We start from the raw sequence: 57,671 nt of genomic DNA on the forward strand, positions 1-57,671 counted from the left end.
TCTCCCCTACCGCTGAAAGTGATCATGGAAGTAGCTCTTCTCACAGACGAAGAGATAAAAATAGCCTCTACCCTTATCCTGAGAGCCGGAGCCGATTATATCAAAACCGGAACGGGATGGGCAGGAGCTACTACGCTCCATCATATCGCCCTGATCAAAGAGATGGTCGGAGATGCCATCCGGCTGAAAGTAGCCGGTGGAGTCCGCACACTCGACACACTTCTGGAAATGCACCGGCTGGGTGTCAGCCGTTTCGGTATCGGTTACAGATCGGCTCTCCACATTATGGAAGAATGCATAAACAAAGAAGCCCATGAGTGAAAAAGTTATATCTTACGACCTGGGAACCGGAGGAATAAAAGCCTCCCTGTTCAACCGGGACGGCGAAACACTGCATTCCGTCTTTATCCCCTATCCTACCGCCTATCCGCAACCCGGCCGACAGGAACAGGCGCCCAACGATTGGTGGCAGGCCATTATCCATTCCACCCGGCTTTTGTCGGAAAAGACGAAATGCGATAAAAACGAGATCGTAGCCCTGGCTATTTCCGGACACAGCCTCGGAGTCGTCCCGATAGGAAAAGATGGTAACCTGTTGCTTACCTCCACGCCGATCTGGTCTGACCGCCGGGCAACGGAGGAAGCCGGAATATTCTTTTCCCGAACCGATTACAAAGAATGGTACGAAACGACCGGCAACGGATTTCCGCCGGAATGTTACTCGATCTTTAAGATCATGTGGTATAAAAAACATTTCCCGGAACGGTACGCAGCAACGAACAAGGTGATCGGTACCAAGGATTACTGTAATTACCGCTTTACCGGCAGACTCTGCACGGACTATTCGTACGCATCCGGAAGCGGAGTTTTCGACCTGGAAGCATGGGATTACAAACAGGAATATATACAGGCTTCAGGTATCCGTCCGGACCTCTTCCCGGAAATACTGGACTCCGACGCAGTGATCGGCACGATTACCCCGAAAGCCTCTCTCGAAACCGGTTTACCCACACATGTCAAGGTGATATGCGGCGGCGTGGATAACTCCTGCATGGCACTGGGCAGCAAAGGCATCAAACCTTCCCGGATTTACACCTCGCTCGGTTCGTCTGCCTGGATCGCCCTGATATCCGAAAAACCGGTGTTGGACTTCGACAAAAAGCCGTATGTCTTCGCCCATGTCATCAAGGGAATGTTTGCCTCTGCAACCTGCATATTCTCGGCAGGAAGTAGTCTGCAATGGGTACGCGACACCCTTTGTCCCGATTTGCTGGTGATCGAAGAACAAGGGGGCGAAAATGCTTACACCGCCATGAATAAACTGGCGGAAGCATCTGCTCCGGGATCGAACGGCCTGCTGTTCAACCCCAGTCTGGCAGGCGGATCGAGTATCGAACCTAGTCCGGATATGACAGGCGCCTTCACCGGACTAAGATTAGGAAACACCCGTGCCGACCTGATCCGGGCGACAATGGAGGGCATTGCCCTGAACCTGCGCATCGCCCTGGACCTGTTCCGGAAATACCATACCGAATTCACAGATATGCTATTCGTCGGGGGCGGTACAAAAAGTAATTTCTGGATGCAGCTCTTTGCCGACATTTACGAACTGGAAATCGAAAAGACGAATATCGGACAGGAGGCCGCTTCACTCGGAGCTGCCGCGCTAGCCCTGAAAGGAACCGGTCTTTGGAACAGTTACGACAGGATCGACAGCTTGCATCAGACACAACACCGGTTCCTGCCTGATCCGCGGCATCAGGCAATCTACCGGCAAGCACTCTCCAACTTCAAGGCGTTTGCCGATCATATAGCTTCCCTGAACAGTATTAACAAACAAATGAATGAACAATGAATGTAAAACGATTCACAGTATCCCTGCTGATCTCCGCCTTATTAACAGGCGGATTCACCGGATGCGACACAAACAAAAGCAAAGACAACATGGAACAGATCAAAGAAAAGGTATTTACCAAGAAGTACACCAACGCGGATTTTTATGTAGACGGAAAGTTCAATGGCGAGGTTGCCCTGAAAGCCTACCTCGAAATGTTTGAGTTTTACGGAGTTCCTTTTACCGATTTCATGAAAGAGAACATGTGGATATCCGATTTCGGCCTGGGAGATTTCGAACATGCAGGCATGGCGGGTGTGTTTTGGGTAAACGATCCTGTCAACCGTCATTTCGGACACGAAATATACCTGCTGCCCGGACAGATGATCCCCGAACACCGCCACGTAGCGACTGCCGAATATCCGGCTAAGTTCGAATCGTGGATGGTACGTAACGGATCGGCTTATAACTTCGGAATAGGCGACCCGACACCCGACCCACCGGCATTACCCGAAAGTCAGAAAGAAGCCATCACCGTCTCCAACTTCGTTTATATGAAAGTCGGCGATATCCTTCCGCTAAAAGAGCTTCTCTCCCCACATTTCCTGCGTGCAGGCGATAACGGTGCGATCATATCTGAATTCGGAACGTATCAGGATGGGAACGGACTGAAATTCACTAATCAGAAAGCCGTTTTCACAGATGTGCTTCGTCCTTAAACAAACAGGTGGCCGTATATAACTCTATACGGTCACCACAAAACGGTAGGTCTTTCTCACACGAGGTCGTGAGTCGTCCTCACAAATCTTACCGGTTATTCTTGATCAGGTTCATAAATTCCTCACGGGTCTTTGCCTGCTGGAAGAAACCGGTGAAGTCTGAAGTCGTTGTCAGGGAATTTTGTTTTTCCACCCCCCGCATCTGCATGCACATATGCTGCGCTTCGATCACAACCATTACACCCAGCGGATCGAGTGTCTGCTGGATACAATCTTTGATCTGCATCGTCAGGCGTTCCTGTATCTGCAAACGACGGGCAAAAATATCCACCACCCGGGGAATCTTGCTCAAACCGGTAATATATTTCTTAGGGATATAAGCGACATGGGCCTTTCCGAAGAAAGGTAGCATATGATGTTCGCAAAGAGAGAAGAAATCAATATCTTTTACAATGACCATCTGCTTGTAATCCTCTTCCTGAAACATGGCAGAAGCCAATACTTTGGCAGGGTCTTCGTTGTATCCTTTGGTTAAAAACTGCATAGCTTTGGCTACACGTTCCGGCGTTTTGAGCAGACCTTCACGTTCGGGATCTTCACCTAGCAAACCAAGTATTTGTTTATAATGGCTCGCCAGTTCTTCGCGTTCCGCCAAAGTCTTTGCATCTATTTCTTTTGTCATTTCTGTGTTATCTATAATGGAATGCGAAAGGGTTTCCGCACTTATTAATTCAGAGGGATTCTTACTTCTTCTTTTACAATATACATTTCTTTTCCGAATGAAGGGAAAGCAGTCATCAACAAGCGCTGCATATGATAAGCCTCTTCATGTGAACGGAAATCACCTACACGCAATTTCCAGAACGGAGCGGTATAGGTTACATAAGTCGGAACAGTCGGAAAAAGCTCCTTGATCATCTTTTCTTTCTCAAACGCTTCATCTTTCGACTTACGCTGGCTATTACCGGAAAACACCTGCGTACGGAATCCTTGTATCTTCAGGAAAGCAGTACTGTCCGTCTTCTCGACATTATCACCGTACATACGCACGCCGATCATCTTACGAAGCGCCTCCGGCTGGTTCACAATCACGTCGCCTTTACCCGGCTTCGATGTTTGCAGGTCGTCAAAGATCGTCTGTGCAGATCCGTCCGTACTTGTCTGTGCAGACGCTCCCGTCACACAGGCCAGCAACATGAATAATAAAGCGATACAAGGGAAATTCTTCATTGTGATCAATTTTTGTGTTAAAATCGAGAGGGAGGGAACAAATGTTCCTTCCCTACAGGATGATATCATTAAAATGCTTCAACGATCGGCATGAATTTATCAACAGCCAGAGAAGCACCACCGATCAGACCACCGTCTACGTTCGGTTTAGAGAACAATTCCTTAGCGTTACCGGCATTTGCGCTACCGCCATACAGGATAGTACAATCATCAGCAACCGTGTTGCCGTATTTTGCAGCCAGTGTTGCACGGATATGAGCGTGGATTTCTTCAGCCTGTTCAGCTGTAGCAGTTTTACCTGTTCCGATAGCCCAAACCGGTTCGTAAGCCAATACGATCTTACCGAAATCTTCAGCAGAAAGATCGAATAACGATTCTTTGATCTGTGCGTCTACAACTTCGAAATGTTTGCCAGCTTCTCTTTCTTCCAGAACTTCACCGATACAGAAGATCGGAGTCAGACCGTTAGCCAGAGCCAATTCAACTTTAGTTTTCAGGATAGCCGGAGTTTCGTGGTAATAAGCACGTCTTTCAGAGTGGCCCAGGATCACATATTTAGCACCTGTAGAAGCAACCATAGCAGCTGAAACTTCACCAGTGTAAGCACCTTTTTCCTTATCTGCACAGTTTTCAGCAGCTACACCGATCTTATCAGTATCAATAGCAGCAGCAATGCTTGCCAAATGAGTGAACGGAGTACCGATGATTACATCACAGTTGATAGCTTTGCCTTTCAGGGCTTCGTTTAATCCTTTTGCTAATTCCAGGCCTTCCTGAAGAGTAGTGTTCATCTTCCAGTTTCCTGCAACAATATTCTTTCTCATGACTTAATTAATTAAATATATAAATACAATAAAATCTTTTATTCTGCCATCACTTTCCGTCTCCGGCGGAAACGGAAAAAGTCATATACCCAAACGAGCAGCAAAGGTACGGTAAAAGTCGATAAGATGGTAACAAGCCAGCCATCTTCTTTTTCTTTTGTTTCACTCAGGTTCAGATGTTCTTCTATGACGGACTTTACATGTTCCTCATCGGGGATATCGTTGTAATGCCATTTAGCCAACACCGTACCGTCTTTCAACAGCACCAGGCCGGGATTGGAACGGATAATCGTTTTCAACAGCACTTCGTCTGCCATACGGAACGGATATTCGGCTCCGGTATTGTCGCTCCATTCGTCGATCATTTCAGGGGAAGAACCGGTCACGCAATAGAACGGCAATTCATGTTCGAGCGCATAATCATACACGCCGTTTATTTCATCTATCTTTTCGTCGTCTGCCTTTTCCAGTTTCGGGGCTATCAGCAAAAGGACCGGTTGCGGGTTATGCAGTATATCGCCGGTCACGTCGTCGCCTTCCCCGTCATAGATGTTAAAGGAAGCCACAGGAGGCTCATATCCTTTCTTTATCAGTTCGGTCTTCGATTCGACAAAAGTCCAGGTACTGTCATCTGAAGGATAATTATCCAATGAAAACTCCTTCTTCACTCCCTCTTTCTCATAGACAAAAGTGTACTTATACTCGTCTTCAGGCGCCCCTTCCGGAATAGACATCAATCCGGGTATATTCGCCCCGATCTTATACGGACGGAAATCCAGCACCGGCAGATGATTGTAATTCCAGTAAGCAAAACCTATACAGAAAAAGTAGGAGAACAATGCCACGAACCAGTAAACCTTATAGGTAAAACACTGGAACATCTTGCCGCAGTTCATAAAGACCATGATAGCAGCAGCCGACAACACCAGGTTCTTAAAGAAGGTTTCCCAGTTGGAAATAACGATCGCATCCCCGAAGCAACCACAGTCGGAAACCGGATTGAACAGGGCCAGATATAATGTCAGCGGCGTCATAAACGCCATGAAAAGTAAGACCAGAAAAGAGTTATAGCGGCGATATACTCCCAAAAGCATACAGACTCCCATTGCAAACTCGGCAGCCGAAAGGGCAAAAGAAGCGAGGACGGTAAAAGGCTGCAACATATCCAATCCGAAAGAAGTCAGATAATCGCCTATCTTAATGGCACCTCCCACCGGATCGACCGCCTTTACAAAACCGGAGAAAATAAATACGACTCCGATCAGCAGACGGCTACACTCTGTCAGTATCTTTATTGCAGTCTCTTTATAGTTCATATATTAGTCTTCGCCGTATTCCAGTTTGATCAAACCGAACAGGGCGTAATTGATCATATCCATATAATTGGCATCCACACCTTCCGAAACGATAGTTTTACCGCCGTGGCTCTCGATCTGCTTGGAACGGTAGATCTTCATCAGGATCAGGTCGGTATAGGAACTGATACGCATGCTGCGCCAGGCTTCGTCGTAATCATGGTTCTTGGCATACATCAGCTCTTTGGTCTCCGTAATGTATTTATCATACAATGCCAATGCTTCCTCGTTCGTCATATCCGTGGTATCCGAAAAACCTTTGGCCAGCTGGATCAACCCGATCACACCATAATTCACGATAGCGACAAATTCCGGACGTATCCCTTCATCCACCATGCTCACCCCTTTGATCTCGAGGCTGCGAATACGGTTTGCCTTAATAAATATCTGGTCGGTCAACGACTGGGGACGCATGATCCGCCACGAGGGACCGTAATCTTTCAACTTCTTTTCGAACAACTCCCGGCACTGGGAGATCACTTTCTCGAACTGTTCTTTCGTATCAGCCATATACTAAATATATTATGCCGCAAAGATAGTAAAAAAACAACAAAGGCACAGATGTAGTTTCCATCTGTGCCTTTCCTTTATCTTAAAAATAACTTATTTACAGCGGATGGAACGACCTAACTTTAATACTGTTGTTTTAGATATACCGTTCATTTCACACAACTTGCTGACAGTTGTTCCGTATTTCGAAGCCAAAGCCCCCAGCGTATCGCCACTCTTGATACGGTGATAAACAGCCTCTGTATCCTGATTGGCAGGAGCATTTCCAGTAAGTGAAGCAACCGGAGTTACAGCCTCCACAGTTGTTGTCTTAGTCACTTTTGCCACCGTTGTTGCTGCTTTTTCAGTAGCCGGTTTAGCCTCCGTTTTAGCAGCTACGCTGCCTGCACTGCAACGAATAGACTGGCCCAAACGAAGCGTGGAGGTACTCTTGATTCCATTCAAACGGCAAAGTTCGTTCACGGTTGTTCCGTACATACGGGCAATCTTACCCAGCGTATCGCCCGATTTTACCCGGTGATAAACCATCTGGTCACTGGAGGAAGTATAAATATTACTCTTGCGTCCGTTAATCTTTATATTATGGAATACATATGTATCCTGATGAGGTACAGAGTTTTCAAAATCAATAATGTCGGCCGGATTGATAGCCTGTCCCAGGAAGCGGGTTTCAAAGTGAAGATGAGAACCGGTAGAACGTCCGGTATTTCCTCCTAATGCGATCGGATCACCTGCGCGTACGATATCGTTTACATCGACAAGCGATTTGGACAAGTGTCCGTAAACTGTTTCCAGTCCGTTCGGGTGGCGGACCACCAGGTAATTACCGTATCCACGACGTTCAAAATTACGAATACGAACCTTTCCGTCAAATGCCGCACGGATCGTATCGCCTACCTGAACCTTCAGGTCAATACCTTTATGCATGCGACGGCGGCGGGGACCATACTTGGAAGTAACCCGTGTCATTGTATCGATAGGAAGAACGAATGTCGAACAATCTATAGCGCATGAATCAGGCATATCCACCTTAGAAGTACCGCGAAAAGGGTCTACCCAGCGGGTATCCCAGTTCGAGCCGTATAACTCGTCGGCCGGAAACAGGAGGGATTCTTTATCCGCCAGTGTTTCATCAACACGGGCATTGATCTCTGCCAGTTCTTTCAAACCCATATCTTTACGGATAGTGACCCGGTCAGCCATCAGTTCAGATACGCGTTTATCCATTTTTACAATATGTATAGTCTGCTTTGGAGTATCTTTCCCTTCAGGGTCCTTAGCCGATACGGCCGATACCATAAGGGTAGTACAACAAATAAAAAGTAGTGCTCTTATCTTCATTTTTATCATTTTTCGAAATGGAATCCAGGAGTAAAACAGGCCCTGAAACAGACCCTATTTTTTTCAAATCGACCAAAGTTCGTTATTTTGAGCAAGTTGACAAAATTCAATCCGGAAAAATTTCCGCAATGAAAGTGAAGAAATTCAAAACCACGATTGAATTTCACTGAAAAACAACCACTTAGAAGAAAACATGTTTCACAACATATCAACTAATCATTCCCCAGTTTATCTTTCTTGCAAAAAGCGTTTTTAACCTTTCGTTCAAAATCCGGTTAGGTTCGGACAGTAACTCAGGATCTTTGTCAAGAACTTCCAGCGCAATATCACGGGCATATTGAAGTATCTGCCCATCGGCTGCCAGGTTTGCAATTTTCAGGTCGAGCCCCTCTCCGCTCTGCTGTGTCCCTTCCAGGTCGCCATGTCCCCGGAGGCGGAGGTCAGCCTCGGCTATCTCAAATCCGTTATTACTGTTCACCATTATTTCCAGGCGTTTACGGGTATCATTACTTAGTTTATAAGAAGAGACCAGGATACAGTAGGATTGTTCCGCACCGCGTCCGACCCTGCCACGCAGCTGGTGTAGCTGCGACAATCCGAAACGTTCGGCACTCTCGATCACCATCACAGAGGCATTCGGGACATTCACTCCCACCTCGATAACAGTGGTAGCCATCAGGATCTGAGCTTCTCCGGTTATGAATTTTTGCATCTCCGTCTCCTTATCCGCCGCTTTCATTTTCCCATGTACCATACAGACCTTATATTCGGGGAAAACCTCTTTAAAGGTTTCGAACCCATCTTCCAGATTCTTATAATCCAGCTTCTCACTTCCTTCGATCAGCGGATACACCACATATACCTGGCGTCCCAACTGAATTTCCTTCCGAAGAAAATCGTACAGCTGGGCCTTTTTATTGTCGTAGCGATGCACGGTCTGGATCGGCTTACGTCCCGGAGGCAGTTCGTCGATAACGGAAACATCCAGGTCGCCGTATAATGTCATGGCGAGCGTCCGGGGAATCGGGGTTGCCGTCATCACCAATACGTGAGGCACAATAGCATTCTTCTTCCACAAACGGGCACGCTGTTCTACGCCGAAACGGTGTTGTTCATCGATAATAGCCAATCCCAGTGAAGAGAAAACAACCGTCTCTTCGATCAGGGCATGTGTACCGATTACGATCTGTATTTCGCCGCTAGCTATAGCCGGCAGTATTGCGTTACGTTCTTTCTTTTTTGTCGATCCGGTCAGTAACGCGACGCGGATATCCATATCTTTCAGAAACTCCATGACAGTGGCATAATGCTGGGTAGCCAGTATTTCTGTCGGAGCCATCATACATGCCTGGCAATGGTTATCGACAGCCAGCAGCATAGAAAGCAATGCGACCAATGTCTTTCCGCTTCCCACATCTCCCTGCAACAGGCGATTCATCTGCCGTCCGCTTCCCATATCGGCACGGATCTCCTTTACCACCCGTTTTTGTGCGCCGGTCAGTTCAAACGGGAGATAGTCTTTATAAAACGTATTGAAATAATCTCCGACAGTAGGAAAAACGATCCCTTTCAATTTCAACTTACGCAAGCTGGCGGTACGGAGAATATTCAATTGTATAAAAAAGAGTTCGTCGAATTTCAGGCGCAGCTGTGCCAGCCTCAGCTTCTCTGTCGATTCAGGGAAATGGACATTGCGGATCGCTTCATTCAACGGCATCATCCGAATACGCGACAAGACATCGGCCGGTAACGTTTCAGGCAGATTCCAGTTCAACGAACTTAACAAGGTATATTGCAGATTTTGGATCGCCCTCGAATTGAGGAACGATTTCTTCATCTTCTCCGAGGTATTATAAAAAGGTGTCAGGCCGGCTGCCACCTGGTCTGCCTGATCCACCGGGTCGATATCGGGGTGGGGAATATTGTAGATGTGCCCGAATTCGGTGGGTTTCCCGAAAACGATATATTCAGTCCCCGTCTTATATTTATCAGTCACATAATTAAGACCTTTAAACCAGACCAGGTCGATCGTTCCGGTACCATCGGTAAACTTTGCCACCAATCGCCGGGCCCGCCCTTCTCCCACCGTGTCATAATACAGGATACGTCCTTTCAACTGGATATAAGGCATGTTCCCTGTTATTTCGGAAACCTTATAAAACCGGCTGCGATCAATATATTTATATGGGAAATAAAACAACAAATCCTCATACGAAGATATCCCGGCCTCTTTCCGTAATATCTCCGCTTTCTTCGGGCCTACACCCGGCAGATACATAAGGGATCGTCTGTCTAAATCAAGCATATCTGTCTACATAATTCACAAAACATAATTGGCATCATCTTTATTCTCAAACTCATCAATCCATTCCTTCAACTTACTCTGTAACAGATTTTTATTCGGAAGATACAATGCATACTCCGTTGCATAAATATTGGCATTCTCGGGTAAAGTGAGTTTGACTAAAGCATCATTTTTCTCCTGACAAAGTAAAATACCAATTGTCGGTTTCTCAAAAGCCATCTTTACATAACGATCAAAGAAATTAACATACATCTGCATTTGCCCTAAATCCTGATGTGTTAATTTATCAACTTTCAGATCTATAAGAACATAGCACTGCAACAACCGATTATAAAAAACCAAATCGACAAAGAAATGTTGCTCATTAAAAGTAAAACGCTTCTGACGCGCCTCAAATAAAAAGCCTTTCCCTAACTCCAATAGAAAGTCTTGTAATTTCCCTATGATAGCATTTTCAAGCTTACTTTCACTATAAGCAGCATCTATTTTCAACCCTAGAAATTCCAAAGTCAATGGATTCTTTATTATATCAGATGATTTTTCTAATGTTTGCCCATCTATTGCCAAACGCATTACTTCGTTCTTGTTTCGGCTTAATGCTAACCGTTCATACAAACTTGACCCAATTTGTCTGCTCAATTGCCGCACACTCCAATTCTGCTTGCCACATTCTATTTCATAAAAACTTCGTTCATCAGGATTTTCTATCCGCATAAGAATAAGATAATGCGACCAACTAAGAGTAAACTGAGCAACTTGTCCTGATAAAATGTTCATTTCAATTGGCTCAACACTGTTGAGCTTATTTGAGTAAGTCACATAAAACTGCCTGATTCTCTTCAAATTCGGGTAAGAATATCCATTTCCAAATTGTTGTGAAAGTCTATTAGACAGTTCTTTCAATGTTGCTTTACCATATTCCGCCCGAAAAGCACCCTGCTGTTCTTCTTCCACAATATAACGTCCTATTTCATAGTTGGTATACACCATAGCTACATTTATAGTTGTAGCTAGTTGTCTACGGGTTGACTCTATTAACATTGAGATTTTATCGTATAAAACCTCTACTGCTTGCGGATTTGACATCTCTGAACCTTTCATATTCTTTACGGATTTCCTCTATAGTACAGCATGCTGCCTATTTAGACAGCGAATTTATTATTTTTATGGTCACCATGCAAATTTATCAGCTATCGTATTATTGATATTACGTTTTTGAACAAATCTTCAGGAATAAAAAAATTAAGCCTCACGCAAGTTCTCGAATTAATTTTCTACATTTACAACCTTACAAAAAAGAAATATAATAATTTATGCATGTGAATGACGTACAAAAGACATTCAGAAATATACACAGAATCATAAAGAATATACAATGAAAACAAAGAATCTATTCGGACTATTACTATTCATATGTACAATCAGTTTCGTTTGTTGCAATGACGAAGACAACACGGAACCGGCATATCGCTTAGAATTATCCGAAAACACGTGTGAAGTGATGCAAGGACGCAGCAGTTCAATCAATTTGATTTCCAATGAAAACACGACACTGGATATAGCCGATCCTGAACTGATCGATGCCGCTTACAAATGGGGCAGTCATGATAATTTCACTGCTGCCATCGAAATCACAGGCAAGCAGAAAGGCGAAACCAGCATTATCGTTACCGACCATGAAACAGGAGAATCAGCCACAATAAAGGTGAAAGTAACAGAATATCCGATGCCGCGGATCGCCGTAAAACAGTCCAAAGGAAACATTTTCGATCTTATGGATTTTTATATCTATAATGAAGGGACACAACCGATACTATTAAAAGAACTCGATGCCGTTTGCGATTCAATAGTCTGGACGGTAAAGGAACAGAACGGCAGTTATCAGGTATTCTATCACAAAGCAGATGAAGGTTACCATGAAGACCATCTGAGTATGGGATGGGGACACTGTTTCAAATTTCCCGGCGAGTATAAAGCCTACCTGACCGCATGGAAAGAGAACAAGGTGGTTTCCCGTGACTCACTTGATATAACGGTCACTGATGACAAGGATTTTTTGGGTTATAACTGGACAGATATTACAAAAACCTCACAGGCATGGACATTATATGCCGATGTACTTGGCAGCAGCCCCGACCTGATGGTTACATCCGGCCTGAACGGTACTGTTCCGTCCGTTGAAGTGAAAGTTTCCAACGAGGACAATATCCAAAGCTACAACGAGCTTTACGACTATTTCTGCAAACTCTATTCCCAGCCTACGTATGACGATCAAAAGGAAAAGCAGAAGATATTCAAACTGTATGACGAGCTGTTTTCGGAACAGAAAAAATACCCCAATGACTATCCTTGTGCCATTTGGGTGACCGAACGTGTCAATTTCGTTTTGTTGATGCTTGAAGATGGATCCCAATATGCAATTTATGCAGAACCTGCCCGGCCATGATGTAAATTTATCAGTTATCATTTATGGGTATTACATTCAATTCTTTCAGAAGTACAAGTTTTTCAACATTTTTCATAACTTTGCCCCTCATAAAGCAAAAGATTCTGATTATATGAAAAAGAGTATTTCTGGTATTATTACCTATCTATTATTTACACTGACTTTTTTTAACGGTTGCAGCAATGATTCTGATGAAACGAAAGTAACCTATACCTATTCTCTATTGGTTGATTATACAGGCAAAGAATCTACAGGTGATTCAGATCCGGCACTTATCGCCATCGACAAGAAGATGGAAAATGTCAGGATACAAATCAATAACACATTTGCAGATTATTCACAATGGGAAGTCACAGGAAAAGGAGAAACAAAAGAAGATGCGGAAAAAGATGCAGATTCGCAGGCTCTGACTGTCTTTAACCAATACAAGGATCAGATCGAAGACAAATTAAACCTGTTGGAGAATGATTTTGCTCAATGGCGCAAGGAATATTCCGAACAGCTAATGACATCCACCGAAAACGGATACCGCAAATACACGTTAACGTATATGCTTAAAAGAGAAGAAAAAACTTCAAGTCAACCGAGTTACGGGAAAATTGTAGAACTCGGCAAGCAACATAAGCTCGAAGTTTATTCACAACAAAGCTACGAATAACAATACATTAATATTATATAGAAAAAAGCTGAGTATCTCACATTTTCAGTAAGATACTCTGCTTTTTTATAACTTAAATTTGTATCCGACAGATATTCCAAACAGAAACTCCTGTTCATTTATACAATTCTGAAAGCAGTTGACACCCATAAAAACTTTTTTCATTTCGACTCCGACTTCTGCCGTGGCGCCTACCTGAACTTCCGAACCCGTACCGAAATAAGCACCTCCATTCAAACGAAGATTTGCCTTTTCCCTTAATGGAATATGGAATGATGCATAAACCGGGATATTAAAATCAATATCCCATGTATTCGAATTACCGATAGCCGATCTATTTGCCGTATGCAGCAGCACTCCAGTCTGAATTGAAAATAACGCTGATTGCGGAAAATTTATATAGGCTCCCGCATGAAGCCCCCATACATCTCCTCCCATTATTCCAGTACGTGCCTCTATATCAGCGGCCTGCACATGATTAAAAGCAGAGAACAATGCAATAACAATTAATACTAATGACTTTTTCATCATAATTCATTTATTTACAAAGTGTAAACGGGATAAATACAGATATATTACAATCGAAGATTTATCCCTATCAGTAAACTACCTCTCAATTGTGTATGACAACTCATTATCACCAGAAGAAAAAGAAATAATATAAGAATACACATATTCAACGAAAAGGAAGTTTATAGGCTACATATACACTCCATGTTCTGTTTTTTAAATCATCAGCACCTCTAATAGGAAAAAAATCTGATAATTTGGAAATTCCCAAATCATACAATACTCCTATTTGTAAATCATACATAACTAATTCTATATTAAAACTACAACCAATATCCCAGCGATTCATACCGGGGAAAACCTTTCTTCCATAAGAGGATGTCTCAAAGGAGATAGATTCAAAAGGCCTTATACCTGCCTTATAAGTATTATCCAGTCGCCCTATAGAACCTTTCCCTGAAAGTCCATAAGAAAAATAAGGCCCGCTTTTTAACCGGATAGATAAGTCTTTATACAAAGAATGACCTATCGACAACATCAAAGGTATTTTCATATATGTTGTTTTCAAATCCATAGATACCAAATCGGCATTTATCGGATATTCTGATATGTTTATAGTTCCTTTTATATTATTAGCCCCTTTTTGAGTAATATAAATTCCACTTTCTAATCCCCAAAAGGAAGAAAAATTATACAAAGCAGACACTCCTACATTATAAGAGATAAAAGACTGAGAAGACTCAATACCGGATAAAGAAGAAATATTAAACCCCACATTGGGTGATACAGATAGTTGTGAATGCAGTGATGTAAAATTCAATATACAAATAGAAATTATACAGAAAAATATCTTCATAACCTTTTATGTTAAACTATAATTTACAAACCAATCGATTCCAATTTTCACTTTATTACATATACTATTTACCGGGAAAATCAGTTATAATAACTTTGATATATTCTTCACCGTTCTTCAAGTCCAATGTCAATTCTCTACTCTCCTCATCAATAAAAACCTCTATAAGAGGTTGCGGAGACCTGAACTGATCTTTTAAAACAATTTCCTTTTTAGCAAAACCGGAAGCCATTATACACAACAACAATACGACTAATATCGATCTATTCATATTCACTATCAAGATTAAAATTTCAGGGGCAAAGGTACAGGTCTAATCTTAAACAGAAGGCCGAAATCTATCAAAGGATATGTATGGGAACAAATACTCAATATCTGAATAAAGTACTAATAATCAAAGATCAAAATATCTAATACATATAAAAACATATGTATGAAGTATCAAATTACCCTTTTCGAAGCATCAAATCACAAGCCGAAAATAAACTCTTCTAACGTTGTATTGGTATTTTCTAATTTGCCTTTCTTCATGATACGATAACGTTTATGGCTGACAGAAGTAGGCTGGATATTTAAAAGAATAGATAATTGCTGACTGTTTAATCCAATTTTCAGCAAACAGCAAAAACGTATCTCATCTTCAGTTAGATTTGAAAAGCTATTTTGTAAGTTATCGATAAAGAACAAATAAGTAGTTTTAAATATTTCTTTTAGCGCCAACCATTCCTGATCTGTTAACGAATACTTTTTAGCATCTTCCACCGATTGAGAGTTTTTAATTATTTTTTTATAGACAGCAGAACTCTTCAATATATTTTCCCTGATATTTAAAATATCGGCACTCAATCCTTCTACCGCAAATTCCTTTTCTTGCAAGGTCTGGTTTGCAGCCGTGATTTTTTTTTGTTGGTTAAGTATATATTTATTTTTTAAAGCAACTCTGTATTTATATAATACAAACAAAGACAGACTCACCAATAACAACAAAATGCAAATAATAAAAATATCCTGATTCCTAATTTGCAACTCATTATTATCATTCAATAAATTTGCATAGTCATATCTTCTTTCTACTTTTAGAACATCCATCCGAGCTTGTAAATCCGATATAGAATCTACATAATTAACGTACTGTTCATAATAACTCAATGATAAAGAATAATTTCCCAGTTCTTTTTCCAATATATATGATCGATACAACAGACCGCCTGTCAATTTACGCTTCGGAGTACGATATTTAGAAGCCATTTCTATATACTCCCGTGCCTTTCCGTATTCCTTTTTTCGTGTATATAAATCAGCCAAAGCCAAATAGGTAGGAGCACTACCTGCTTTATCATAAGCAATCGATTGAAATAAGTATTTTTCTGCCAATGAATAATTACCCAATTCATTATAGTTAACCCCTAAACGATTAGTCATAGAACTTAGCAATAATGAATCATTCATATTCAATGCCAACCGATAGGCTTTAAAAAAAGATTCCGAAGCCTCTCCATACTCTTCTTTTAATGTATGAATCCACCCGATATCACGAATCGAATAAATATAATTCAGGCTATCTCCTCCCTTTAGATAATACTCTCCGGATAATTGGTGAAAATGCTGTGCCTCATCGTAATTATCATCATAATCATGTAATCCGGCAATTTTATTATACAATTTCCCGACCAGCAAATATTTTTTCGCATTTTTCGCTATCTCTACCGCTTGTAAATAAGATTTCATAGCCCACTCAAAATCGGTCTCCTCCTCATAGGACATTCCCAAATACAACAGGCAATTCATCTTTTCTTCTTGCGAACCATGTTTTTCGTAATAAGTATTTGCCCTCTCCATTTGAGGGACAAACGGCATATCCTCACCTAACTGTTCGGATAAACCGGCATAGATCAAACAGAAATGAGCAAAGATTTTATCATTCAGCACATCCGGATTAGTAATGCTTTCTAAAAGAGAAAAAGCGCTATCCGGTTGTTCAATCCGGATCAACTCTTCCGCTTCCTTTATCTTTATACTGATCTCATTGTTACTTTTACATGAAAAGAACAAACAGAAAAGAATAAATAGTAGTATAGCGTTTTTCATATCAATACTTGTGTGCTGTTTTGAAATGCAATATCCGAATAAAAAGCCATACACACAAATTTGCAAAAGTATTTTCAACACAAAAAATCCAACTAAAATACATTCATTGAAATATCAACAAGACACACATTACTATAAAATAAAACCATAATGCTTCCTTTTATATGCTTCCGATATCAACCATCTTACACAAAACAGATGAACCAGAAGAAGAATAAACACATAAATTAACATTAGACATATCAATAGCAATTCTCTACCTTCGTTTAAAGCAAATTTCAATCTCGTTTAAAACGAAATATTTTCCCTTTTAAACGAAATGGGACTTTATTTAAGGCTAAATTTTTGTTAATTACAGATGAGTAACTCTGTTTTTAATCACTTTTTCACGTTAAAACACCTGCTTTAGAACAGATTTTTTTTCTAGAAAGAGTAACAACACCAACAAAAACAAAACAACAAATTCACACGAATATAAAACATCTTCATTCCCTCTTCCACATAATCATAAAAAAACGATTCATAAAGCAACAATCATCCAACAAATATCAAAATAACGATATTCATAAACATCGTGTAAGATGAATAAAAAGCTCCACTCTCCATAAAAGATACATACAAGCCACAGACAAAAGAGTTCATTTTACATTTTGATATTTCTATTCTCAAAATTGGACACAAATACTGACAAACCTTAGAACCTGGTTTATTAAGTATATATTCTTAGGTATACTATCAAAAAGTCAATTCAAGCCAACAAGAAAGAAATAAGTCATATACTCGATACCATAAAATCACGAACATCATACATTTTGTATCATACAAAATGTATGATACTCTTTGCCTATCGGCACAAACCTTGCCCCCTTATCGACAGTCGGTATAGTTTTGGATTTTGACAATTTTCTTGTCAAATCTGACACAAGTACAGGTTCGCTATTTGAGCATCGACAAAAATCATATACATTTGTCGCAATCCATCTAGAACTAAACTTTGTCGATATGAAACTTAAATCCGGTATTTCAATTCTTTTGTCATTTCTTTTTGTTTTGACAGCAAATGCAACTCTTACCCCTGTCAGGCTCACCTGCGAATACCTGGTCGATCCCTCCGTTATAGATGCCCGGCATCCCCGGTTGTCGTGGATCAATACAGCCGCTCCCGGTGAACGAGGACAACAGCAGACCGCCTATCAGATACGGGTTGCTTCATCGGCCGATAAACTGAAAAAGGAACAGGCCGACCTTTGGGACAGTGGTAAGAAAAAAAGTAGCCAGTCCTTTCTGCTTCGTTACGAAGGAAAGCCGTTACAATCGAGACAGGAATGCTGGTGGCAAGTCCGCGTTTGGGATGCCAATGGAAAAATATCGGACTGGAGTGAACCTGCCTGCTGGAATATGGGATTGCTGAATGCCGATGAATGGAAAGCGCAATGGATCGGTGCTCCCTGGCAAGGCGAAGAAGCCACGGCAAAATCGGCAGACAAAACACTTCCTCCTGCCCCACTCTTCCGAAAAGATTTTACCGTTTCCAAAGAAATAGCTTCAGCAAAAATCTATATCAGCGGATTGGGTTATTTTGAATTATATCTGAACGGAGAAAAAGTCGGCAACGACGTTCTGGTTCCCAACCAGACCAATTATGGGAAACGGGACGACCTAGATGTGACCCGTGTGACCCTCGACGATAATTTCAAAGGCTATAATGTACTCTATCTCTGCTACGACCTGAAAGAAGCATTAAAACAAGGTAAAAATGCACTCGGCTGCCTGTTAGGCAACGGCTTCTATAATGCGGCGCTAAGCTGGACGATGCCCTACGGATCGCCACGCCTGATCGCACAGTTACATATCGGCTACACCGACGGCAGCGAGGAGGTCATCACATCGGACACATCCTGGAAAGTATCCCGTAGCGCCATTATCTTAGATGGAATTTACCAGGGAGAACATTATGACGCCCGGCTGGAACAGCCGGATTGGTGCTCACCGGACAAACCGGCTAACGGATGGGAGTCTGCCGTCGTACGGAAAGCGCCGGAAGGTGAACTACAGGCACAGATGTCTCATTCCGACAAGGTTATGGAAGTCTTGAAACCGAAAAAGATCACACGACTGGAAAACGGGAATTACAAAGTCGATTTCGGGGAAGAAATATCCGGCTGGGTACATCTGCATAATATGCAGGGAGAAGCCGGCCGGAAAGTGGAAATCCGTTATATCTGTGAATCGCCGAACGGTTCCAACTCTTATACGATGAAAGGAGACGGACCGGAATCGTATGCCGCCCGCTTTACCTGGTTTGTCTTCCGGGAAGCAGAGATTATCAACTGGCCGGGTGAACTCCGGGAAAATAACCTGACAGCGGAAGCTGTATATACGGAGCTTGAGACGACCGGACATTTCGACTGCTCAAACCCGCTTTTCAACCAGATCAATAAGATATGGAGACGAAGCCTGACAGACAACTCGCACGGCAGTATTATCAGCGACTGTCCCCATCGGGAGCGTTCCGCCTATACCGGCGACGGACAGGTGGCTTGCGTCACCGTCATGCATAATTATGATGCCGCAGCTTTATATACCAAATGGATCAAAGACATATTGCTTGCCCAGAACAAAGCGACCGGTTATGTTCCGAACGGTGCACCCTGGCAACCCGGCTGCGGAGGCGGCGTGGCATGGGGAGCTGCTATGAACATTATGCCGTGGGAGTTTTATCAGCATTATGCTGATAAAGATTTGCTGGCTGCCAATTATACCGGAATGAAAGAACAGCTCCGGTACATGCAAACCTGGGTAGATTCCGACGGCATCATGCTTTCGCAGATAAAAAGCAACGGAAACGTCAGCGAATGGCACAACCTGGGAGAATGGTGCCCGGCAGACGGATTCCCTCCGAAAGACCTGGTTCATACATTCTATCTCTGGCGTTGTGCCGATCTTACGGCAAAAGCGGCATCAGCACTGGGAGAGAAAAAGGATGCAAGCCTTTTCTCCGCTCTGGCAGAGAAAACACGGCAGGCTTTCCACAAACGTTTTTATAATCCGGAGACTAAAACGTATGGTCCTTCAGGCAGCAATATCTTCGCTCTGGTGATGGGAGTTCCGGATGAAGTAAAGAAAGATGTACAGGAAACGGTACGGGAAGAAGTGCGTGCCCATAACGGACACTTATACACTGGTATTTTCGGTACTCAATTCTTTTTTGAGACACTGGCAGACAACGGGATGAATGAACTGGCTTATGAAGCCATGGATAAAAAAGACATGCCCGGTTACGGCTGGTGGATTTCCCAGGGTGCCACTACCACCTGGGAGGAATGGAACGGTAACAATTCCCGGAATCATCCGATGTTCGGCGGCGGTTTCACCTGGTTTTACCGGAAACTGGCGGGTTTGAACACTGATCAGAAGGAAGTCGGCTACAAACATATCATCATCAAACCGTGCCCTCCCGAAGCTATTTCTTATGCAACTTATTCAACCCGCACTCCGTATGGCGTTGCCGGCGTAGACTGGAAAAAACAGGAGAAGAGTTTCAAAATGAATGTGGAAGTTCCGGTCGGAAGTCATGCCACGGTTTATCTTCCCCTTATTTCCGGAAAAATAGTGAAAGAGAGCGATAATGCTATCAATAAAGTAAAAGGAATCAGTTTTAAAGGTATACAGGATGGATATGCTGTTATGGAAGTGCCATCCGGAAAATATAGCTTTGAAACGGATTAAAAAAGAAACCCCTCTTTTTACTTTACAGAAGAAAATAACGCTTCTGCTATCAGCAAATCGAACGGTGTCGTTAGCTTGATATTCTCACGATTTCCGGGAACCAGCTGAACCGATATCCCGGCAGCCTCAACAACAGATGCATCATCCGTGAAAAGGGGGGTAAAAGGCTGCTCGTATGCTTTTAATAATATGTCACTGCGAAAAACCTGTGGTGTCTGTACCGCAACATACCGTCCGCGATCTACCGGATGCGACTCGTTTCCGTCCGTCTCGCGCAATGAATCGATCATAGGCAACACTGGGATTGCCGCCCCACTTTGTTCTGCTTCCGCAAAACAGCTGCCGATCACTTCGGAAGAGACAAACGGGCGTACGCCGTCGTGCACTGCAACCAGGGCTTTTTCATTCCTCCCGGATGTATTTCCAATTTCTTCCGAAAGGAACTGCAATCCGTTCCGGACGGAATGAAAACGGGTCTCGCCGCCATTCGCTATCCGGTGAGGTGCTTTACACCCGATCTCCCGGCAAAGCATATTCCAATAAGGTTGATGATCTTCGGGGAGAACCAGTATCAATTCTGCCGAAGCATCCCAACGGTGAAATGTGTCCAATGTATGCATCAGGATGGGTTTCCCTTCCAGCGGGATAAACTGCTTAGGCAGATCCCCTCCCATCCGGAGTCCTTTTCCCCCGGCTACGATCAATACATATTTACGCATCACTCCAATTCCTCCAAAACCTTTTTTACATCTTCATCCACCTTATACAGTTTCTCTTTACACAGCTTGATTAAACGGGTTGCCTCCTTCACTTTCTCGGAGAGTATATCCACATCCAATTCGCCGTTCTCTATATCGGCAACGATCTTCCGCAGTTTTTCAACCGCTTCATTGTATGTTTCCTCTTTCTTTGTCATATTTCTGAATGATTTATTTTTTAACGATACTCTTCACCTCACCATCCGCAAACCGCGTGACCAGCTCGTCACCGGAACTCAACTCGGTTGCATGTTTGATGATTTTACCATCTTTCAGGGCCAGGCTGTATCCCCGTTTCAGTACATAGTCGGGAGAAGCCATTTTGATAAACTGCTCTGTCAGTTGGATAAAACGGGCATCTTCCGCCAAACGGGAAGTTACACGGTTCTGCAATTGCATCTGCATACTTTCCAATGCCGAACGACGGCGAAGCAACATGGCAGAAGCAGACGCCGGCAGCTTATTTCCGACCATTTGCAGGAATGACCGGTTACGTTCGATCCGGTTCGTTACGATCACCGGCAGACGCGCGCCCAGTAATTGCAGAAAATTCTTCTGCTTCAGCAGTATATTATTAGCCAGTTCGCAGACATCCTGTTGAAGTTCTTCCAGTTCTTCAGCGGCGGCATCCATACGGCCGATCAGGAACTCTGCCACTGCTGTAGGCGTTTTCATCCGTGTATGGGCAACCATATCGAGAATGGTATCATCGCGCTCATGCCCGATACCGGTTATCACAGGTAGCGGAAACTGGGCACAGTTAGCCGCCAGCAGATAGGAATCGAAACTATTCAGATCCGATGTGGAACCACCCCCGCGGATGATCACGACCACATCAAAACAGTCGATATGATGATAAATACGGTCGAGTGCAGCAATAACCGACTCTTCCGTCCTTTCTCCCTGCATCAGCGCAGGGAATAGTTTTGTATAGAAGGAATAACCGGCTTTATTACCCCCCAGCTGATTTAGGAAATCCTCATAACCGGCAGCCGTAGGTGAAGTAACGACGGCAATACGTTTCGGCAGGACAGGGAACGGTAATTCCTTATTCAGCGTAAACACGCCTTCTTCCTTCAACTGGCGGATGATCTCCATCCGCTTCCGCAACATATCCCCCAACGTATAGGCCGGATCGATATCCAGCACTGTCAGGCTGTATCCGTATAACTCATGGAACTCGACGGATACTTTTACCAACACTTTCAACCCGGAAGCAAACAATTGTCCAGTCTCCATCTCGAAATAAGGTTTCAGCATCCGGAACGTCTTTGCCCATATCGAGCCGCGTGCTTTGGCTACCAGTTGTCCGGTTACCGGATTCTTCTCGATGAACTCCAGATAACAATGCCCGGAAGATGCATTTGTCCGCACATCGCTCATTTCCGCCCGTACCCAGCAGGTACCTGGAAATGCTTCACTGACAGCGACGTGAACCAGATTATTCAGTTCCAGCAAAGAGAACTCCCTGCGTTCATTTCCCGTATACTCCGGATTAATGTTCAGCCCTGGCATATTGCGTTCCTTTCTTATAGGCTTTATATATATTCGGAATGCCATATCCCAGTTCAGCATCAGGGCGTTTGGCCTGGCTCGATACCTCCTGCAATAAGGCTATGATCTCTTTGTTGCTTAATCCGGGCAATGCCTGCCACAAGCAGACACCCATCCCTGCCAATATAGGGGTCGCAAAGGATGTTCCGCTGGCATACCGTATATTTCCCTGCGGATCGATCACACAACTGCCCGACCCCAACGCGACAACATCCGGTTTCACACGATAATCGGCTGTAAAACCGACGGAACTGAAAACACTCTTTTTCTTTTCTTCCGTGACAGATCCTACCGTCAGGATATCCGAAGCATCCGAAGGAAAGGTGATCTTCCCCCAGCTACCGTTGCCTTCATTTCCTGCGCTACAGAACATCAGGATACCTTTCTGGCCAGCCAGATGGGCGGCCTGGCTGATCAGCGAACTCTTCCCGTCGAGGGCAGCCTGGTCGTAAGATAACTCGTCCGCATCGAAAGCAAAATAACCTAATGAAGAAGAGATCACATCCACTCCCACGCTATCGGCATATTCGACGGCCGCCGCCCAATAATCTTCTTCTATCGGATATTCCGAATCGCTGTCTTCACTCTTGATCAGCAAATAAGACGCTTTAGGGGCTGTTCCCACCATTATACCGGGCATATTGGCAGCCATACAGGATAATACTTTCGTCCCGTGATCATCAGCTTCATAAACGCTACGTCCGGGATAAATCACATTGTGCGTCCCGATCAGTTGCAGGGAATCGAATACACAGATACGGTCGACATTCTGGAAACCGGCGTCGATCACCGCAACACGCATTCCTTCTCCCCTGAATCCGGCTTCATGCAATTTGACACCGTTCAACATTTTGATCTGGTTTTCCGCATATCCGTATTTTTCTTTCAGAGGCGTATCGGATGGAACAAGGCGTATCTCCTGATCGTCTTCCTGGGCCGGAACAACATCATTGCTTCCTTTCCAGACCCATTTTACCGAATCGACCATTGCCAGCCCTTTGAGCCGGTCGGCAACAGTACTGTCCTTACTGGCGACAACCACAGTGGAAAGCCATTTGCTCTGCACTACCGGTTCTCCCCCGGTAGCAGCCAATGTATCCAGATAAGCCCGGGCAATAGGAAGATCGGAAACAGTAACAGGGGTTCCCGACTTTTTACGCCGTTGTATGGATTCTTTCGACAGGAATGCTTCCGGTTCGTCTACAGAAAATCCGGAATCGCCTTTATCTTTCAGGTAAACACGAAAACAATAACTTTCTCCGGCAGTGAGCCACGAAGAAAAGCAGCATAACAAAACAAACAGTCCTATATATTTTTTCATGGGAACATATAACTCAACCCTACAAAAGTAGTAATTGCCGTGGATATAAAAAAGCCCGGCAACTCACAAGGAGGCCGGGCTTCTATTTTTTAGAATAATTTATTCGTTGATGTTGCAGATAGGGATTTCACGTTTCACACTCTGACGCAAAGAGATCAATGTCTCCGTAGCCGTCACACCCGGTATCTCCTGAATTTTTGAATTTAACAATTCCATCAGATGTTCATTATCACGGGCATACAATTTGATCAGCATTGTGTACGGACCTGTTGTAAAATGACATTCGACTACTTCCGGAATCTTCTCGAACTCAGGTACGACATCTTTGTACATGGAACCACGTTCCAACTTTACACCGATGTATGTACAGGTATTATATCCCAGAATCTTCGGATTAATATGATAACCTGACCCAACGATCACATTCATATCAATCATGCGCTGTACCCGTTGATGGATGGCTGCACGCGACACGCCACACTCTTCAGCTACATCCTTGAAAGGAATCCTGGCATTTTTTGAAATAATGTTCAATATCTGCCGGTCCAGTTTGTCTATTTTCTCCATTTTCTCTATCGCTTTATTATACGCTCTTGTTATTTATATATCAAAAGTATATAATTATTTTCAACAATCTATCATTCTGAAAGAAAAAAAGTACTAAATAAATAATAAAAGCGGGCAAATAATGCTTTTTAGCATAATTTACCCGCCCCTTTATTTACAAATGTAATATTGTTATTTCTGGTCGTCTTTCACGATATCCAGTAATTCTATTTCAAACTTCAAAGTACTGTTCGGTTTGATATTGCTTCCGCGAGGAGGTTGTTGACCATAACCCAATTCAGCCGGAACCCAAATAATATATTTAGAACCAACCGGCATAATCTGCAGAACTTCAGTCCATCCCGCAATCACCCGGTCTACAGCAAATTCAGCAGGTTCACCGCGATCTACAGAGCTATCGAACTTAGTTCCGTCCAACAATGTACCTGTATAGTGTACTTTTACCCGATCTTCTTTTGCAGGTTTTGCACCTGTTCCTTCAGTTTCCACTTTATACTGCAAACCGCTTTCTGTAGTGATAACACCTTCTTTTGTCTTGTTTTCAGCAAGGAACTTATCTCCTTCTTCTTTTGCTTTCTCAGCTTCTTTAGCCTGAGCTTCTACAAAATAAGTGTTCAGAAAAGCCTGAGCCTGTTCCATAGTCATCTTCGCACCAGTAGTATCGTTCTTCAAAGCTGCTTCGAAACCAGCCAACAGATCGTCTACATTAACAGGACCACCAGGCATGCCTTCCAAATTCTGTTTGAACATACTTCCGTTCGCAATACCGATTGCATAGCTCGCGCTATCCGCACCAGTTTTCAGGCTGGCACTTCTTTTTGAGTCACAAGATGTGGCAGAAACGCCCAACGCTACAATAACCGTAGCAACTAAAACATTAATCTTTTTCATTTTTCTCTATAAATTATTTTACTATGTCCAATAATTCGACATCAAAAACCAATGCGCTGTTCGGTTCGATAGCTTCTCCTGCTCCATGTTCGCCATAAGCCAGGTTGGAAGGGATGAACAGTCTCCATTTGGAACCTACCGGCATTAGCTGCAATGCTTCCACCCATCCCGGGATTACCTGCGATACTCCGAATACAGCCGGTTCGCCGCGCTGTACTGAACTATCAAACACTGTACCGTTGATTAAAGTTCCGTGATAATGACATTTTACGTTGTCGGAAGCAGTCGGCGTTGGGCCTTCACCTTTCTGAAGTACCTGATATTGCAATCCGCTGGGCAGCGTTACAACACCCGCTTTTCCTTTATTGATAGTCAGGAATTCTTCGCCTGCTTTCTTATTGATTTCAAATTTTTCTTTTTGTAGCTTCATGAAGTAATCGTTGATCACCTGCTTAGCTTCGTCATAACTGATTTCAGGAGTCTGGCCGCCCAAAATATCTTTCAATCCTTTCACAAAGTCTTCAATCTGAAGATCATTAATGCCCGAGTTCTGGAAATTATTTCCGATACTTAAGCCAAGTGCATAACTTACTTTATCCATTCTTTTTCGTTTTCAACTAATTACAAGCTACAAAAGTAATGCTTTTAACTACACAAACGACATCAAAAGGTACTTTTTTATTACTTTTGCATCTGTTATGGGAGAACAACGAACGGAATCTTCACTATTTTCAACGCTCTTCGATCAATTCAGAGAGCCGTTCATCTTGTTTGCCAATTCATACGTAAGGGATATGGCTGCCGCAGAGGATATTTACATGGAGGCAATTATCCAGTATTGGGAAAAAAGAAAGGAGCTGCCTGCCGACACTAATATCCCCGGATACCTATTAACATCTGTAAAAAACAAGGCACTCAACCACTTACGACACCTGACCATCCGGACTGATGCGGAAGATCAGCTATATGACCACCGCCAACGTGAACTCAATTTTCGTATCTCTTCCCTCGAGTCGTGTGACCCGTCAGAGCTCTTCACTATCGAAGTAAAAGAGATCATCCGGAAAACACTGGATGAATTACCGGAACAGACCCGTACGATCTTCTTTAAAAGCCGGTACGAGAGTATGACCAACCGGGAGATCGCGGCAGAACTGAACCTCAGCATCAAAACAATCGAGTTCCATATTTCGAAAGCATTGAAACTATTTCGCAGCAGGTTAAAGGATTATTTGCCGTTACTTATGGTTCTGACCAAAATAGGAGAACTCTGATAATTAGCCGGACAGTCTGAAATAGAAATAACAGAGAAACTTAAACTTTCCGGCAGACAAATCGTTTATATAATAAAACGATAAGATTATGAGATGTATTAAGAAATGGGGAATAGCGTTGGCCGCAATTACAGCGAGTGCACAGTTCAGCCCGGCAGATGCCTGTACCAGAGTTGTCTATCAGGGAAAAGGGAATACGGTACTGACCGGACGGACAATGGACTGGAAAGAAGATAGCCGCAGTAACCTCTGGATATTTCCACGAGGAATGCAACGCAATGGCGAAATAGGTAAAAATCCATTGGAATGGACTTCTAAATATGGTAGCGTAGTTACTTCAGCATACGACATTTGCAGTACGGACGGGATGAATGAAAAAGGACTGGTAGCCAACCTGCTCTGGCTCGCCGAATCGGAGTATCCCCAATGGGACGGTAAGAAGCCGGGATTATCCATTGCTGCCTGGGTTCAATATATGCTGGATAATTTTGCGACAGTGGACGAAGCTGTCGATTTTGTTGAAAAAGGGACATTTGAAGTAGTATCGGATATGATGCCGGACGGAACCCGGATGGCGACATTACACCTTTCCATCTCTGATGATAACGGCGACAATGCCATCTTCGAATATGTGAACGGGAAACTGAACATCCACCATGACAAATCCTATCAGGTCATGACCAACTCACCTGTTTTCGACCAACAGTTGGCTTTGGACGAATACTGGAAGAATATCGGAGGAACGACTTTCTTACCCGGAACCAATCGGGCGGCCGACCGTTTTGTTCGCGCTTCTTTCTATATCAATGCCATACCGAAGGTAGAAGATACACGCATGGCAGTGGCTAGTGTATTCAGCGTGATCCGTAACACGTCGGTTCCGTTGGGTATTACGACACCCGACCAACCGAATATTTCGTCTACGATATGGAGAACCGTTTCCGATCAAAAGAATAAAGTCTATTATTACGAATCAACCATTCACCCTAATATATTCTGGGTTGATTTCAAGGATGTGGATTTTTCAGAAAAGGCACCGGTTAAAATGCTGGATCTGGTGGGCGGTAAAACCTATGCGGGTAATACGGCAGATCAGTTTGTCGTAACTGAACCATTCAAATTCCTGGGAGCTCATTAAGCTCCCTTTTTTATGCAATATCTTCACTCAACTTTACCCGCAGATCATTTTGATAGGTGTGCATGAACTTCTCCAGATTGAAGAATAAGCGGGAAAGGACTTTGAGGAAAGGATTTTTCATCCGAATGGTTTCCGTCGACGTAAAATGCGTCCCGCCTGTACTGGTTGCTTTCAATTCTCCTTTCCAGTGACCGGTGAATCCGTTCCCCCGGACAATATCGAACTCATACAAAGAATAAGGCTTTTTATGGGCAGTCCGAAAACGGATGACGGAGCCATTCTTCGCTATCTCATCCCAGACTTCTATCCCGTCATTTTCTTCTATAATGACAATTTCTTCCAGATCGCTGCGATAACCGTAATCGGCATTATTCGTCAGCGCATTATATACCTTCTCCGGCGATGCATTATAATAACATTCACTGGTTGCGGTCCTTTCATTCGGCAAAAGAAGTCCGATGATAAAAATCAAAGCGACAATCCCTGCCACGACAATAAAAAAATAGATAAAGAAAGACATCATTATAAGCTTATTTCTAAATAACTGAATCACTGATTGTTTACAAATATAACCAATTAAAAGAATATAACAGAAACATTCCCGATAAAATCCATACCGCCTTTTCGGAACCAACAAAAAAAGGTTTGCTTCGGGAGCAAACCTCTATAAACAATTAAAGCCTGTCTCACGACAAGCCCTAATCAAACTTTGTTAACCTTAAATCTAATACTATTATGAAAAAACCACAGTACAAAGATACGGCTGTAGCAAGTGTTTGTCAAGCTTTTTAGAGACAATATATGTTAAGCGGAAAAGCTTCTTTCGCCAAAAAGTGTTAGTGATGATAAAACTATATACAATACAGACAAAAACTGCTAAAATTAACAGTTAAAAGAGGCTTTTCCACCGAGATATCCGATATCGATCTAGAGCACCAACTCTTCAAATAATTTTCCGAACGTTGCCTCCAGATCGCAGGAAAAGCCGGGATGCGGGCGGGAAGTCTGTATCGAAGAACTCCGTACAGCCGTCAGCCAGCGAAAACGTTCGGGAATATCCATCGCAGCGATCGGACCAGCGCTTTTAGCACCCGAACAGATATGATCGAATACTTTCAGGCTGGCATACAACGAATCCATATCAAGCTCCGAGGAAAACAGACGGATCTTCTTCTCGTCCACCTGATAACGGGCCTTTATAAAACGGGCCTGTTTCGAGAACATGATAATGCCAACATTAATAAACTCCTCACGTTCCACCCGGGGAACAAAGCGGATAACGGCGTATTCATATAAGTGCTTTCCTTGCATCTTGCGCTTCTTTTATAAATGTTTCGGAATGGGCAATCCTTTCTGTCAAAAATTCCATATAGACTTCTCTTATCTCCTGCGGCGTACCGGGACTTTCGCTCCACTGCAACCAGTCGTCCGGGATCAGGGAGACGATCTCACGGATCTTTTCCGGAGTAAGCAGGCGTTTGAACTCGGCATTCACTTCTTCCAGCTTACCGGCCTCCGGCAACAAAGCATGATCCTTGATCTGGATAAACGGGCTCAAAGCATGTTTTCGCCAGTTCGACCATGAATAATGGAAGTAGAGCGATGCTCCATGATCGATCAGCCATAATTCCTTATGCCACATCAGCATATTGGTATTGCGGGTCGTACGGTCCACATTGGTCAGCAGGGCATCCAGCCAGACGATCTGCGACGCCAGCTTTTCTCCTACCTTATTAACTACCGGGTCGAATGTCAGTGCGCCCGACAAGAAATGCAAGCCCAGGTTCAGACCACGGCTGGCCTGCAACAGGTCTTGTATCTCCTCATCGCCTTCCGTTCTTCCGAAAGCCTCGTCCAGATTCAGAAATACCAGCTCCGGGACACGAAAACCCAGTGCACGTGCGACTTCGCCACCGATCAGTTCGGCAATAAGCGCTTTAGTCCCATGACCGGCGCCACGAAACTTTACAACATATTTATATTCGTCGTCAGCTTCAGCCAAAGCCGGCAACGAGCCGCCTTCCCGTAAAGGCATAATATATCTGACAACATTCGCTGTTCGCAATTCCATATTCAAATGCTTTTGACAAAGATAAAGATACTTCCTGTTTACACAAAAGAAACAATCAACATCTCTAAAACAATATAAACAGGCAGTTGTTTTAATTGAAAAGGCGTTATCGGATTATACAGGCTATAAAATCATTGGCTTATGTCGCATTCTTCCCATCATTTATTAAGAAGCAGGGAGCAGGAAAGAGCTTCCGTCTCCTATTCGGAACTGTTGTTCGACCTGATCTATGTCTTTGCTGTCACACAGCTGTCGCATTATCTGCTTCATCACCTGGACTGGCAAGGATATGTACAGGAAATCATCCTGTGGTTTGCTGTCTGGCTCGCCTGGCAACATACAACCTGGGTTACCAACTGGTTCGACCCCGAAACACGTTCCATCCGGATACTTCTGTTTATCCTGATGCTGGTCGGGTTGATCATGGCTTCGGCTATTCCCGAAGCTTATACAAGCCGGGGGCTGATCTTTGCTGCCTGTTATGTCGCTATCCAGTTAGGGAGGACAATCGTAATTGTCTTTCTACTGGATAAAAAGCACCATCTATCCCCTAATTTCAAACGTATATTGGGTTGGTTTTGTATCTCTGCCGTATTTTGGATAACAGGGGCATTCAGCGAAGGGGACACACGTATTCTTTTGTGGTTGGTTGCCGTCCTGTGCGATTATACTTCGCCTATGTTCGGCTTTTACCTGCCGGGACTCGGACGGTCTATTTCCAGTAAAGAGTGGACAATCGAAGGACAACATCTGGCTGAAAGAAGCCAGTTGTTCGTCATTATCGCTTTCGGTGAGACGATTATGATGACGGGGGCTTCACTCAGCGATTTTGAGATATGGGATTCTACAATTATCTATGCAGCGATCATTTCTTTCACCAATAGCCTGGCGATGTGGTGGATTTATTTTGATGTCAGCAGCGAGGCAGGCAGCCGGAAGATCAAAAAGATATCGAATCCCGGTTTGCTCGGCCTGAAATATCACTCGATACATGTGGTACTGGTCGGTGCACTGATCATCTGTGCGGTTGGCGACGAACTGGTTGTCAATCACCCGTTGGGAGAAATGACGACAGGCGGCATCTTTGCCATGGTGGGCGGACCGATCATTTATTTAATGAGTAATGCCATATATAAATGGATCACGTGCCAGTTAATCGCCTGGTCGCATGTGATCGCAATTCTTACATTAGCCCTTATAATTCCGTTCGCTCGCTTTTTCAATCCACTTCAATTGAATGGATTAACGGCACTGATATTTATCGCGGTAGTTATTTATGAAACCGTTAGGCAAGCCGGTAGATATTTCCCGGCAAAGTCCTGATCAAACCGTTCATCTCCAGTTCAAAGAGCAGAGACGACAGTTCACGGACAGACAGATTCAATGCAACTGCCAGTTGGTCGATATGCATCTCACCTCTTTCACGGAGAACGGTTATTACCGGTGCTGTCCGCTCATCTTCCCCGAAAAACAATTCAGTCTGAACAGGGAGAGGAGAAGCTGTTTCCTTTATATCCCAGCAAAGCGCCGAGATAAGGTCGGAAGCGGAAGTTATCAGCCCAGCCTTATTCTGCCGGATCAAGGCATTGCAGCCTTTCGAATGGAGATCGTTTACCCGACCGGGAAATGCGTAGACATCACGCCCATAGGAGAAAGCAAGATCGGCAGTGATCAGCGAGCCGCCTTTCTCGGCAGATTCTATGACGACCGTCGCATCCGCCATACCCGCAACAATCCGGTTACGCCGTACAAAGTGCGGCTTATCCGGTTCCGTTCCACTGCGAAATTCAGTCAGCAAACCTCCGCGGTCCAACATATCCACTGCTACGGAACGATGCGAAGGCGGATAAATACGATCCAACCCGTGAGCCAACACACCTACCGTCGGCAAGTTCGCTTTAAGCGCAGCCCGATGGGCACATACGTCGATACCATAAGCCAGCCCGCTTACGATCAGTAAGTTCGGGATAGAAAGCGAAAGGGTGTGTACCAGTTCGTCCGTCATCGCCCTGCCATACTCCGTCGCATGACGGGTTCCTACAATGCTGATAATGCGGGAAACATTCAGATCAGCACTCCCTTTGAAATAAAGAAGTACCGGAGCATCGGAGCACTCCTTCAAACGTTTCGGGTAATTCTCATCTGTCAGGAAATAACAGATGATCTGGTTCTTTTCAATAAAGGCTAACTCTTTTTCCGCTTGCAGAAGAACTTCCGGGCGTTTGATGGCAGCAGCCGTAGCCGTGCCGAAACCCGGAATCTTCTCCAATACTTGTTGTTTCTCCGTAAAAACGGCTTCCACATCGCCACAGGTTTGCAGAAGCTGACGGGCCAGGATATCTCCTACCCCGTTTATCATAGTTAAGCCAATTTGGTAAATCCGGTTGTCTGTCATAATCTATCTCATAGTTTATCCTGTATCCTTTTAAGCATTTCGTCGAAATATTCGCCGCGGGTCAGCTTGCCGTCCTGCACAACTACAGACTCGACTTTTCCCTTGGTTGCCAGCGCGCCGTCGGAAGCCCGGTAGATATCTTGTTCAAAAACCAGTTTCACTCCTTTCTTATACACATTCAGGCAAGATATATAACTGTCACCGCTCTTCAAAGATGTTTTATAATCTATCTCCACATGAGAGACGAAGCCGTCCACCCCTTTATCGTGCATGGCTCCGAAATTCTCGCCCAGCGATTCGAGGAACTCATGACGGGTATGCTCCATATAATGCTGATAGTTGGAGTTGTTCACTACTCCCTGCAGGTCGCATTCATAATCGCGTACCTTGTCTGTCAGTTTAAAAATATACTCTTTCATTATTTCAGTTCTTTATCGTTGTTAGGTACCATTTTATACAGGCGGTCGGAAGGGCGTACCTTTTCAGATACTTTGAAGGAGAAACGCTCGCCTTTTACGGTTTCTTCCACCGGCTTCAGATCGACACGTATCTCATCGATGGTCTGCATCACCGCACCGGTTGTCGGGCCTGTGATCAGAATCTCATCTCCCGCTTTCAGCGAGCCCGATTCCATTTCAAATTCAGCCACACCGATGCCGCTGAAGTATTTGATGCCTTTCGCCACATAGACTTTCTTTTTGGTCGAACCGGAACCATACTTACTGCTCCATTCACCCAAACGCTGTCCCAGATAATAGCCGTCCCAGAAGCCCCGGTTGAAGACGCTTCTCAAACGCTCATCCCACACGGCGATCTTTTCTTCATCATATGTTCCGCTGCAATAAGCCTTCACTGCTTCTTTATAACATTCAGTCACGAGACGCACATATTCCGGTCCGCGGGCACGGCCTTCGATCTTGAATACCCGCACGCCTGCATCCATCATCTTGTTCATGAAATGGATCGTTTTCAGGTCTTTGGGCGACATGATATATTGATTTTCTATATCCAGTTCGATATTGCTGTCCTTATCTTTCACCGTATATCCGCGGCGGCAGATTTGCATGCAAGCACCCCGGTTGGCAGACGCATTCATTTCATGCAGGCTCAAATAGCATTTACCGGAAACAGCCATACACAAGGCTCCGTGGGCAAACATCTCGATACGGATCAGTTCGCCTCTCGGACCGGTTATCTGCTGTTCTACAATCTGTTGATAGATTTCGGCTACCTGTTTCAGATTCAATTCGCGTGCCAGCACCACCACATCGGCAAACTGGGCGTAGAACCTCAGCGCCTCCACATTCGATATATTCAGCTGGGTAGACAGGTGAACCTCCTGCCCGATCCGGTTCGCATAGCTCATGGCAGCCACGTCTGCCGCAATAATTGCAGAGACTTCCGCTTCCTTTGCCGCATCGATAATTTCACGCATCAATGCCAGGTCTTCCCCGTAAATAACCGTATTAACCGTCAGATAACTCTTAATGCCGTGTTCCTTACAGATGGAGACAATCTTACGCAAATCGTCCGTGGTGAAATTATTGGAAGAGCGCGAACGCATATTCAGTCCTTCAATGCCGAAGTAGATGGAGTCGGCTCCTCCCTGGATAGCTGCCATCAACGACTCATACGAGCCGACCGGCGCCATTATTTCAAAATCTTTCTCGTTCAAAGCTGTTTGGTTTTAAATTAGAAACCACAAAGATACGGCTTTCTTCGCATACTTCTAAGATAAAACCAGTTAACTTTTATCTGGTACCGGATAATGTGTACAACGATATCACACATTTATTTTATTTCATTAGATTTTCTTTTCTTAAAATATCCGTATACTATAAATACAGAAGATTTATATAAAAATTCAGACAAATAATTTCCTACATTTATCTGTTAAATTTGCGGCATTTAACAAATTAAGACATATGATACAAGCAAAAGCAAGATGGATACAGCTGATGATGATTATTGGTTGTACGACAATGTGGATGACATCCTGTAAAAAAGAGACATCGGATGCACAGATGAAAGCATCTTACGCAACAATGAAAGTTTCAACAGCCAATAGGGAGCTGACCATGCCCTATTCAGCGTCTATTCGCGGTCGCCAAGATATAGATATTTATCCGCAAGTATCAGGAACTATCGAACGACTCTGCGTAACAGAAGGACAGGTTGTACGAAAAGGACAGTTACTTTTTGTAATCGACCAAGTACCTTATAAGGCCGCTTTGAAAACAGCTCAAGCCAACGTTGAGGTTGCAAAAGCAGCTTTAGGTACTGCCGAATTGAATTACAATAGCACAAAAGAACTGTTTGCCAAAAAAGTTGTTTCCGAATTCAATCTGAAAACAAGCCAGAACAATTACCTGACAGCCAAAGCGCAACTGGCACAGGCAGAGGCACAGGAGCTAAATGCCCAAAACAACCTTTCTTATACGGAAGTAAAAAGTCCGAGCGATGGAGTTGTCGGTATGCTGCCTTATCGTGCCGGAGCATTGGTCAGTGCCAATATTCCGCAGCCGTTGACAACTGTTTCCGACAATTCAAACATGTATGTGTACTTCTCCATGACGGAAAACCAGCTGTTGGCCATGAGCCGTCAGTACAAAAGCATGGATGAAGCGTTGGCCAATATGCCGGAAGTCACATTGAAACTGAACGACCAGTCTGTTTATGAGCAGAAAGGCAAAATTGAATCTATCAGCGGAGTGATCGACCGCAAAACCGGTACGGTAGGCGTTAGAGCCGTATTCCCGAATGAATCCCGCCTACTCCATAGCGGAGCATCCGGCAATGTACTCATTCCGCAAACCTACACAGACTGCATCGTTATCCCGCAAGGCGCAACAGTCCGTTTGCAAGATAAAACCCTTGTTTACAAAGTAGTCGATGGCAAGGCCGTTTCTACATTAATTACCGTTGCTGAAATCAGCGACGGCCGTGAATATATCGTACTCGACGGGCTTAAGGTCGGTGAAGAAATTGTATCCGAAGGAGCCGGATTGGTACGTGAAGGAACACAAGTAAAATAAATTAGCAAAATATGAAAGGAAATATTTTTATCAAACGGCCTGTTATGGCCATATCTATCTCCATTCTTATTTTGGCGATAGGACTCATTTCGCTCTTTACCTTGCCGGTCGAGCAATATCCGGATATTGCCCCTCCTACGGTCCATGTATCGGCAAGCTATACCGGAGCAGATGCTGATGCCGTGATGAACAGTGTCATTATGCCACTGGAAGAAAGTATCAATGGTGTGGAAAATATGATGTACATGACTTCCACAGCCACCAATGCAGGTTCGGCGACTATCGAAGTGTACTTCAAACAAGGGACAGACCCTGATATGGCAGCCGTCAACGTCCAAAACCGTGTAACAAAAGCACAAGGTTTATTACCTGCCGAAGTAACCCGTATCGGTGTCAGCACACAGAAACGTCAGACCAGCTTCTTACAAATCGATGCACTTGTCAGTTCAAACGGACGCTATGACAAGACATTCCTCGGAAACTACCTGGATATTAACGTTGTGCCACGTATCAAACGTATCGAAGGCGTTGGTGACGTTATGGAGTTGGGTGATACCTATAGTATGCGTATTTGGTTGAATCCCGAACGCATGGCTCAATATGGATTGATTCCCTCAGACGTAACTTCTATTCTGGGAGAACAAAATATCGAAGCACCTACCGGTTCATTAGGTGAAAACTCAAAGAATGTATTCCAATACACCATGAAATATCGCGGACGTTTGAAAAGCGTGGAAGAATTTCAAAACATCGTTGTCCGTGCCCAAGAAGATGGCTCCGTGTTGCGTCTGAAAGATGTGGCCAAAGTAGAATTGGGGACATTGAGCTATGGCTTCGACAGCCAGATGGATGGTAAACCAGCCGTGACCTTCATGATTTACCAGGTGGCAGGCTCCAATGCGACAGAAGTAAACGAACGTATTGCAGCCGAATTGAAAGAGATAGAAAAGGAATTACCAGCCGGTATGGAATTTATCACGATGATGAGTTCCAACGACTTCCTTTTCGCTTCTATATATAATGTAGTAGAGACATTGATCGTCGCCATCATACTTGTAATCTTGGTGGTATATTTCTTCCTTCAGGACTTCAAGAGTACGCTTATTCCTTCTATCGCCATCATTGTTTCACTGATCGGTACATTTGCTTGCTTAACAGCTGCCGGGTTCACAATCAACATCCTGACACTGTTTGCATTGGTGCTTGCCATCGGTACGGTGGTGGATGATGCCATTGTGGTGGTAGAAGCCGTACAAGCCAAATTCGATGCAGGTTATCAATCCGCTTATCAGGCAACAAAAGATGCGATGGGGGATGTAACCATGGCCGTTATATCTTGTACGTGTGTGTTTATGGCCGTGTTTATTCCTGTTACTTTTATGGGAGGAACATCCGGTATCTTCTACACGCAGTTTGGTGTAACTATGGCAACCTCCGTAGGTCTTTCAATGATTTGTGCCTTGACACTCTGTCCGGCTCTTTGTGCCATGATGATGCGTCCTAGCGATGGAACCAAGAGTGCCAAAAGTTTCAACGGACGGGTGCGCGCCGCTTATAATGCTTCGTTCAACGCCGTATTGGGCAAATACAAAAAAGGAGTGATGTTCTTTATCCACCACCGTTGGATGGTGTGGGTCGGTATGGTAGGAGCTATCGTCTTATTAGGATGGTTGATCAGCAGTACCAAAACAGGTCTTGTTCCTCAGGAAGACCAAGGAACTATCATGGCCAACGTGGCAATTGCTCCGGGTAGTACGCTGGCAGAGACAACCAAGGTGTTGGACAAGGTGGAAGACATCCTCAAAAACACCCCTGAGATAGAACACTACTCCCGAGTAGCCGGTTACGGTTTCCTGGCTGGTCAGGGTACATCTTACGGTATGGCTATCATCCGTTTGAAAGACTGGAGTGAGCGTAAAGGCAGCGAACATGTTTCCGATGCCGTAATCACCCGATTGAATGCACAATTCGCTCAAATCAAAGAGGCGCAGATATTCTGCTTCCAGCCGGGTATGATTCCGGGTTACGGTATGGGTAACTCCATTGAGCTTAACTTGCAGGATCGTACCGGAGGGGATATGGGCACGTTCTACCAAAAAGCCATGCAATATATCGGAGCATTAAACCAGCGTCCGGAAGTGGCTATGGCTTATACTTCGTATGCTATGAACTTCCCCCAAATTGCAGTGGATGTAGATGCTGCCAAATGTAAACGTGCGGGTATTTCACCTTCAACAGTGCTTGATGTACTGGGTAGTTATTGCGGTGGTGCCTACGTTTCCAACTACAACCAATTCGGAAAAGTATATCGCGTCATGTCGCAGGCTTCACCGGAATACCGTTTGGATGAACAAGCGCTGAACAACATGTTCGTAAGAAACGGTACAGAAATGGCACCGATTAGCCAGTTTGTAACGCTCAAACGCGTATTAGGCCCGGAAGTCGCCAACCGTTTCAACCTGTTTAGCTGTATCACAGTGAATGTAAATCCGGTTCCGGGCTATTCTACAGGTGAAGTACAGAAAGCTATTGAAGAGGTGGCCGCACAAATGTTACCTACAGGCTACGGTTACGAATATGGTGGTATGGCACGCGAAGAGGCTAGCAGCGGAGGTTCTCAAACACTCTTTATCTATGCCGTCTGTATCTTGCTTATCTACTTGATTCTGGCTTGTCTTTACGAAAGCTTCCTTGTGCCTTGGGCAGTTATCCTTTCCGTACCGTTTGGTTTGATGGGTTCATTCCTGTTCGCTAAATTATTCGGATTGGAAAACAACATTTACTTGCAGACTGGTGTAATTATGTTAATTGGTCTTTTGGCTAAAACGGCTATTTTGATTACAGAGTTTGCCATCGAGCGTCGCCGCCAGGGAATGGGCATCGTCGAATCGGCCTATTCGGCAGCACAGGCCCGTCTGCGTCCGATCCTGATGACCGTACTTACCATGATTTTCGGTATGCTTCCGCTGATGTTCGCTTCCGGAGCCGGTGCTAACGGTAACAGTTCATTGGGAACAGGCGTTGTCGGTGGTATGGCTGTCGGAACATTGGCCTTATTGTTTGTTGTACCGGTATTCTATATCATTTTCGAGTATCTGCAAGAAAAGATTCGTCCGCCAATGGAAGTGGAAACCGATATCCAAGTTGCGTTGGAAAAACAAAAAAGCAAGGATGAACGTGACGGTTTAAACAATGAAAAGAATTAAGACATGAAGAAAATAATTGTATTGACAACCGCAACTGCCTTACTTAGCAGTTGCGGCATATACACCAAATATCAACCGGCTACAACAACTCCGGATAATTTATACGGAGAAGAGGTGGTCGTCGACGATACGACCAACTTCGGTAATATCAACTGGCGGGAACTTTTTACAGACCCGCAGCTGCAAACACTTATCGAACAGGGGTTGCAAAACAATACAGACCTTTTGTCCGCCCAACTGAGAGTGGAAGAAGCGGAAGCATCATTGCTGTCGGCAAAACTGGCCTTTTTGCCTTCACTGACCCTTACTCCACAAGGAACAGTAAGCAGTTTCGATGGTGGCAAAGCAACTCAAACATATACATTGCCTGTCACTGCCAGCTGGGAATTAGACATTTTCGGACGTCTGCGCAATGCCAAGCAACAAGCAAAAGCGTTATACGCCCAAAGCAAAGACTATCAACAGGCCATACGTACCCAACTGATTGCCGGAATAGCAAACACCTATTATACGCTATTGATGCTGGACGAGCAGTTATTAATCTCTCAACAAACGGAAGAGTCCTGGAAAGAGGCGGTAGCTTCTACTCGTGCATTGATGGATGCCGGTTTAGCAAACGAGGCAGCCACTTCACAAATGGAAGCTGCCTACTACAGTGTGCAAACATCCATAGTCGACCTGAAAGAACAAATCAATCAGGTAGAAAACAGCCTTTCGTTATTGCTTGCTGAAACACCTCGTCGGTACGAGCGCGGCAAATTGGCAGAACAGCAGTTCCCGGAAGATATAGCTGTCGGAATCCCTATGCAGTTGTTGGCAAACCGTCCTGATGTCCGTTCTGCCGAACGTTCATTGGAACAGGCTTTCTATGCAACAAATCAAGCGCGTGCAGCTTTCTACCCCTCTATCGTGTTGAGCGGAAGCGCCGGTTGGACCAACTCGGCCGGAGGCATGATTGTCAATCCGGGTAAATTCCTGGCATCGGCTGTCGGTTCATTGACACAGCCCTTGTTCAACAAAGGACAAATCACAGCTCAATATCGCATAGCCAAAGCCCAGCAGGAAGAAGCTAGCCTGGCATTCCAGCAGGCTCTTTTGAATGCCGGAAGTGAAGTCAACGATGCATTAGTGGCTTGCCAAAGCAGCAAAGCAAAGACAGCCTTGTACGAGAAACAAATTACGTCTTTGGAAAAAGCGTTGGAGAGTACCTCCTTATTGATGGAATACGGAACAAATACCTATCTGGAAGTACTGACAGCCCGTCAATCACTGTTAAGTGCACAATTGTCACAAACCGCCAACCGATTCACCGAGATACAAAGCATGATAAACCTCTATCATGCGTTGGGTGGCGGTAGAGAATAAAGCAACATTTGAGAATTCATAATACTTTAACCAAACCTTAATTTACAATCGGTCCTGTTTCAATAAGAACACTTTGGTTTCTTAAAGAAACAGGACCTTTTATTGTAGGCAAAATTTATTCGTGCCTTTTATTAGCGCAAATGATAAATAGTGACCAACGGATTCGATTCTTCTGTTATTTTCTGCAACACAGGATGTTCCTTTAACTTCGGATCTTTTTCTTTCAGATATTCAATTTCTACCGCTGTATTCACCTGTATCATCAGCTTTTTAGCCGGATAAGAGAAAAAAGGCCAGACAGGAAGTCCGCCGTCCGTTTCATTGCGGATGCCGATGCCGGTCAGCGCCCTGTTGTATTCGAATAGTTCCATAGCGTCAATATCTGATGCTTCACGACTCAAGGCACCGGTCTGCTTATCCAGTCGATATAAAAAGAATTTAGATTCATTGGAGCTTTGGAAGCATTTGGCAAAATAAGAACGGGGCGTTTCGAATATATTAAAAACGCTGTATGTGCCGTCGACAGATGCGTTTCCGGTTTTAGACGAACGCATCTCCTTTTCCTCCGATGCTGAATAGCCGTTGTTGACAAGGAAAGCCGGTGAAATCGTTTTGGCATTCACATTCCAGACCGTGTCGGTTCCTTCTGAATAGCAAAACCAACCGTCCATGCTTCCGTTATATATCCATCCTTTCAGACTGGTTTCTTCCAACGACATCAGGTTCATATTCCCAATGGTCGGGCGAAGTGCGATCGTATCATCCGTCGCCCAGTTAAAGATTCCCAGACTGAACATACCCGGAACATTCAACGGAACATACATTCTGCCCAATTCGGCCATCACGTTCGGTCCGACGGAAAGCTGGTAAGAATAAGGATGTAAGCTTGTTATTTTCTTGATAAACTCTCCGTAGAAAGAATAAAAAGAGGTAGAGAAGTACTCACTGACACAGAAAAGACGGTTTTCTTCATCCACAGTGAACGATATGATCTGCCCCGTTTCCCCCGGACCGTTTCCTGTCTTCGCTATCCGACGAAGAAAATGACCTTTCCGGTCGAACTGCAACACACCGTCCTGACGGGTAGAATAAACGAATATATACTCATCGGTAACCGCTATATCCAATATATTGGCGATCAAAGATTCGTCCGTCAATTCCAGAGGAATGTATTCGACGGATTCTATCTCGTCTGCTATTTCCACCTGACCGGAAGCAAAGTCTTTTGCCGCCAGATCGATCTGAAGCAACTCACCGGAAGACTTTTTCGATCCGCATCCGGTACTAATAAGAATGGCTGCCATGAGCCCGAACAATACCTTTTTCATACGCTTTTTTTCAGACAAAAGTAGAAGAAAGCCTCTTTTCACGGTTTCACATCAGTTCACATCTGCTTAAAAATCACGAATAAAGGCATCGCATAGCTCCGGTGTCCCCTTTTCTCCCGTCATTTTCTGATACAGGCGGACACGGCGCATCGAAATAGCCTGATTCGTACAACACAGCAGCATGGCGGTTACCGAAGGGGGAACAGCCATTTTAATCAGGCAACACATGCGCCATTCCTGTTCACTCAATTTCGGAATCTTCCTTTTCAGCCGTTCACGAAATCCGGGATAGGTGCCGTTCACTGCCTGCAGCAACTCTTCCCAGTCTTTAGGTGCCGGCTTCCATTCTTCTTTTCTGTGGAAACGCTGATACACTTCAGAAGAGTAGAACTCTGTTTCAGACAACGCAACAACGGTCTTCTTCTTCCAGTAACGGAAATAGCCCCAGCCCCCGATTCCACAAACGGCCAGCAGACCGATCCAGAGAAAGGCCTGCCCTTTTTGTGTCTTTTCGGCATTCGACAAACGATTCTCCCACGTTCTCTGTTCAGAAGTAAAAAGGAGCTGGGCTATCTGATTCTGTTCTTTCTCCTGCCGCAGGGAGGACAAATAATGGGAATAGTTTTTACGGTAAAAGTCGGCCTGCAAACTGTCTCCACGACTCTCGGCAATCCGGGACAGGGAAGCATATACATGTGGATGGGAAGCGGGCACATGGCTTAGATAGTCCTCGGCTTCTTCCAATTCGCCTGAAGAGATTTTCAGGTCGGCCAATGCCAGACAGAGCTCCGCTTTCTCTTCTCCGGAAATATCTTGTTCGAGTTCCTCTTTCAATAACAGTTCGGCTTCCCGGCAGCGTCCTCCCTGTTGTAATATCTTTGCCTGACTGATCCGGCAACCGCCTATCTGATAATAATAGCATGCACTATCCGCCTCTCCGGTCAAGGCATGGATATCGCCTATTTCCCGATAAAGCTCCATCCGCAGGGAATCGTTGGCATTACTGATGTAAGACAAAGCCTTTTTTTCGCATTGCAACGCTTCATGCTTCAAAGATTGGTTCCGGTATATATTTCCCATCCTCCGGTAAGAAGAAGATAAAGCAACACTGTCTTTTTCCTTTTCAGCCAACCTCGCTACCTGTTGATACATCGCTAAAGCAGGAAGATATTGCAACCGTTCTTCATAGAATGCAGCCTGCCGGAGAAGAGATTCGGCAGGTATGGCCTCTTGCCGTCCGGCTCCGGAAGAACAGGAGACAAGCAGACAAATAAAAAAGAATATCCCTATCATAAGCGACAAAGATACAAGCTTCTACTTATACTCTGCCACCTCACTAGCGAACTTTTAATGCTCTGTTCCTTATTATTTAATTTTTTGGCCGTTATATATTAGTGGCAAAGTACAGGAGAGAAATAATTAATGAGAGTGATAAACAGACTAAAAGTATAGCAAAGGAAGGCCTATCAAAGCCTTCCTCTACTATTCTTCTTATTCTTTTCAGCTACCTATGGATTCTTTTCTCTGAATTATATACTCGACGTCATACTTGATCTTATCCTTTAAAATGTCTTGTACGCCTTCCAGTAAACTGTCCGGTGCTTTCTTAAACAGCGTGATAGTGACCGTCGTTATGTCATCGCTATATATCTTATCTATACGTCCTTCCAACCCTTTCCCTCGCTGGGCATGGCGTGCGTAAAAGAGAATACCCTGGTCTTTTTTCCCACTCTTATATTTGAAAGTGATTGTTCCATCCGGATGGGGTGGTGGCGGAGGAGGAAGCGCGTCGCTCTTTTGTTGTTTTGCCTTAGGATTGACAGATCCTTTATCGGAAGATGATTGCGTAGTCTTCTTCACCGGAAAATTCTTATTATTCCGGGCATCTTCAAACAGAAGGAACGGTGCTTTATCGGCACCTACCACCTTTTGCTGCTTTTCAAATGCCTCTTTGACCAAACGCAAAACCGTTTCAGTCGCTTCCTGAGGAGTATTTATATCTATAAGAAAATAAAAGGAAACAGGTTTTTTGCCCTTTTCCAGTAGTTCCTGTAAGCGAGCAGACAGTTGCTCTGGGGCCTTATAATCCGCAAAGCGATTATCTAGCAATATATCACCTAAAGCATTAATAAACAAATCCTTTGGTTCAGTATTCTTTTTCATGAAAGCGACAATTGCGTCAGGCTCAAACCGAGCTTGCGGTTCCACCTTCATCATATAGTTTTTCAACTCCGTCTTAAAGAATTCTTTCAAATCCTGTTGTTCATCCGGCGGAGTATCCTTATCTTTGCTTTGGATAAGCGTCTCCAACTGCCGGTTCACTTCCGGACGGGCAAAAGCATTGAGGACGATAAGTCCTACGGGGACCAGGAGCAGCAGCTTCAACCGGGCCCAATTGTTTGATTTACCTTTTAACATCATAGTAATACGTTTTTTAATTTTACTGTGGTTAAAGCTGTTGGCAAGAGTGTAGAGGCTGGAGCCGACAGCTTTTTTCACGAGTAACAGTTGATATTTTGTTGCATCGATGCCTTGAGCAAGTACGCCCTTATCGGCCTGGTATTCATGGATATCCTTCAGTTCGCGTTTCAACAGCCAGGCAGCCGGATTGAACCAGTGAAGCCAGAGGATCACTTCCATAAAGAGCAGATCGACAGAATGGCGGGATTTCAAATGTATTTTTTCATGGGTAAGGATCTCATCCGGATACTTTCCATAATCATCTTCGGATAAGATGATATACCGCCCCCAGCTAAAAGGGGAAACGGCATCCGGAGTCAATATTAATGTATAACGCCCTTGCCGCAACTGACGCCCACTCCGGATAAGAACAAACATTTTTCGAAACGACAGCAACGTAACCGCCAGACAGACAAGAACTCCGGCCAGATAAACCAGAAATAAAACCTGTCCCCAGTCGATAGCCATAGCAGGTTCGACAGCCGGAGTAACCATCGTTTCCGAAACCGCACCGGGAAGAACCGCAGAGGTTGCCCTCTCCCCCATGATCATCTCTTCCAGATGAATAAGGGGTTGCTGTATCAATAGCGGCTCGGCTGTCTTTATCTTGATTGCAGGCAACAGCATACATATACTCATTCCCCCTAACAACACCCACCGGTTGAAACGAAAGAACGTATCATTACTCAGCAAAGCCTTGAACCCGATATAAAACAGGATCAGGCAAACAGTGGATTTTAATATGTATAGAAGTAAAGTACCCATAAACTCAATCATTTATTTGTTCTTGATCTGCCGGATCAACTCCTGCAATTCATCCAGCGTCAACGCTTCTTCCTCGATCAGCGTAGAGACGACACGGGTATAAGAATTATCAAAATACTTGTTGACAACCTGCTTCAATGTAGTCTTGCGGTATTCGTCTTCCGAGATCAAAGCATAATATTGATGCGTATTCCCAAAAGCCTTATAACCGATATACCCTTTCTCTTCCAGGGTACGGACAATGGTGGAAAGCGTGTTGTAATGCGGCTTAGGCTCTTCCTGCAAGTCGAGTAATTCGCGGACAAACAAAGGTCCTTTCGCCCAGAAATAGCCTAATATCTCTTCTTCTTTCGATGTCAATCGTTTCATAATCTGTCGTTTTATTAAAGGAATGCCCAAATATAACTATATTTTCCAGTAATACAACTATAATACATAGTCAATCTACTATAAAACATAGTAGATTTCATAATGGAGGAGATTCTATCATCATTCTTCGCGGAAAAAGCTGTACTTTTGCAGTCTATAATAAGAAGGTATGAAGATAGGCTCAATAGATTTAGGTGAACACCCGGTGTTTCTGGCACCGATGGAAGATGTTACGGATATCTCTTTCCGTCTGATGTGTAAACGTTTCGGTGCAGATATGGTATATACGGAATTTGTATCGAGCGATGCATTGATCCGCAGCGTCAACAAGACACAAGAAAAACTGACCGTAGCAGAAGACGAACGACCGGTCGCTATACAGATATATGGCAAGGAAGTCAGTGCCATGGTGGAAGCTGCCCGGATATGCGAAGCTGCCCGTCCGGATATCCTCGACATCAATTTCGGTTGTCCGGTAAAGAAAGTGGCGGGTAAAGGAGCCGGGGCAGGCATGCTCCGTAATATCCCCCTGATGCTCGAGATAACGAAAGAGGTTGTGAAAGCCGTCAATATCCCGGTCACAGTGAAAACCCGCTTGGGATGGGATGCCGATAACAAGATCATCGTCGATCTGGCCGAACAATTGCAGGATTGCGGTATCGCCGCCCTTTCCATTCACGGACGTACCCGTGCCCAGATGTACACCGGTGAAGCGGACTGGACACTGATCGGTAAAGTTAAAAAGAATCCGCGCATGCATATTCCCATTATCGGAAACGGAGACGTGACCTCTGCAGAAATATGCAAACAGCGTTTCGAAGATTACGGAGTGGATGGCGTGATGATCGGTCGCGGAAGCATCGGCCGCCCCTGGATATTCCGTGAAGTAAAACATTTCCTGACTACCGGAGAAGCGTTACCGGAAGAAAAATTCTCCTGGTATCTGGATATCCTCAAACAGCAGGTCAACCAAAGTGTGGAGCGTTTGGACGAACGCCGTGGCATCTTACATATCCGGCGCCACCTGGCAGCCACCCCTCTTTTCAAGGGTATTTCTGATTTCAAGCAGACACGCGTTGCCATGCTTCGCGCTGAAACGGTATCCGAACTGTTTGATATAATGGATTCTATTCCGGAAAAGTTCGGAATTGCGGACTAAATAGTTCCAAAAATGATACTTTTATATTATAAAGTGACATTACTACAATAAATTGATACAATAGTATATTGCATATAATATATTTCCTCTTATATTTGCATCGAGTTTTTTTCATAGTATTTTAGATCTAAGGTTAACAAGTCTTTGCAAAGGAGGAATCGTGAGATTGCTTCGTTGGGAAGCAAAAAGACCGCATCCGTTATTATTTCGGATCGCGGTTTTTTTATTGTTTGCGCACCCTCTTTTTTCAAAAATAATTTACAAAATCTGCAACCTAAGCACCAATAGCCTCGTCTTATAAAGAAAAGAACTATAAAAATAATGCAGATGAAAACAAAAGTATCACTCTTTATCGCCTGTTTATTGGTGGCGCTGACAGGATTTGCCCGCACTACGGAAACAGTGGAAGGTAACGGTAATGTCATCACTAAAAGAATTTCCATCAGTGATTATAATGAGATATCGACAGTCGGAGTTATGGAGTTCGTTTACGAACAATCGGATGCCGCTCCTTATCTGGAAGTGGAGATCGATGAAAACCTGCTCCCGTTACTTCAAATGCAGGTGGACGGCAAAGAACTGAAAGTCGGTCCGAAAAGAATTAACGAAAACAGCCGTAACGGAAATACGTACAACCTGAAACCGACAACCTTCAAGGTTGTGACCAATTCGCGTGAAATTAAGGAACTGAATGTTGTTTCTTCCGGCGATTTTATTGTTGCCAGCCCATTGAATATAATCAAACTGGAAATCAATATGGCCGGTAGCGGTAACATCCTTCTGAAAAAGAAAGTGACAGGGAACAAGTTGGAAATAAACCTGGCTAGTTCAGGTAGCGTTGTCGCCACCGATATTAACTTGAAAGATGTTGAATGTAGTTTGGCAGGAAGCGGTTTCATTCAGGTTGGAGGAAATACCGAAAAAGCAGAATACAATCTGGCCGCAAGCGGAAACATCAAAGCTTACGATTGCCTCACCAACAAAGTTGAATGCAATATTGCCGGTAGCGGTAATATCCAGGCTTATGCTAAGAACCATCTGGAAGCCAACATCGTCGGTAGCGGTAACGTTTATTACAAAGGAAATCCGACAACCAGCAAGAGTGTTATCGGATCAGGAAAACTGAAAGACGCAAATTAAAAGAACGAACTAAATAATAAATGTCATGAAAAAATTAGCTTTAGCATTCATCGGATTAATAGCCTTCGGCACGATCAGTTGCTACGCAGAAAAGATCAAGGGGAACGGAAATATCATCACCAAAGAAATACAGGTAGCCGATTATACCGGATTGATAGTAGGTCAGGGTATTGAAAGCAACGGAAGCTTTTTTGCCGGTAAGAATAAATCTCCGCAAATCAACTATTCACAGCAAACAGGAAAAGCAGGTTTGAAGATCACGATAGATGAAAACCTTCTTCCTCTGATAAAGTTCAATACCGAAGGTGGTATTTTAAAAATAGAAACACAGAGAGGAACCAGGATCAATCCGAGCAGACTGGTCATAGATACTCATTCGGCCGAACTAAAGAAGCTGGGAGTTTCGAGTAGTTTCGACTTTATCCTGGAAAGTTCGCTATCAGGTGATAATATCGAGATCAACGCATCCGGAGCCAGCGACGTATATCTGGAAAAACCGATGCGCATAGCCAATTTATGCAAGATCAACCTGAGTGGAGCCAGCGACCTGAAAACAAGCGATCTGGAATGTCACAGAATAGAAACCCACTCGTCCGGCTCCAGCGACCTGTATCTGAATGGGAAAGCCAACGAAGGAAAATACAACTGTAGCGGCAGCAGCGATATCAAAGCGTATGGTTTCACCCTGAAAACATTGGAATGCTCGGCAAGCGGTAGCAGCGATATTTTAACCACAGTCACCGAATCGTTGAATGCCTCTGCTTCCGGTAGCAGTGATATCAAATATAAAGGGAATCCAAAAGTCAAGAAACACTCCAGCGGTTCAAGCGATATCGATCCGGTAAATTAAGAAATCAATATATTGGGAGTTGGAAAACCCGGAATTACCTTTCACCATGGCATGGTGAGAAGATAATTTCCGGGTTATTTTTTATTCCTTATTCTATCCAGTCTACAAACTCAAGACCGGGAACTTCCGTATAATGTATGCCATCCCATTGAACAGGGATACAACAAAACTGCCATTTACGCTGTCCGTCATCCCCTTTCCAATGTCCGAAGACACTACGGACAAGCACTTTGTTCAGACCTTTTTTTAGTTTTATCTTTACAGGAGGACGATAAAAATAACCTTCTTCCGTCAGCGGAGTTTCGATGCGCCCTTGCCCCCACCCCGTCCAGGGCAGACTTTCAAACGGCCAGTGAGGAGGACTTACCCGTTCATCATTCAGCCAGATATCGCCACCGCTAAAATCCCAACTCCCCTGTTCAGGAGCTCTTGCCGTGCGATAACCACCGGAATGTCCCCACATCCCATTCAATCCGAACATCAGGTAAACGTCCTGGTCGACAGGACTTTTTATATAAGTAACAGCATAACAGGTTCCACCCTCTTTTCCAACAAGAGGCGACATAGTTGTCGGCCAATGGTCTAACCGATATTTACCCTGGTGCGCATTGAACATTGCATAAAAGCTACGTATCTGAACTTCACCGCCATACACTGGGGATTCGGTCCATTTAAACACCGTATCATTCCATGTATAGCTCTTCTTTATGACTTTTTCGGGTTCGAAAGACCGGTCATTCACTCCTTGATGATCGAACGGACCGATCAAACGCCATTTGATATCCGCCTGTTTCACATAAGGGAACGGAATATGACGGAAATAATGATCCCGGTGATAGACCAGACGATCTTCAAATTCAGAGATAGCCGTCCAAGCCGGTGTACCAGCCGAAGGGAATTGCGCCATCAGATCGCGTCTTTTCTCTTTGGCACCCCGCCAGATACGTTCGGCAAATGTCAACATACAAGGATAAAAAGGATATTGTTCCAACAATCGTTTTTCCGAACTCAATGCTCCATCCGTCCAGACGCACATGATACTGCCAAGTGCATTCTCATTTCCTGCCGGAACTTCACAAGGTTGCTGGAAAAATGTTTGCAGCATGCCTCCCTGCGAATCCATATAATCCATATAGAAACCATTACTATCGATATATTGCGCCGACTTATCGAGGATATGGCCGGCTTCATTCTCTCCCCAGCACATTCGTACCGCCTTCTTGTCCGGTGAATAACCGGGATACCAGGTAACAACCTCTTTCCCTTTACTGCGAATGTATTTTATCATTTCCGGCATAAAATCATCCATCTCAAAACGTACCTCATCCGAACCGATATGGAAGAGAGAATCTTTAAATAAAGGTATTACCTCATCCAATGCCTTTTGTAAAGCTGCCATTCCTTCGGGTGTCTGGAGTTTCAGGCCGGTTGCTTTCTCAAAATAAGCGCTATGACCGGGCATATCCACTTCGGGAACCACACGCATATTCAGTGTAGAACAATACACGTCCAATGCGCTCAGTTCGTCCTGTGTATAATATTTACCCGGCTGGCGGGTTTTCCAGTAAGTAGACGGCGCCGTCAGTTCCGACATGTTTTTTACCTCTATCCGCCATCCCGGATCATCCGTCAGATGCAAATGGAGCAAGTTGATCTTATAATAAGACAACTTTCGTACTACCTCTTTTATAAAGGGAGCCGAAGCATAATTACGCCCCACATCGAGCATAATACCCCGAATTGAAAAAGCCGGAGAATCATTAATTACACAATTGGGCAATTCATAAGCATCCGGTGTTTCTTTCACCAACTGCCGCAATGTTTGTAAGGCATTGAAGAAACCGGCAAACTCTCCGGCAGAAATAACCACCTTGTCATCCGATACAACCAGTTTATAGGCTTCTCTCTTCAAAGCATCCTGCTGCGCCGGAAGCTGTTCAAAATAGATCCGGCATATTCTACCGGTCGGCCGCTCCGGCATATTCCAGAACATACAAATATCATTCAGTTCCTCACCGATACGCTTACCATCTCTCAACTTCTCCAAAGAGCTCTTATCTGCTTTTATTACAGAAAACCCCGTCACCCCCTCTTTCCTTATCACCTCATCCGGATAAGGGATCAAAGCAGTGGGCAACTTATCTGTATCAGGCGTCGGAAGTGTCCAGTCCGTTTTTTGACCATGCAATTCAACAACCCCCAAAAGGCAGCATAAAAGGAATATATTCAGTCGTATTTTCATATCCATTCTGTATTAAAGACTCAAAAGTAACGAAAAAGGCAACCGGAAGATAAAATGCTCTATCTCTTACCCGGTTGCCTTCCATCTGTTTTACCTTAAAGACTATTTATCAATAATCGTTCTGTGTCAGATTCGGGTTCAGGTTGATCTCGCTTATCGGTATCGGTAACAACAACTGACTGTTGGAAACGAACGTTGAACCTTTCTTCTTCATTGCACCGATATAAACTCCGTGACGTATCAGGTCGAGACGACGGTATCCTTCCAGGAACAATTCCCATCCTCTTTCCTTCAAAACAGCATCACGCAAGCTCTCTTTCGTTCCAAAATCCGCCAGTTTCAGGTTATGCGAATCATCTCCAAACGCCCTTGTACGTATTCGATTGACCAGATCGATAGATTCCTGGTTCGGACCGTTCAATTCATTCAGAGCCTCTGCACGCGCCAGGATAATATCAGCCAAACGGATCAAAACGACATCCGTACCTTCTGTCCAACCGATATGAGCCGGATCTAACGGGAATTTGTTCGGGATCGGGCCTTCGCCGCCACCGTGACCGACTTCTTTCCGTATATAATTGCCGTCTGCATCCTTTTTAACCGTCACATAAGAAGTCAACATGTCTGCCCTTCGTTTATCCGCCGGATCGAATGTGTTATAAAAATCCCAGGTACAGCGATAATAATCCCAACCGATAGAACCACCTCCTTCAATCAGGAAGTCAGCCGGATGGAAATGGGCTGCATAAGCGGAATGCTGATAGCGTGGAGGCAAACAAGAGATAGAGAATATGGTCTCTATATTCTTCTCATTTTCGACACCCCACAATTTACCCCAGTCTGAAACCAGTTTATGAGGAGAGTTGTTAATGATCTCATTCGCCATATCGGCACATTCTTTCCAACGTTTGGCCTCCAGGTATATTTTACAAAGTTTGGCTTGTGCAGCGGCTTTTGTAAATCGCCCGTAATCCTCCGCCGGATAACTTTCCGGCAGTTTATCGATAGATGCCAGTATCTCAGAAATACAGAATTCTATAATCTTATCCTTCGGCTCACGCCCCGGATTAGAAGTAAGATCAAATTTAGAATCTGTAATCAAAGGCACATCACCATACAGATAAGTAAGGTCTGCATAGAACCAGGCTCTTGCCACACGTGCTTCCGCTACAAATTGTTCTACCAGCTTGGTATCGTTCGTCTGCACTTTACCCAGATTATCGATCCCGATATTGGCACGTACAATAGCCAGATACAAATCATTCCAAAGCGAAGATGTTACATAAAAATCGATCCCCCATTCTGCCTTTTCATACTGGCTCCCTTTTCCACTCTGTGCTCCGGGACCGAAGATAAGGCCGTCTCCCGCTATCTCATTCAACATTTGAAAGGCATATTCGCCTGCCGGAATATAATTACGGGCACTTCTGTCACGGAAACCACCGTACACACCATTCAGATATGCCCGTGCATCCGATTCCGTATTGAAGAAGTCGTCTACAGCTATCTCATTATACAACTGTGTATCCAGACAAGAAGAAAGTAAGCAGGTCAGACCCGCCAGCAAATATATTTTGAGTGTCTTCATAATCGTAATTTTTTAAAAACTGATTCTTAAACCTGCCAGGAATGTACGGCAAGCAGGATATGTATTATAATCGTTTGTTCCGCCAATTTCAGGGTCATAACCTGAATATCCTGTTATAGTAAACAGGTTCTGGGCATCCACATACACACTTAGAGGACAGGAATAAAGCTTCGTATTATAAGTCAGTCTGACAGACTTCAGCCGTAAGAACGAAGCGTCTTCCACATAGAACGTATTCACATCACTTCCGTAAGGATTAGCTGCGCCCGAATGGATCTGACTGCCTGTATTAGTAGGACTCCAGCGATCCATCACACTACTGAATGCGCTGAAACCTTCATATACCCTGGAAGGATTTTCATAATAAGCCCGGAACTGATTGTACTTCTTCCCACCCAGACGGGCATTAAAGAAAATATTCAGGTTCCAGTTCTTATAAGTCAGGTCATTACCAAAGCCTAATTCCACTTTCGGGTCCGGTGTACCCAGGAAGCTGATATCGGCATCATTGATCTTTCCATCCGGCCCCGGAACAAAGTTTCCGTCAGCATCACGGCCGCCGATGTCTTTGTAACGGATATTTCCAGGTACAGAATTCGGCTGTGCACTATTCTTAATATCATCGCCTTCCTGCCAGATACCGTCGTACGTGTAACCGTAAATAGCATTTACAGGATCATCTTCAGAAGCTCCGATATAAGGTTTAGGTAATCCGGCACGGTCTTTCCATTTATTCTTATTATGAGAGACAGTCAGCAATGTCTCCCATTGGAAATCACGGGTACGGATATTGGTCGTATTTAAAGTAAATTCAACCCCGCGGTTTACGATCTCACCAGCATTCCTCCACTGGGATGTATAACCGGAATAAGCCGGGGTAGAGAATTGAAGCAACAGATTATCCGTATTGATCTGATAATATTCAAGCGTTCCGGAAACACGGTTATTAAAGAAACCCATATCCAAACCGACATTGAATTGTTTGGCTGTTTCCCACATCAACAGAGGATTCCCGGCATTACCCGGAATGATCGTAGTCACCGGTGAACTTCCGAATACATATTCATATCCTTTCTTCAATAAATTCTGGTAACTGTTATTACCGATATCCTGATTACCTGTTTCACCGTAACCTACACGCAATTTCATATTCGACAAAGAGGTCAGTCCTTTCATAAACTCCTCGTTGGAGATACGCCATGCAGCAGAGAAAGAAGGGAAATAACCGAAGCGGTGATCCTTATCGAATTTAGATGATCCGTCTGCTCTGAATGTTGCAGTTAGCAAATAACGATCTGCGAAATTATAATTTACACGGGCAATGCCGGATAAAAGTTTATTCATCCTTTTCGTAGTACCCGGAGCACTGTAAGTCTCGCCTATACCAATATTATTATAACCAAAATAATCCGTAAAGAAATTTGAGACTTTAGCCGTCAGTTCCTCATAAGTGAAATCCTGATAGGTATAACCCGCCATGATATCCAACTTATGCACTTTATTGAATTCTTTTTTGAAGGTAGCGGTTCCTTCAAACAGATTACTGCGCCCCTGGGTAGCCGTTACGGAAGCGATACCATTGGCATCCGCACCATTACGGGTAGTTTTGGGATTGTAATATTCTCGTTTTGAATCCTGCATATCCGTACCGGCCTGTAACTTAATAAACAGATAATCGGTAGGAGTAATATTCAATGAGCCATTCAACATCGACCTCTTCGAGCGGGTCTTATCGTCAATATCCAACAAAGAAACCGGGTTAGGCAGCAATGCATATCTCGGGTTTTTAGAAAATTTGCCATCCTCGTCGCGAACCGGGACATTGGCAGGGAAAGCATAAGCACCGGACAATACCCCCGTATCTTCCGCACGGGTTCCGACTGCCACATTCTTATCCGAGGTATTACTCATAAAGCTGGACACATTGACACTGAAAATAGAAGATATTTTCTGTTCCAGATTTACACGAAAGCTATAACGTTCAAAAGAGCTCTCTTTTACTATACCATTGTTTAAATGATAGCTGGCAGATACCATATATTTTGTAGATGCCGTTCCACCTTGCAAAGACACATCATGGTTGGTCACCATACCTGTGTGCGTCACTTCATCCAACCAGTCCGTCCCTTTCCCAAAGGAAGCAATTTCTGCATCCGTATAAAATGGATCTTTTTTGTACAGAGCATTCATTTCGTTTGTCACCCGGGCAAAATCAGTGCCGGAAAGAAAATCGAACCGCTTGGCGATCGTCTGGATACCGAAAGAAGAATTCAATGTGACTTTCGCCTTACCTTCTTTCCCTTGTTTAGTGGTAATAAGGATAACACCATTAGCCGCACGCGATCCGTAGATAGCCGTAGCCGAGGCGTCTTTCAGGACTTCCATGCTCTCGATATCCGACGGGTTGATACTATTCAGCGGGTCTTTCTTCGGACCGTCGAACACATCGCCCGAACCGGGATAAAAGTTCGTATTATCCACCGGGAAACCATCCACAACATACAACGGTGTCTTACTTGCATTTACAGAAGAAAGACCACGGATACGCACATCGGCTGCACCACCCGGCTGGGTGCTGTTCTGGGTAATAACAACCCCCGCAGCACGCCCCTGCATCATCTGCACCAAACTGGAGTTATTGGGAGAATTGATCTCTTCGGCTTTCAGAGAAACAACCGATCCTGTCAGGTCGCTCTTCTTCATGCTACCATAACCGACCACGACCACCTCGTCCAGCTTCTGCAAATCTTCATTCAGCTTAATGGTAAAAGTCGTTTTATTCTTTACCGGTATCTTCTGCTCGATATATCCGATAAAGGAAACATTCAGAACGGCATCATCCGCCACAGCCATACTGAAGTTACCGTCTATATCGGAAACCGTGCCATTCGTGGTTTTATCTTCCACAATATTAGCTCCGATAACCGGATCGCCGAACGAGTCCAGCACCTTTCCCGAGATGGTAATTCTTTTTGCCTGTTCCGGAGCGGGAGTTCCGGCTGCCATCTTCTCATTTATCTTTCGCAATGAGATATAATTGTTGGCAAATTTATAGGTAATATCACTGCCCGTAAAAATATCGTTCAGTATATCAGAGACCTGCCGACTACGTGTATTGATCTTTACACGTCGGCTCACATTAATGTCGTTTTTGCTGTAAATAAACAGATAATCGGTTTGCGATTCAATCTCCGATATCAGTTCATTCAACGTGAGCGCTTCCTTGTTAAGAGCTACACTGGCTGTCTGCGACTGTACGTTTTCAGCATGTAACTGCAATATAAACAGGAAGAAGAAAAAGATTGATAATTTCATAATCCGAACTATTTTTCTTGATTTAAGTTCTCTTATAACATAATAGCATGTCTGCAACAAGTTTTTTTTCATAACTTTGCTGAATGAAGTTACGAAAAGAGTGTAATTTATTGGAAATGAGCGTAGGTTAATTGCTCTTGATAGTAATAGGTTACGATTTAGTTAGTTATCTACTGCATTATCCTTCTGCGCGTTGCGTAACCTTCAAAGAACTCTTCGTATGCAAAAGTAGCTATTTAATTCGAGATTTTGATATAAACTCCCGTTTTTTATCCCCTCATTCATAAGAATTTTCCGTAAAAGCGGTATTGTCCGTCGGCACACCATTGCCCAAAACGAGTTTGGAACAAACGTGTGCCGACTACCGCATAGCTGGAGAAAAGGGCATTGCCTCACGCCTAAACGATGTTTAGACAGATGAAGCAATGCCCCTTTCTTTTGCGCCTATGCCAAGAGGTGCTTTTACGGGTTTTCAAATGATTTTATTTCGTTTTCCCGGCTTTGCAGTTCGGTTTGTACCTTTTCTTCTATTTGGCAAATCAATTCTTGCAGTTGTCTGTTAAGTTCTGCATTACGAGCTGCAAGGCTGTCGGCTTGTTCCGACAATTGGCGATCCTGCACTTTCTGTTCGCTGATTACGTTTCTATTGACCGAATGAAGGATAGTGGTTGATACTGCTGGAGTTACTTCCTTTTTTTTGCCGAATATGCCTAAGAAACCTTTTCGTTTTGGCTTTTTGGACTGTTCCTGCACACTTTTCTGTACAATAACCGGAATTTGATTGGCTATCTTCTTGTTAATAGATTGTTGTTCATCCATTAACCGGACTATCTGGAACATCTGTCGTTCCTTATCCTCTAAAAGACTGCGCACACTATCGATGCGCTCTGCTGGATAGGTGGCCTTGAAACGGCAGAGCATACTGTCCATTGCCATACGCCGTGCATGGTAATGCTCGATATCTTTATCGTTCCATTCCAGTATTGTTTCACCCAATAGAGAAAATTTTATCATTTGAATATTGATATTGTTTATTTCTTTTCGGAGCTCGTCTATTTTTTTATTGCCAAGTTCTAATGCTTCTATCTCCTGCCATTCATAGAGGCTATTATATGCCATACATCCGATAAGAATGGAGATAAGTATATATCCCAACCGTATTGCCTTATAGAAATTTCCTGACCGCTCCATTATTTTAATGACATTGATTTTTGGAACATGAATAAAAGTTTATCTTTTTCGTTCATGCGGATATTATCAGAATAACCGTCTTTTGTTATTTGATACCCACATGGCTTAACCATAAAAATGCCTAAGCCCTTAGTGTACGAACTTACTTCTGAGGCATAGTCTTTACTTGTATTTAATGGAACTTTCCCTTTAATATGACACCACTCATTATTACAACTGATGTCTTCAATCTCAGACATCAGTTTTTGCAAATCTGTAATAGCTTTGGAACTCGCTACTTGGGGTATCTGCAACTCAAAACAGAGCATCGGTTCGAGAATGTCCACACCTGACTGTTGCAAAGCCAGCCTGAAGACATAAGGGGTCAGCTGTCTGAAATCAGCAGGTGTACTTACCGGGCTATAATACTCGGCTTGAGTAAAAGTTACTTTCAGATCTGTCACTTCCCATCCATGTAAACCAGATTGGCAAGACATACGAATCCCTTCAAAAACGGCATTTTGAAAAGAATGGTTCAGATAACCATAGGAGATGTCACTTTCGATTTGCAACCCTGCCCCTAACGGTAAGGGTTCAAGAGTCAGCCCTATTGTGGCCCAGTAAGGGTTGGGTGGTACTTCGATCTGAATAATCTTATTGACCTTTTTTATAGGTCGTTCTTTGTAGATAGTCTTGATCTCATCAAAATGGACCTTTACGGAAAATCGTTCTTCCAGCAATGTCTGTATGATTTCCTTTTGGGTCAAACCATATAACGAGATTTCCAATTCATCACTATATGAGTTTATGGAAAAGGACAAAGACGGGTCTTCAATCCACAATGTATTCAGAGCGGATATCACCTTGCTTCTCTCTTCGGGCTTATTTGGCCGGACGGAGGATTTGAGAGCGGGATGCTGATGAGATAATCCTTGAATCAAACAAGGTTTAGCACCTAAATAATCTCCGATTCGAAAATCTTCTATATCTTCTACAATCGCGATATCATTGGCACCCACTTCATCAACATTTATCTCTCTGCCCTGATAAATAGTCTTTAGATTTTTAATCTTGATGAATTTTTCCGAATCGTTGATTCTTACAACGTCTCGAAGTCTCAGACTTCCGTCAATTATTTTAAGAAAACTTCTTTTATGCCCTTTGGGGTCATGCTCTATCTTATAGAGATAAGCTGAAAGTCTGTTTGAGACTGATGCCGGAGGAAGTATAAAAGAAGAAATGGCGTCCAACAACTCATTGATACCGATATTGAACATTGCTGATCCATGTAGCACCGGATAGACT

General features: G+C 44.0%; 49 protein-coding genes and 1 pseudogene (2 of these 50 cut by a window edge). 15 read left to right on the plus strand and 35 right to left on the minus strand.

From position 1 onward, the window contains the following. The 3 genes in view from deoC to DWW23_RS16415 are tightly spaced (each overlapping or abutting the next) and all read left to right on the plus strand, a layout consistent with a single transcriptional unit that may run on beyond the window. Positions 1–321, plus strand: the 3' portion of a protein-coding gene (deoC, locus tag DWW23_RS16405) for a deoxyribose-phosphate aldolase (RefSeq protein ID WP_122354360.1). 381 nt of this gene lie to the left of the window's left edge; the window shows 321 of its 702 coding nt (coding positions 382–702); its start codon lies off the left edge, out of view; it ends in the stop codon at positions 319–321. Next, complete coding sequence (locus DWW23_RS16410; protein ID WP_122354361.1) at positions 314–1,855, plus strand: FGGY-family carbohydrate kinase; 1,542 nt, start codon at positions 314–316, stop codon at positions 1,853–1,855. The genes deoC and DWW23_RS16410 overlap by 8 nt, the downstream gene beginning before the upstream one ends. After that, positions 1,852–2,553, plus strand: coding sequence for a hypothetical protein (locus tag DWW23_RS16415; RefSeq protein WP_122354362.1), 702 nt, complete (start codon positions 1,852–1,854; stop codon positions 2,551–2,553). The genes DWW23_RS16410 and DWW23_RS16415 overlap by 4 nt, the downstream gene beginning before the upstream one ends. An 88-nt stretch (positions 2,554–2,641) precedes the next feature. Here DWW23_RS16415 and folE read toward each other — a convergent pair whose 3' ends face one another. The 8 genes from folE to DWW23_RS16460 all read right to left on the minus strand — a co-directional run bounded on the left by folE (position 2,642) and on the right by DWW23_RS16460 (position 11,159). Continuing rightward, entirely contained in the window at positions 2,642–3,235 is a 594-nt protein-coding gene (gene folE, locus DWW23_RS16420) for a GTP cyclohydrolase I FolE (protein WP_122354363.1), read from the minus strand. A gap of 44 nt (positions 3,236–3,279) precedes the next feature. Then, positions 3,280–3,783 (minus strand): SPOR domain-containing protein, encoded by a 504-nt coding sequence (locus DWW23_RS16425; protein WP_122354364.1) that lies wholly within the window; start codon positions 3,781–3,783, stop codon positions 3,280–3,282. A 68-nt stretch (positions 3,784–3,851) separates the two neighbouring features. Next, the gene (gene tpiA / locus DWW23_RS16430) at positions 3,852–4,607 is read right to left on the minus strand and encodes a triose-phosphate isomerase (RefSeq protein WP_075555680.1); all 756 of its coding nucleotides are present in this window, start codon (positions 4,605–4,607) and stop codon (positions 3,852–3,854) included. 38 nt (positions 4,608–4,645) lie between these two features. After that, positions 4,646–5,923: a BT_3928 family protein gene (locus DWW23_RS16435; protein WP_122354365.1), complete on the minus strand. Its 1,278-nt coding sequence runs from the start codon at positions 5,921–5,923 to the stop codon at positions 4,646–4,648. Positions 5,924–5,926: 3 nt separating this feature from the next. Then, positions 5,927–6,472 carry a DUF1599 domain-containing protein gene (locus DWW23_RS16440; protein WP_122354366.1) on the minus strand — a complete coding sequence of 182 codons (546 nt, stop codon included), beginning with the start codon at positions 6,470–6,472 and terminating at the stop codon, positions 5,927–5,929. Positions 6,473–6,565: 93 nt separating this feature from the next. Next, complete coding sequence (locus DWW23_RS16445; RefSeq protein WP_122354367.1) at positions 6,566–7,813, minus strand: M23 family metallopeptidase; 1,248 nt, start codon at positions 7,811–7,813, stop codon at positions 6,566–6,568. Between the two features lie 208 nt (positions 7,814–8,021). Continuing rightward, positions 8,022–10,118, minus strand: coding sequence for an ATP-dependent DNA helicase RecG (gene recG, locus DWW23_RS16455; RefSeq protein WP_122354369.1), 2,097 nt, complete (start codon positions 10,116–10,118; stop codon positions 8,022–8,024). Between the two features lie 15 nt (positions 10,119–10,133). Then, a complete protein-coding gene (locus DWW23_RS16460) occupies positions 10,134–11,159 on the minus strand; it encodes a YhcG family protein (protein ID WP_370449287.1) in 1,026 nt (341 codons plus the stop codon). Between the two features lie 334 nt (positions 11,160–11,493). Here DWW23_RS16460 and DWW23_RS16465 point away from each other — a divergent pair, with 334 nt between their 5' ends. Together DWW23_RS16465 and DWW23_RS16470 are read left to right on the plus strand one after the other, a co-directional pair. Further along, entirely contained in the window at positions 11,494–12,564 is a 1,071-nt protein-coding gene (locus DWW23_RS16465) for a pilus assembly protein N-terminal domain-containing protein (RefSeq protein WP_122354371.1), read from the plus strand. Between the two features lie 112 nt (positions 12,565–12,676). After that, complete coding sequence (locus tag DWW23_RS16470) at positions 12,677–13,222, plus strand: hypothetical protein (RefSeq protein ID WP_147382624.1); 546 nt, start codon at positions 12,677–12,679, stop codon at positions 13,220–13,222. A gap of 66 nt (positions 13,223–13,288) precedes the next feature. On the opposite strand, the gene DWW23_RS16475 is transcribed toward DWW23_RS16470, so the two are convergent. From DWW23_RS16475 to DWW23_RS16485, 4 genes are all read right to left on the minus strand, one after another. Beyond that, complete coding sequence (locus DWW23_RS16475) at positions 13,289–13,750, minus strand: hypothetical protein (protein ID WP_122354402.1); 462 nt, start codon at positions 13,748–13,750, stop codon at positions 13,289–13,291. Between the two features lie 148 nt (positions 13,751–13,898). Further along, entirely contained in the window at positions 13,899–14,588 is a 690-nt protein-coding gene (locus DWW23_RS16480) for a porin family protein (protein WP_122354373.1), read from the minus strand. A 64-nt stretch (positions 14,589–14,652) separates the two neighbouring features. Beyond that, positions 14,653–14,859, minus strand: a complete 207-nt coding sequence (locus DWW23_RS26390; protein WP_147382625.1) for a hypothetical protein — start codon at positions 14,857–14,859, stop codon at positions 14,653–14,655. 197 nt (positions 14,860–15,056) lie between these two features. Beyond that, the gene (locus DWW23_RS16485) at positions 15,057–16,676 is read right to left on the minus strand and encodes a hypothetical protein (RefSeq protein WP_122354374.1); all 1,620 of its coding nucleotides are present in this window, start codon (positions 16,674–16,676) and stop codon (positions 15,057–15,059) included. Positions 16,677–17,678: 1,002 nt separating this feature from the next. On the opposite strand from DWW23_RS16485, the gene DWW23_RS16490 reads away from it, so the two are divergent. Beyond that, positions 17,679–20,405 carry a family 78 glycoside hydrolase catalytic domain gene (locus tag DWW23_RS16490; RefSeq protein ID WP_122354375.1) on the plus strand — a complete coding sequence of 909 codons (2,727 nt, stop codon included), beginning with the start codon at positions 17,679–17,681 and terminating at the stop codon, positions 20,403–20,405. A 17-nt stretch (positions 20,406–20,422) separates the two neighbouring features. On the opposite strand, the gene DWW23_RS16495 is transcribed toward DWW23_RS16490, so the two are convergent. From DWW23_RS16495 to DWW23_RS16525, 7 genes are all read right to left on the minus strand, one after another. Then, the gene (locus DWW23_RS16495; RefSeq protein ID WP_122354376.1) at positions 20,423–21,124 is read right to left on the minus strand and encodes a 2-C-methyl-D-erythritol 4-phosphate cytidylyltransferase; all 702 of its coding nucleotides are present in this window, start codon (positions 21,122–21,124) and stop codon (positions 20,423–20,425) included. Beyond that, complete coding sequence (xseB, locus tag DWW23_RS16500; RefSeq protein WP_122354377.1) at positions 21,124–21,321, minus strand: exodeoxyribonuclease VII small subunit; 198 nt, start codon at positions 21,319–21,321, stop codon at positions 21,124–21,126. The genes DWW23_RS16495 and xseB overlap by 1 nt, the downstream gene beginning before the upstream one ends. A 13-nt stretch (positions 21,322–21,334) precedes the next feature. After that, complete coding sequence (gene xseA, locus DWW23_RS16505; protein WP_122354378.1) at positions 21,335–22,678, minus strand: exodeoxyribonuclease VII large subunit; 1,344 nt, start codon at positions 22,676–22,678, stop codon at positions 21,335–21,337. Further along, positions 22,659–24,038, minus strand: coding sequence for a S8 family serine peptidase (locus tag DWW23_RS16510; protein ID WP_122354379.1), 1,380 nt, complete (start codon positions 24,036–24,038; stop codon positions 22,659–22,661). Before DWW23_RS16510 ends, xseA begins: the two co-directional genes overlap by 20 nt. A gap of 99 nt (positions 24,039–24,137) precedes the next feature. Further along, a complete protein-coding gene (locus DWW23_RS16515; protein ID WP_005860962.1) occupies positions 24,138–24,605 on the minus strand; it encodes an Lrp/AsnC family transcriptional regulator in 468 nt (155 codons plus the stop codon). 171 nt (positions 24,606–24,776) lie between these two features. Next, positions 24,777–25,496: an FKBP-type peptidyl-prolyl cis-trans isomerase gene (locus DWW23_RS16520; protein ID WP_122354380.1), complete on the minus strand. Its 720-nt coding sequence runs from the start codon at positions 25,494–25,496 to the stop codon at positions 24,777–24,779. A 13-nt stretch (positions 25,497–25,509) separates the two neighbouring features. Beyond that, positions 25,510–26,097, minus strand: a complete 588-nt coding sequence (locus DWW23_RS16525) for an FKBP-type peptidyl-prolyl cis-trans isomerase (RefSeq protein ID WP_122354381.1) — start codon at positions 26,095–26,097, stop codon at positions 25,510–25,512. Positions 26,098–26,194: 97 nt separating this feature from the next. On the opposite strand from DWW23_RS16525, the gene DWW23_RS16530 reads away from it, so the two are divergent. Both DWW23_RS16530 and DWW23_RS16535 read left to right on the plus strand, forming a co-directional pair. After that, the gene (locus DWW23_RS16530; RefSeq protein ID WP_122354382.1) at positions 26,195–26,770 is read left to right on the plus strand and encodes an RNA polymerase sigma-70 factor; all 576 of its coding nucleotides are present in this window, start codon (positions 26,195–26,197) and stop codon (positions 26,768–26,770) included. A gap of 88 nt (positions 26,771–26,858) precedes the next feature. Next, complete coding sequence (locus DWW23_RS16535; RefSeq protein WP_122354383.1) at positions 26,859–27,908, plus strand: linear amide C-N hydrolase; 1,050 nt, start codon at positions 26,859–26,861, stop codon at positions 27,906–27,908. A 10-nt stretch (positions 27,909–27,918) separates the two neighbouring features. Here DWW23_RS16535 and DWW23_RS16540 read toward each other — a convergent pair whose 3' ends face one another. The 3 genes from DWW23_RS16540 to DWW23_RS16550 all read right to left on the minus strand — a co-directional run bounded on the left by DWW23_RS16540 (position 27,919) and on the right by DWW23_RS16550 (position 29,979). Next, on the minus strand, positions 27,919–28,431 hold the full coding sequence (locus tag DWW23_RS16540) for an SRPBCC family protein (RefSeq protein ID WP_122354384.1): 513 nt from the start codon (positions 28,429–28,431) through the stop codon (positions 27,919–27,921). Positions 28,432–28,835: 404 nt separating this feature from the next. Continuing rightward, on the minus strand, positions 28,836–29,219 hold the full coding sequence (locus DWW23_RS16545; protein WP_122354385.1) for a DUF3037 domain-containing protein: 384 nt from the start codon (positions 29,217–29,219) through the stop codon (positions 28,836–28,838). Further along, entirely contained in the window at positions 29,197–29,979 is a 783-nt protein-coding gene (locus DWW23_RS16550; RefSeq protein ID WP_122354386.1) for a HipA family kinase, read from the minus strand. Before DWW23_RS16550 ends, DWW23_RS16545 begins: the two co-directional genes overlap by 23 nt. Positions 29,980–30,120: 141 nt before the next feature. Between DWW23_RS16550 and DWW23_RS16555 the strand changes: the two genes are divergently transcribed. Next, a complete protein-coding gene (locus DWW23_RS16555; RefSeq protein ID WP_122354387.1) occupies positions 30,121–31,302 on the plus strand; it encodes a low temperature requirement protein A in 1,182 nt (393 codons plus the stop codon). Here the strand turns inward: DWW23_RS16555 and dprA are convergent. The 3 genes from dprA to DWW23_RS16570 are packed head-to-tail and all read right to left on the minus strand — an operon-like array spanning position 31,265 to position 34,049. Then, a complete protein-coding gene (gene dprA / locus DWW23_RS16560; RefSeq protein ID WP_122354388.1) occupies positions 31,265–32,374 on the minus strand; it encodes a DNA-processing protein DprA in 1,110 nt (369 codons plus the stop codon). The two genes, DWW23_RS16555 and dprA, sit on opposite strands and share 38 nt — an antisense overlap. Positions 32,375–32,382: 8 nt before the next feature. Then, positions 32,383–32,793 (minus strand): thioesterase family protein, encoded by a 411-nt coding sequence (locus DWW23_RS16565; protein WP_007655786.1) that lies wholly within the window; start codon positions 32,791–32,793, stop codon positions 32,383–32,385. Then, on the minus strand, positions 32,793–34,049 hold the full coding sequence (locus tag DWW23_RS16570) for a peptidase U32 family protein (protein ID WP_122354389.1): 1,257 nt from the start codon (positions 34,047–34,049) through the stop codon (positions 32,793–32,795). The genes DWW23_RS16565 and DWW23_RS16570 overlap by 1 nt, the downstream gene beginning before the upstream one ends. Positions 34,050–34,299: 250 nt before the next feature. Here DWW23_RS16570 and DWW23_RS16575 point away from each other — a divergent pair, with 250 nt between their 5' ends. Genes DWW23_RS16575 through DWW23_RS16585 form a run of 3 tightly spaced genes read left to right on the plus strand, consistent with a single transcriptional unit; the run spans position 34,300 to position 39,980 of the window. Then, positions 34,300–35,409 (plus strand): efflux RND transporter periplasmic adaptor subunit, encoded by a 1,110-nt coding sequence (locus DWW23_RS16575; RefSeq protein WP_122354390.1) that lies wholly within the window; start codon positions 34,300–34,302, stop codon positions 35,407–35,409. 11 nt (positions 35,410–35,420) lie between these two features. Next, positions 35,421–38,615 carry an efflux RND transporter permease subunit gene (locus tag DWW23_RS16580; protein WP_122354391.1) on the plus strand — a complete coding sequence of 1,065 codons (3,195 nt, stop codon included), beginning with the start codon at positions 35,421–35,423 and terminating at the stop codon, positions 38,613–38,615. A gap of 3 nt (positions 38,616–38,618) precedes the next feature. After that, positions 38,619–39,980 carry an efflux transporter outer membrane subunit gene (locus DWW23_RS16585; protein ID WP_122354392.1) on the plus strand — a complete coding sequence of 454 codons (1,362 nt, stop codon included), beginning with the start codon at positions 38,619–38,621 and terminating at the stop codon, positions 39,978–39,980. Positions 39,981–40,111: 131 nt separating this feature from the next. On the opposite strand, the gene DWW23_RS16590 is transcribed toward DWW23_RS16585, so the two are convergent. The 4 genes from DWW23_RS16590 to DWW23_RS16605 all read right to left on the minus strand — a co-directional run bounded on the left by DWW23_RS16590 (position 40,112) and on the right by DWW23_RS16605 (position 44,902). Next, entirely contained in the window at positions 40,112–41,308 is a 1,197-nt protein-coding gene (locus DWW23_RS16590; RefSeq protein WP_122354393.1) for a 6-bladed beta-propeller, read from the minus strand. Positions 41,309–41,374: 66 nt separating this feature from the next. Continuing rightward, positions 41,375–42,601, minus strand: coding sequence for a tetratricopeptide repeat protein (locus tag DWW23_RS16595; protein WP_233564365.1), 1,227 nt, complete (start codon positions 42,599–42,601; stop codon positions 41,375–41,377). Positions 42,602–42,808: 207 nt separating this feature from the next. After that, the gene (locus DWW23_RS16600) at positions 42,809–44,533 is read right to left on the minus strand and encodes a M56 family metallopeptidase (RefSeq protein WP_122354403.1); all 1,725 of its coding nucleotides are present in this window, start codon (positions 44,531–44,533) and stop codon (positions 42,809–42,811) included. A gap of 12 nt (positions 44,534–44,545) precedes the next feature. After that, positions 44,546–44,902, minus strand: a complete 357-nt coding sequence (locus tag DWW23_RS16605; protein WP_122354395.1) for a BlaI/MecI/CopY family transcriptional regulator — start codon at positions 44,900–44,902, stop codon at positions 44,546–44,548. A 169-nt stretch (positions 44,903–45,071) separates the two neighbouring features. Between DWW23_RS16605 and dusB the strand changes: the two genes are divergently transcribed. The 3 genes from dusB (at position 45,072) to DWW23_RS16620 (ending at position 48,051) form a co-directional block, all read left to right on the plus strand. Beyond that, entirely contained in the window at positions 45,072–46,061 is a 990-nt protein-coding gene (gene dusB, locus DWW23_RS16610; RefSeq protein WP_122354396.1) for a tRNA dihydrouridine synthase DusB, read from the plus strand. Positions 46,062–46,388: 327 nt separating this feature from the next. Beyond that, on the plus strand, positions 46,389–47,201 hold the full coding sequence (locus DWW23_RS16615; protein WP_122354404.1) for a head GIN domain-containing protein: 813 nt from the start codon (positions 46,389–46,391) through the stop codon (positions 47,199–47,201). A gap of 25 nt (positions 47,202–47,226) precedes the next feature. Beyond that, on the plus strand, positions 47,227–48,051 hold the full coding sequence (locus DWW23_RS16620) for a head GIN domain-containing protein (protein WP_122354397.1): 825 nt from the start codon (positions 47,227–47,229) through the stop codon (positions 48,049–48,051). A gap of 88 nt (positions 48,052–48,139) precedes the next feature. Here the strand turns inward: DWW23_RS16620 and DWW23_RS16625 are convergent, their stop codons facing one another. The 6 genes and pseudogenes from DWW23_RS16625 to tet(Q) all read right to left on the minus strand — a co-directional run. Beyond that, positions 48,140–50,293: a family 20 glycosylhydrolase gene (locus DWW23_RS16625; RefSeq protein ID WP_233564366.1), complete on the minus strand. Its 2,154-nt coding sequence runs from the start codon at positions 50,291–50,293 to the stop codon at positions 48,140–48,142. 109 nt (positions 50,294–50,402) lie between these two features. Next, positions 50,403–51,881: a RagB/SusD family nutrient uptake outer membrane protein gene (locus DWW23_RS16630; RefSeq protein ID WP_122354399.1), complete on the minus strand. Its 1,479-nt coding sequence runs from the start codon at positions 51,879–51,881 to the stop codon at positions 50,403–50,405. 12 nt (positions 51,882–51,893) lie between these two features. Next, positions 51,894–55,196: a TonB-dependent receptor gene (locus DWW23_RS16635; RefSeq protein ID WP_158583206.1), complete on the minus strand. Its 3,303-nt coding sequence runs from the start codon at positions 55,194–55,196 to the stop codon at positions 51,894–51,896. Between the two features lie 204 nt (positions 55,197–55,400). Further along, the gene (locus tag DWW23_RS27055; protein ID WP_007567577.1) at positions 55,401–55,613 is read right to left on the minus strand and encodes a hypothetical protein; all 213 of its coding nucleotides are present in this window, start codon (positions 55,611–55,613) and stop codon (positions 55,401–55,403) included. A gap of 66 nt (positions 55,614–55,679) precedes the next feature. Continuing rightward, positions 55,680–56,387 (minus strand): annotated as a pseudogene (locus DWW23_RS16645) (hybrid sensor histidine kinase/response regulator); the annotation flags it as partial. Then, positions 56,387–57,671, minus strand: the 3' portion of a protein-coding gene (gene tet(Q) / locus DWW23_RS16650) for a tetracycline resistance ribosomal protection protein Tet(Q) (protein WP_004291466.1). Its footprint extends 641 nt past the window's final position; the window shows 1,285 of its 1,926 coding nt (coding positions 642–1,926); its start codon lies off the right edge, out of view — the gene reads right to left on this strand; it ends in the stop codon at positions 56,387–56,389. The pseudogene DWW23_RS16645 and the gene tet(Q), both read right to left, overlap by 1 nt.

The sequence above is a fragment of the Parabacteroides sp. AF14-59 genome, assembly GCF_003479515.1.
GTDB classification, from domain to species: domain Bacteria; phylum Bacteroidota; class Bacteroidia; order Bacteroidales; family Tannerellaceae; genus Parabacteroides; species Parabacteroides faecis.

Coding starts and splice junctions, on each gene's coding strand:
- DWW23_RS16410 (WP_122354361.1), top strand. CDS start 314: ATGAGTGAAAAAGTTATATCTTACGACCTGGGAACCGGAGGAATAAAA.
- DWW23_RS16415 (WP_122354362.1), top strand. CDS start 1,852: ATGAATGTAAAACGATTCACAGTATCCCTGCTGATCTCCGCCTTATTA.
- folE (WP_122354363.1), bottom strand. CDS start 3,235: ATGACAAAAGAAATAGATGCAAAGACTTTGGCGGAACGCGAAGAACTG.
- DWW23_RS16425 (WP_122354364.1), bottom strand. CDS start 3,783: ATGAAGAATTTCCCTTGTATCGCTTTATTATTCATGTTGCTGGCCTGT.
- tpiA (WP_075555680.1), bottom strand. CDS start 4,607: ATGAGAAAGAATATTGTTGCAGGAAACTGGAAGATGAACACTACTCTT.
- DWW23_RS16435 (WP_122354365.1), bottom strand. CDS start 5,923: ATGAACTATAAAGAGACTGCAATAAAGATACTGACAGAGTGTAGCCGT.
- DWW23_RS16440 (WP_122354366.1), bottom strand. CDS start 6,472: ATGGCTGATACGAAAGAACAGTTCGAGAAAGTGATCTCCCAGTGCCGG.
- DWW23_RS16445 (WP_122354367.1), bottom strand. CDS start 7,813: ATGAAGATAAGAGCACTACTTTTTATTTGTTGTACTACCCTTATGGTA.
- recG (WP_122354369.1), bottom strand. CDS start 10,118: ATGCTTGATTTAGACAGACGATCCCTTATGTATCTGCCGGGTGTAGGC.
- DWW23_RS16460 (WP_370449287.1), bottom strand. CDS start 11,159: ATGTTAATAGAGTCAACCCGTAGACAACTAGCTACAACTATAAATGTA.
- DWW23_RS16465 (WP_122354371.1), top strand. CDS start 11,494: ATGAAAACAAAGAATCTATTCGGACTATTACTATTCATATGTACAATC.
- DWW23_RS16470 (WP_147382624.1), top strand. CDS start 12,677: ATGAAAAAGAGTATTTCTGGTATTATTACCTATCTATTATTTACACTG.
- DWW23_RS16475 (WP_122354402.1), bottom strand. CDS start 13,750: ATGAAAAAGTCATTAGTATTAATTGTTATTGCATTGTTCTCTGCTTTT.
- DWW23_RS16480 (WP_122354373.1), bottom strand. CDS start 14,588: ATGAAGATATTTTTCTGTATAATTTCTATTTGTATATTGAATTTTACA.
- DWW23_RS26390 (WP_147382625.1), bottom strand. CDS start 14,859: ATGAATAGATCGATATTAGTCGTATTGTTGTTGTGTATAATGGCTTCC.
- DWW23_RS16485 (WP_122354374.1), bottom strand. CDS start 16,676: ATGAAAAACGCTATACTACTATTTATTCTTTTCTGTTTGTTCTTTTCA.
- DWW23_RS16490 (WP_122354375.1), top strand. CDS start 17,679: ATGAAACTTAAATCCGGTATTTCAATTCTTTTGTCATTTCTTTTTGTT.
- DWW23_RS16495 (WP_122354376.1), bottom strand. CDS start 21,124: ATGCGTAAATATGTATTGATCGTAGCCGGGGGAAAAGGACTCCGGATG.
- xseB (WP_122354377.1), bottom strand. CDS start 21,321: ATGACAAAGAAAGAGGAAACATACAATGAAGCGGTTGAAAAACTGCGG.
- xseA (WP_122354378.1), bottom strand. CDS start 22,678: ATGCCAGGGCTGAACATTAATCCGGAGTATACGGGAAATGAACGCAGG.
- DWW23_RS16510 (WP_122354379.1), bottom strand. CDS start 24,038: ATGAAAAAATATATAGGACTGTTTGTTTTGTTATGCTGCTTTTCTTCG.
- DWW23_RS16515 (WP_005860962.1), bottom strand. CDS start 24,605: ATGGAGAAAATAGACAAACTGGACCGGCAGATATTGAACATTATTTCA.
- DWW23_RS16520 (WP_122354380.1), bottom strand. CDS start 25,496: ATGAAAAAGATTAATGTTTTAGTTGCTACGGTTATTGTAGCGTTGGGC.
- DWW23_RS16525 (WP_122354381.1), bottom strand. CDS start 26,097: ATGGATAAAGTAAGTTATGCACTTGGCTTAAGTATCGGAAATAATTTC.
- DWW23_RS16530 (WP_122354382.1), top strand. CDS start 26,195: ATGGGAGAACAACGAACGGAATCTTCACTATTTTCAACGCTCTTCGAT.
- DWW23_RS16535 (WP_122354383.1), top strand. CDS start 26,859: ATGAGATGTATTAAGAAATGGGGAATAGCGTTGGCCGCAATTACAGCG.
- DWW23_RS16540 (WP_122354384.1), bottom strand. CDS start 28,431: ATGATGTCTTTCTTTATCTATTTTTTTATTGTCGTGGCAGGGATTGTC.
- DWW23_RS16545 (WP_122354385.1), bottom strand. CDS start 29,219: ATGCAAGGAAAGCACTTATATGAATACGCCGTTATCCGCTTTGTTCCC.
- DWW23_RS16550 (WP_122354386.1), bottom strand. CDS start 29,979: ATGGAATTGCGAACAGCGAATGTTGTCAGATATATTATGCCTTTACGG.
- DWW23_RS16555 (WP_122354387.1), top strand. CDS start 30,121: ATGTCGCATTCTTCCCATCATTTATTAAGAAGCAGGGAGCAGGAAAGA.
- dprA (WP_122354388.1), bottom strand. CDS start 32,374: ATGACAGACAACCGGATTTACCAAATTGGCTTAACTATGATAAACGGG.
- DWW23_RS16565 (WP_007655786.1), bottom strand. CDS start 32,793: ATGAAAGAGTATATTTTTAAACTGACAGACAAGGTACGCGATTATGAA.
- DWW23_RS16575 (WP_122354390.1), top strand. CDS start 34,300: ATGATACAAGCAAAAGCAAGATGGATACAGCTGATGATGATTATTGGT.
- DWW23_RS16580 (WP_122354391.1), top strand. CDS start 35,421: ATGAAAGGAAATATTTTTATCAAACGGCCTGTTATGGCCATATCTATC.
- DWW23_RS16585 (WP_122354392.1), top strand. CDS start 38,619: ATGAAGAAAATAATTGTATTGACAACCGCAACTGCCTTACTTAGCAGT.
- DWW23_RS16590 (WP_122354393.1), bottom strand. CDS start 41,308: ATGAAAAAGGTATTGTTCGGGCTCATGGCAGCCATTCTTATTAGTACC.
- DWW23_RS16595 (WP_233564365.1), bottom strand. CDS start 42,601: ATGATAGGGATATTCTTTTTTATTTGTCTGCTTGTCTCCTGTTCTTCC.
- DWW23_RS16600 (WP_122354403.1), bottom strand. CDS start 44,533: ATGGGTACTTTACTTCTATACATATTAAAATCCACTGTTTGCCTGATC.
- DWW23_RS16605 (WP_122354395.1), bottom strand. CDS start 44,902: ATGAAACGATTGACATCGAAAGAAGAAGAGATATTAGGCTATTTCTGG.
- dusB (WP_122354396.1), top strand. CDS start 45,072: ATGAAGATAGGCTCAATAGATTTAGGTGAACACCCGGTGTTTCTGGCA.
- DWW23_RS16615 (WP_122354404.1), top strand. CDS start 46,389: ATGAAAACAAAAGTATCACTCTTTATCGCCTGTTTATTGGTGGCGCTG.
- DWW23_RS16620 (WP_122354397.1), top strand. CDS start 47,227: ATGAAAAAATTAGCTTTAGCATTCATCGGATTAATAGCCTTCGGCACG.
- DWW23_RS16625 (WP_233564366.1), bottom strand. CDS start 50,293: ATGAAAATACGACTGAATATATTCCTTTTATGCTGCCTTTTGGGGGTT.
- DWW23_RS16630 (WP_122354399.1), bottom strand. CDS start 51,881: ATGAAGACACTCAAAATATATTTGCTGGCGGGTCTGACCTGCTTACTT.
- DWW23_RS16635 (WP_158583206.1), bottom strand. CDS start 55,196: ATGAAATTATCAATCTTTTTCTTCTTCCTGTTTATATTGCAGTTACAT.